This window comes from Bacillus sp. MUM 116, from assembly GCF_001866655.1.
Classification (GTDB): Bacteria; Bacillota; Bacilli; order Bacillales; family Cytobacillaceae; genus Neobacillus.
The window spans coordinates 1-43594 of record NZ_MLYR01000093.1 but is presented as its reverse complement, the minus strand read 5'-3'; the positions used below and the strand labels follow the sequence as shown (position 1 = coordinate 43594).

The window sequence follows — 43594 nt, the reverse complement described above, 5'->3', positions numbered from 1 at the left end:
ACACAGTGAAATCAACATTCAGTTATAACAGAGCCAAATTTTAAAAAAAGGGGGTGGAACTTTTGATTGATTTAAAAAAAGCATGTATTGAGGTCTTCCCCATCATTGTTCCTGAACCAACATCGTTAAAAAGCGTAAACTTTTATTTAATTAAACAAGGAAAGTCACTTTCATTGATTGATGCCGGATGGAATAACGAAGCATGTTGGGATGGATTAATGGATAGCTTAAAGAGCAATGGATTTACGATAAAGGATATTACGGAAATCCTCCTTACTCATCACCATGTCGATCATGTAGGCTTAGTGGATAGAATTACATCCGTAAACTCCATTCCCGTCTATTGTCACCCTAGTTCCATTGCCCGCTTAAAGCGGGACAAAAAATTTCTGGAAATGAGGGTCGAATTTTATTCCAAACTATACAAGGAAATGGGATGTGGGGAGCAAGGGGAACGTCAAATTGCCTATTTGAAAAGAGCAATAGAGAAGAATAAACAAAATGCGATACAAGCTGATCTTATTCCGATTCAGGAAGAACGATTAAACCATTTTCAAATTTTCGATATTCCAGGGCATTCACCAGACCAAATCGCTTTTTACAACGAAAAACAAAACTGGTTGTTTGCCGGTGATTTGTTGATTGATCATATTTCAAGTAACGCTTTGGTTGAGCCTAATGCAAATGGGGATCGACTTTCCACCCTTTCACAGCAGATGAATTCCTTGAAAACATGCTTATCTCTTAATGCCGATCTTGTTTTTTCGGGCCATGGCAGCTTGATTGAAAAACCAAATTCATTAATATTGCAGCGCCTTGAGCGAATTGAGAAAAAGGGAGAACGTGTGATTCAATTAATAAAGTCAGGCTGCTTAACAGGAAGTGCAATTGCTAAAGCCTATTACAAAACGACCTATTACGAGCAATTCTCTCTCGTTATGTCTGAAATCATCGGTCAACTAGACTATCTTGAATCGCAGGGGAAAATAAAGAAGGAACTGGTAAACGGGGTATGGCACTACTCTGAAATGTAATAACAGAAACAGCAGCAGCCAACAATTATGGCTGCTGTTGTTTTTCGTATAAGTTCATCAACCCGTATAACAAATTGCTTCGTGGCATCTTTTCGTAAGAACATTTGCGAAAATTGCCTAGAAACTTAAGTATTTGGCCCTTATTAAGGTCCAAAAGCAACAAAGTTTACGAAAAGAGCCTTAGCAATAGGTGTATGAGTTTAAAGGTGCTGAAGGAAGTAAAATTTCATCTGTTTTCACCTCATATAAGCCATACGGTACTAAACGAAGCCCTGGCAGAAAATCGCAGGTCAAAAATAACAATGTATAAAGAATGTCATGGAATGGGAATCCGCGTTCCTGTACTGCCGCCAAAAGTTGATCATGATACTTCACCGCATTGGAAAACTCGGGATCTGTTGTCATCATACCTGTCAGCGGCAGCGGAATTTCCAACACCACTTCATCGCCGTCTACGATGACAATCCCTCCCCCCATTTCATACACTCTTACGGCCGCTTTTTTCATCGATTCCGGATTTCTCCCGACCGCGAGCAGCTCTGTCGTAGTATTATAAGTAGAGGCCATGCCATCAAGAGTAACTGCAAACCTTTCCAAAATCGCCTTCGAAACCCATTCACCCTTTCGATCAATTAAAGCAGCGTATACAAGACCTTCATGATGGGAAAGATCTGCATATCCGTTTACTGACGGAAGTACCGTATCCTTTCTTTGAGTAATCACGTTACTTTTAAAATAGGAAACTGGCACAGGATTCTTTTCAGATGGATGTGGATAGCGATAAAGATTCACATTTTCCAAGACTGATTTTGAAAAAGTAAATGTTTTCCGAACAAGATATTGATCCCAGTCAATCTCTGGAAGGGAAACAGTTAAGTCTCCGTTCTTGGCAACAATCTCTCCGGAAGCAATCACCATATTAGGTTTAAAATCTGTTAAATTCGGAAGCAGCAGGATATCTGCTTTTCTGCCGGGAGCAATGCCGCCAATATAGTCATCCAGCTTTAGGTAGGTTGCAGCATTGATGGTGACCATCTGGATGGCAGTCATCACTGGGACTCCAAGCTCTACGGCCTGTCTTACAAGTCCATCCACAAATCCTTCTCTTTCAATAAAACCAGGGTGGGGTCCGTCTGTTGTCATGACAATTCGGCTCGTATTCACGTTTCCGTTCATAATAAGTTTAACGAGTTCTTCCAAATCCGGGCGCAATGAGCTATTGCGCAGTGTTGTCCACATGCCCAGCCTTAGGCGGTCAAAAGCTTCCTTCGCGGTAATCGCTTCATGACATGCCGTCACACCAGACGCTACAACCGCATTTAATTTTTCGTAAGAGCATCCCGCAGTATGTCCATCCGAAACCTTACCAAGTCCCTTTATAAAATCCATAGTTTCAAGTAAAAACGGGTCACCATTATATAAAAGCGGCCAACGCGTTACTTCTGCCGACCCCACAACATTTTCAAGTTCCAATAGTTCTTTAATATCCTTATGATTATACCACTCCCGTTCACCGGGATAATCAGCTTGAGAGACAAGCCGGATGAGCCAAAGAAAGTTACCCGGCAATGCTTTTAAATCGTTTGCCATCTTTTTAAAACCTTTTGCGCCCATATGTAGATAAAAAAATAAATTATCATTGACAGTGGTGGTAGTCCCCAAGGACAACACTTTTCCCGTAACACTTACAGGATTATATACCACCCATGGATGAGCATGCGCCTCGATAAATCCAGGGGATACATACTTTCCTTCTGCATCAATCACTTTTGTATCGGCACCTATTGAGGCTTCACTCTGCCCCACATAGGCAATGGAATCCTGATATACGGCAATATTCAGTGTCAAGAATTCCCCGGAATATACATTGATAACCGTTCCGCCTTTTATAAACAAATCTGCAGGTCTTTCTCCTTTGGCAACTTCGATTAATTCACTTCTTTGAGCTGTCAGCTGCACAATCTTCCCCCCATTATAAAAGTATATCATTCTGGTATTACGCTTTACAAAACACCGGATATTAAACATAATATTAATAGGAGGCAGTTTTATTTGTCAACACATTCAATTCAAAATAGTCAAAATACTTAAAATAAAAGCTGATATGCCTGGATTCCAAAGTATAAGCCGAAAACAATCAAGGAAAGGCCGGAAAAAAGGGAAATCATCACTAATAATCGGGAAGTTAAAAAACTTCGAAAGCTGCTGGAAACTCCCGCCATCGTAATATCCCACACCAAAAGGCCGATAAAGATTGCAGCACTATAAATAATAAGTTCCGTATTATTCGAGGTTGCAGCTGTTTTTGCCAGAACAGAACCATAAATCCCCAGCCAAAAAAGAATCGTTAACGGATTGGAAATTGACATCAAAAAGCCTGCAAAAAAAGATTTAATCAAAGGTTCTTTATTTCGCGTATACTCCAAATTTAATGTACCTGCTTTTAGAATACTCTCAATGCCGGTATAAATAAGAACAAAACAGCCAAAAAGCCACAAGAAGGTTTTTACAATTGGCGTTTCAAGAAACTGAACCACTCCTATGTAAACAATAAGCATATAAACCCCGTCGGCGACAACTGCCCCGACTCCAATTAACCACGCATGCAGAAAACCGCTGCGAATCCCTCTGTCAATTTGGGCAGCATTTATTGGACCAATCGGCGCAGCAAGTGATAGTCCCAGTAAAATATAGCTTAGAAATATATTCATTCTTCTCTCTCCCCGCCTAAAAATAAAGCCTGTCTTTACATTTTTATTCAGGAAGAATGGGTTGTACCACAAAAAAACGAGTTTTCCTGTTTTCAGAAAAACTCGTTTTTAGCTTAATTATTTTCCATAACTTTTTTTTTCTCTCTTTTAAAGATGTCTTCTTCCCTTGCACGATTTAATAAATGATGCCTCGAAATCGGCAGATTAAACGAATCAATATCAATGATATATTTGGGGCGCTGCTTGGATTCTTTGTAAATTTTCCCGACATATTCTCCGATTAGTCCAATCGCAATGAGCTGCAGGCCGCCGATCAGCCAAATAGATGTTATGAGTGAAGTCCATCCTGATTGTGTATATCCTAAGAACTTGAGAGTTAAAAAATAGCCTCCAAATATCAGACTCATAAAGAAGGAGATAAATCCGGTTAGCAATACAAAACGAATAGGTGTAACCGAAAAGGAAGTAATACCATCAAGAGCAAAGGCAATCATCTTTTTCAATGGATATTTTGTTTCGCCTGCGAGCCGCTCTTTCCGGTCATAATAGACCATTTCAGAACGAAAACCGAGCAGCGGAACAATTCCTCTTAAAAACAAATTCACTTCCTTAAAACGTTCCAGTTCCTCTACGGCCCTCTTGCTCATTAAGCGGAAATCAGCATGATTATAGATTAAATCAACACCCATTTTTTTCATTACCTTATAAAAGCCTTGGGCCGTACTTTTTTTAAAGAATGTGTCCGTTTCCCTGCCTTTTCTCACGCCATAAACAATCTCGGCTCCTTCATGGTACTTTATCATAAACTCTCGAATGACTTGAATATCATCCTGAAGATCGGCATCAATCGTAATCAGGCAATCCGATGTTTCCTTTGCGGTAAAGAGCCCCGCAAGTAAAGCATTCTGGTGGCCGGCGTTTCTGGAAAGCTTTATACCGCGGATTTCTTCATTTTTCAAACCAGCTTTATAAATAATTTCCCAAGTACGGTCCTTACTGCCGTCATCGACAAAAAGGATCTTACTGAGAGAAGATACAAGTTTTTCGGCCTTTAAGCTTACCAATAACTTCCTTAATTCGAATATTGTATTAGGCAGGATTTCTTCCTCATTATAGCAAGGAACCACGATCGTAAGGTTTGGCTCAATCATCTTGTCATTACCTCCGATGTCTCTATAGTCTTATACAAGTAAATTTTCCATGCTGAGGTTTTTGATTTAAAAACCTTTTCCAGGTTCAGTTGATTTTCCTCTGCATTATCAATCGGTAAGGCTGAAAAAATATATTGACCGCCCATTTGGTTGAAAACGGCAGTATTTAGCTCCAAGTTCTTTAAATGCCTTTTAGAATGCTTTTTAACCATGTATCGTTTTCCAAGCTGGGCGGTGAACAGATAGCAGCGGCCCCCCCATTGGTCAAAATAATTTCGAACCGTTTTATTTTTTGCCAGCTCCTTTTCAATTATTTCCCGGAACTGATGTTTATAGGTTAACGGATAAAAATTATTATACGTATCCAGAGTGTAAAAACCATTGTACTGTGAAACCGCCGGGTGAATTCCAATACTGGCAACCCTGTAATCCTTTTGAGGGAGGCTGATGTAATTCTTTACTTCCTTGAATAAATCCTCTGCATAAAACTCTTTCACTGTCGGTTTTTGACGGTAAATGATTTCATCATTAAACACCCCTAAAAATAGCAGCTGCAAGACAACAAACCAGTTTGCTGTTTTGGCCCAGCTTTTTCCTTGAAGCGAGATGATTTTTAATGCAATTGCGAAACTTGCATAAGTGACGAGCGGCCTTAGAAAATGGTAACGGGCAAAGTTAAATGTATCCATAAAATGAAAACGTTTTGTTAGTGGCAGCCATCCTTTAAAAAACCAGAACGCATACCATATCGATAATGTAAAATTTAAGATAAATAAAAAAACATAGAGTCTTTCCTGTTTCCATAATTTTTTCTTATAAATAAAATACAGCGCAATAAAAGTCGCGGGAAGGATAAAGAGAGTATGTACGGTCATAACATGGGTATGCCCCAGAACATAGTTTTTGAACGTCAGTCGAATAACCCGCCATAAAGGCAATTCTGCATGGAAGTATTCATCCCGGCTATTGGCTTCAGAAACGAATAAAAAGGAATAAACTAGACGGTATTCCGCAATCATGTAAATAAATGTCATGTACATAATGGAAAATAAAAAACGTGGATTCCATCCTTTTCTTCTGATAATGTCAACAGCCCAAAAAATTCCCATGGCGCTTAAAAAAAAGAAAAATCCCAGGACAATACTTGAATATAACGGCAAAAGTGTTAGGGTTACGTAATCTTTTGCTGTTCCGCTGCCGTTACGGATATTGAGAAAAGCCCAAAGAGCAAGCGGCATTCCTAACGTACTTAACATACCCGATGGCCAAAATGGAGTAAGGGCAAAGGCTAATGCGGCACTTACCTGATAAAACCTCCAATGATTCCCCGGAAGAAAGTGTTGCTTTAATAGGAGATACATTCCAAAAAAAGCAACAATCCTTGTAATGGCTTGGCTGATTCCATAGGCAATCATGGTTGGAAAAAGTGCATATAGCCAGACAATCAAGCTAAACTCTGTACCAAAAGTGTTTCGCGGCACTCCATTAATAATTTGAGGGATGATACCATTTACCGGGCCAAATATTTCCCCGCTTTGGGCAAGCACCTTATACCATGCCAAATTCGAATCCAAATTATCGTGAACACGGATATGGGCATTTTCCTGGAGAATAAAGAGCGGGGATAAATATAATGCAAGCACTAACAAAGCAAAAAAAATCAGCTTTTGCTCTTTCTTCAATTCACTAAACACCAGCTACACCTCAAAATATTTGATTATAGTTAAATTTTGCATTTTCGTAGAAATTTATCCTTATTTGAAGTTGGAAAACATTTCATGCGTCTTTTCATTATAAAAACCTTCCGGAGGACCCGGAAGGTTTAATTTGGTTTTACTTTTTCATTATAATCATTGAGTAAAAGGTCGAGTTTTTGGCTGCATTGAACAACATGGGGATTAGAATATCCATGCTGGCTGGCTAAGAGAATCATTTCTAATCTAGTTTTTTCAATATTGAACAAAAGTGAGTGCTTCGTACTATTCATCCCTTCGACCCCATTTCTTAAGATTCTGGTTGTAAGCTATTATTCATAATTTATTTCATTTTGAAAACGTTTACAAGGGGAATGAACAAAAAAGCCAAAATTTTGCGGCGTCACCTCAATATAAAATAAGTTGGAATATGACTAGATTAACCCTTATTACGTCAATAATGGGAGAAGAATCGATGATCGAGGTGAGAACATGCCCAATCGTTTTTATATCAGTTTTTTAAGATTACCTCTCTTAATTCGAATCCTATTTATTGCCTTATTAGTTTTTCTACTATTCGGAATTTTTATACATCTTGTAGAACCTAAAACCTTTCCATCTATATTCGATGGGATCTGGTGGGCGATTATTACTGGTACAACCGTGGGTTATGGTGACTATGTTCCACATTCCTTAATCGGCAGATTTATCGCCTTAGTTCTTATTCTACTTGGTGCTGGCATTGTTTCCTCTTATTTTGGAACATTGGCCGCCGCAGCGGTGACAAAACAGGATGCTTTATTAGAAGGAAAAATTCAATTTAAAGGGAAATTCCACATTATTATTATTGGCTGGAATGAAAGGTCAAGAGAGCTAACTGATAAGATAATCCGCTCACGTACTCCACAAATGATTGTTTTAATTGACGAAACCCTTGAAGCAAATCCTGTCCATTCGAAATTTGTTCATTTTATTCAAGGCAAGGGCCATGTTGACGAAACCATTATGAAAAGTAATATAACCGAAGCGGAAAAGGTTTTAATAACAGCAGACCGGGGAAATGATGAGCTTCAAGCGGATATGAATAGTATTTTAACTTTATTAACGATAAAGGGCTTATGTGCGGAGGTTAAATGTATTGTGGAAATTTTAACTGCTGAACAAGTAATCAATGCTTATCGGGCAGGTGCAGACGAAGTAATTCAATCAAATAAATTAACGAGTGTTTTTATGATAAATAGTCTGCATTCCAATGGAGATGGTCTTTTGTCCGATTTCGTTCACCAATTGCAGGAAAGCAGATTATCCGCGTGTACGATAAAAGAAGAGGAAATTGGCAAAAGCATTTTAGAGGTCTGCCATCAATTATTAAATGAGGGAAATTTATTGATTGGGATAAAAAGAGGGGAAGAAACATTATTAAATCCTCCCCACTCCATCAAAATAGAAAAAAATGATTTATTATTAATCTTCAAATAGGTGCTGAACAATCTTCAGCACCTTTTCTTTGTACTATAAGAATTTATAAATTGCTTTGAGAATTGTCCAGCTTCAGCGCCTAGGTGCTCGAGGTCACAAGCCAATACTTCAAGAAGGTTAAAGAAAAACCTTCTCGCCGGCTCGCCTTGTGCTTGGCTACAGAAAGCTAGCGCTTTCTGTACGGATTAAGGACTACTAAGTCTCTGTCTTCGCTACGCTCGCCAATCGACTTGTATTCCTATATCGCCCCTGACCAAGGCGATTCCGCTTTTCCTAGTTATTTTAAACGCTTTTCTAGCTCAGCTTTTTTCTCTTCAAAGCCTGGTTTACCTAATAAGGCAAACATGTTTACCTTATAAGCTTCAACACCCGGCTGGTCAAATGGATTTACACCGAGTAAATAGCCGCTCATTGCACATGCTTTTTCAAAGAAATACACCATATACCCGAATGTATATTCATCCATGGCCGGGATGGTAACGATTAAGTTTGGCACTCCGCCATCTGTATGCGCAAGCATTGTTCCTTCAAAGGCTTTGTTATTCACAAAATCAACCGTTTGGCCAGCCAGATAATTCAAGCCATCCAAATCATTATCCGCTTTTTCAATTGTTAATTCATGACGCGGTTGTTCGACCTTAATAACCGTTTCAAATATATCACGGCGCCCTTCCTGAACATATTGCCCAAGAGAATGCAAATCAGTCGAAAAATTAGCCGAAGATGGAAAAATCCCCTTTTGGTCCTTCCCTTCACTTTCACCGAATAGCTGCTTCCACCACTCTGAGAAATATTGAAGTCCAGGCTCGTAGTTAATCAACATTTCAATGGTTTTTCCTTTGTTATAAAGGACATTTCTTACCGCCGCATACTGGTAGGCTGCATTGTCTTCAAGTTCGGAATGGCCAAAGTCTTCCTGTGCTTGGGCAGCGCCTTCCATCATTTTTTCAATGTTTGCCCCGCTGACCGCGATTGGCAGCAGGCCAACTGCTGTTAAAACAGAATAACGGCCGCCAACATCATCCGGAATCACAAACGTTTCATAGCCCTCTTCATTGGATAATGTTTTCAAAGCGCCTCTTGCCTTGTCAGTGGTTGCAAAAATTCGTTTGTTCGCCTCTTCACTGCCGTATTTTTCTTCAAGAAGCTTGCGGAAAATCCGGAAAGCAATTGCCGGTTCTGTTGTTGTGCCGGATTTGGAGATTACATTGATCGAAAAGTCCTTTCCATCCAGCAAATCCATTACATCTTTCATATAAGAAGAACTGATATTATTTCCGACAAAAATAATTAGAGGAGTTGTTCGTTTATCTTTTGGAAGAGCATTGTAAAAGCTGTGATTCAGCATTTCAATTGCAGCACGGGCGCCAAGGTAAGAACCGCCAATCCCGATTACAAGTAAAACATCTGAATCGGATTTAATTTTTTCGGAAGCTTTTTGGATTCGGGAAAACTCCTCTTTATCGTATTCGGTTGGCAGTTCAATCCATCCTAAAAAGTCACTGCCTGCGCCGGTTTGTTCATGAAGCGAATGGTGTGCTACTTTTACAGCATCACGTAAATATGTAAGTTCATGTTCCCCAAAAAAGGTTAATGCTTTTGAATAATCAAAGCGAACGTGTGTCATATGTAGGATCCTCCAGTAATTATATTTTCAATATCCACTTTAACGAATGCCGTGATGATAATCAAGAAAGGGTACATAATGAAAGCGCACCCATTTTCGACATGAAATGCGGGAGCGCCTTGATCAGCCCCGACAAGCGCTGGAGGTCCATCGATGAAGTCGTTTTTTGACTTCATCGGATGGACCGAAGCGACCTAGAGGTGCTAGGCGCTGAAGCTGGACACATTATTTAAAAAACCCAGACATTATTGCCTGGGCCCTTTATTCCTATAATGAAGCACGATAGATCGCTGCCGTATCTTCCCGATTTAGATTCTTAAAATTACCATACTCACCATTAACCATAGCTTTGTCAGCCATTAATTCAATTTGGCTATCATCAATTTGATAGTCTGCCAAACGTGATGGTGCCCCAATGCTATTCCAGAAATCACGGAGTTTTTGAATTCCTTCAAGCCCTGCTTCTTCCGCGCTTTTTCTTTCAGGGTCAACACCGAAAACCCGAACAGCAAGCTGTTTGAAACGTTCTGGTTTAACATCGAGATTATGCCGCATCCAATTAGGGAAAAGAATCGCAAGACCACCGCCATGCGGGATGTCATAAACGGCTGAAACAGCATGTTCCAGATTGTGGGTGGCCCAATCCCCACGGTAACCCATATTGAGAATCCCGTTTAAAGCCATTGTTCCACAGTAAAGAATTGTTGCTCTGTATTCATAGTTTTCAAGATCTGACAGTAATTTAGGTCCAGTTTCCATGACCGTAAGTAATAAGGATTCGCACATGCGGTCCTGAAAATCAGTATTTTCTTCCAAATGGAAATAATGCTCTAAAGTATGTGACATCATATCTACAATTCCATAAACCGTTTGATTTCTTGGGACAGTGTACGTATTAACTGGATCTAATATCGAAAATTTCGGGAATGTGGCAGGACTTCCCCATCCATACTTTTCCTTTGTTTCCCAGTTCGTGATAACGGACCCAGAGTTCATTTCAGACCCCGTTGCCGCAAGCGTTAATACTGTCCCAAATGGAAGGGCATCTCGGGCAATTACTTTTTTTGTCACTAAATCCCAGGCGTCGCCATCATATTTAGCCCCGGCAGCAATCAGCTTTGTACAATCAATGACACTCCCGCCGCCAACTGCTAAAAGGAATTCTATTCCTTCTTGTTTACAAATTTCTACTCCTTTTCTTGCTGTTGAGATGCGCGGGTTGGGTTCTACCCCGGGGAGTTCGAAAATCTCACAATTTATTTCTTTTAAGGTTTCGATTACTTGATCATAAAGGCCGCTTCGTTTAATACTTCCGCCCCCATATACAAGTAAAATTTTACGACCATGGTTTGGCACTTCGTTTTTTAATTGTTCAAGCTGACCTTTTCCAAAAATCAATTTTGTTGGATTTAAAAAAATAAAATTCTCCAAAATCTTCAACTCCTTTTCCTCCATCATTACTTATTATTATGATGTTAATTGCAAAAAACTAGTTTTTTGTTTTCTCGAAAAGAAGTAAATGTAAATTTTTGAAATTACACCATAAAAAATCGGAAGCGCCTCTTTGCGCCTCCGATTTTTTTCCGCTTCCGAAACGATTCCAATAAATTTTAGCCCAGCACCTTATGGATTCTCTCAAGGGCCCAATCCAATTCTTCTTTTGTAATGACAAGTGGTGGCGCAAAACGAATAACCGTATCATGGGTCTCTTTACAGAGTAAACCTTGCTCCTTTAACTCTTCACAATATTTACGGGCAGGCTCTGTTAATTCCACTCCAATAAACAAACCGCGTCCACGAACTTCTTTTATCATTGGATTCTTAATTTCCTTTAGTTTACTGATAAAATACTCACCAAACTCCATTGATTTCTCTGCAAGCTTTTCATCAACCAGCACATCTAGTGCAGCAATGGAAACAGCACAAGCAAGAGGATTTCCACCAAAGGTAGAACCATGAGAACCAGGATTAAACACACCCAAAATGTCTTTATTGGCACATATACATGAAATTGGCATTACCCCTCCACCTAACGCTTTACCTAGTATATACATGTCAGGTTCAATGCCTTCCCATTCACATGCAAACATCTTTCCGGTACGGGCCAAACCCGCCTGAATCTCATCAGCAATAAATAGCACATTATTTTGTTTACAAAGATCAAATGCCGCTTTAATAAAGCCTTCCGGAGGGATCACAATTCCGGCCTCTCCCTGGATGGGTTCAATCAAAAAGGCAGCAGTATTTGGGGTAATCGCTGCTTTTAATGCCTCTAAATCACCGTAAGGGACAAGCTTGATTCCTGGAAGCATCGGTCCAAAACCACGTTGATACTCTGGATCAGATGACAAAGAGACGGCTGTCATCGTTCTTCCATGGAAATTTCCATTACAACCGATGATTTCTGCCTGGTTATCGGGGATTCCTTTCACATCATAACCCCAGCGGCGGGCAGCTTTAAAGGCTGTTTCTACTGCTTCTGCTCCCGTATTCATAGGAAGGGCCATTTCTTTATTCGTTATGTTACAAACTTTTTCATACCAAGGCCCTAACTGGTCATTATGAAAGGCCCGTGATGTTAAAGTAACCCTGTCTGCTTGATCCTTTAAAGATTGAATGATCTTAGGATGACGATGTCCTTGGTTAACGGCTGAATATGCACTAAGCATGTCCATGTATTTATTGCCTTCAGGGTCTTCTACCCATACACCCTCTGCCCGTGAAACGACAATTGGAAGCGGAAGATAATTTCGGGCACCATATTTCTCTGTTTGCTCAATGAGTTTATTCGTATTCACTGTTGCTGCCATAAAGCCTTCCTCCATTTCATTGATGAAATATGTACTTATATTATTGTAGCCGTGCAGAGAAAAAGAATGACCGAATATCGAAAAAGATTTTTACTATTTTTTGTAAGGATGTGTTAAATTTGGCTGTTCATTTCCGCTCCAGGCACTTCGCTTTCCGTGGGCGGTCCGGGGAGCCTCCTAGTCGCTTCGCTCCTGTGGGGTCTCCCCTGCCCCGTACTCCCACAGGAGTCTTCGTGCCTTCCGCTCCAATCAACATGGTTAAAAAATCAACAATGACATTTAACACAGCCTATGAAAAAAGGGCTTGGAAATTTAGAATTCTAAACATCCAAGCCCTTCATTTTATTATTTTTTAATTAAATCTTCCCTTTGTGATTGATCAATCCACTCTTGAAGCTTATCTTTTAAGGTATTGAATCCTTGCGCTCCTTCAGTTTCCGGAACAATGGCAGCCGCTTGGCGCTTACGTGGCTTTTTAACCGGCTTTGCAGCTTGGACAGGAGCCTCTTCTGTAGCGCGAATGGATAAGCCAATTTTACCTGCACCTTCGTCTATAGATAAAACTTTCACTTTCACCTCATCACCGACTTTGAGATGATCATTAATATCTTTCACATAACCGTGTGTGATTTCTGAAATGTGCACAAGGCCTTGTGTATTTTCCCCTAATGCCACGAACGCACCATAGGGCTGAATTCCCGTTACCTTACCTGTTATGATACTGCCTGTTTCGATTATTTCCGACATGAAAACACTCCTAAATCAAATTTATTTTATACCCAATTATATGCAATAAAAAATTATACCACAATGATGATGTTAAATCAAAAAGACAATCACATTTGCTAGAATGAATTTAAAAATTAACAGAATGTTCAAATTAACTATTAGTATTATTAATATAATATGATAAAATATATAAAAGAAAATTTTTTTAGGAGAGGTGAACAGTATGAGATCAATCGGTCAAACAATTAAAAACTGCCGTGAAATGCAAAACATGACACAGCACGAATTGGCACAAAAGGTTAGGGTAGGATTATCTACGATTGAAAAATACGAATCCGGAGAGCAAGTTCCAAGCAGGGAGACAATCTTAAAGCTATCAACCGTTTTAGATATACCTGCTTCAGAACTTTTAGACCAAACGTTTCATACGCACTCCTCAACCATTGATTAAGCATTGTAGAAAATTTACGGTATAAGATTGTATGTAAAAAGCGGTTTATTACCGCTTTTTTATTATTTTTCCGTTTTGTGTATAAAAAAAAGGAAACTGGAAAACCTTATTGTATAAGGCTTTCTAGTATTCCCCCTTTTTGAAGTGGACAATCTCTCGGGATGTCCCCTTTTTTTTTGTTCTAAATAGTGCATGAGTCATTATTTTTAATAATTAACAACTTCTCCGCCATCTCAAGACAGGAATCGATTGGAATGATTTGTTCAAATGAAAACTCGTAAATGCTTTGAATTTTTTCAGCAAGTGCAGCAGGATGATTGAGTTCATGTATCGCCTGAATCGTGTCCGCAATCTCTGTATCGTAACTCCCCTCTTCTAATTGAAAAGGATTCCATTGATTTAATAAATCAACAAATTTTAAATTTGTTTGTAGTTGACTATTCTCCATTTTCTATCACCTATAATTCTCCTATTATGATCCCATTAAAAATCCCCATTGTAATTTTAGTATACGTTGTTTTCCTCATAATAAAAAGCCAGACTGATTTAAAAAATCAGCCTGACTTCAAATTTTCTATTTTGCTATCCATTCTGTATGGAAGATTCCTTCTTTATCAACTCTTTGATACGTATGCGCACCGAAGTAATCCCTCTGTGCTTGAAGCAGGTTGGCTGGAAGAACTTCCGAGCGGTAGCTGTCATAATAAGCAAGTGCGCTTGAAAGCCCTGGAACAGGGATCCCAGCTTTAATGGCAACGGAAACAACCTCTCTTGCCGCATCTTGGTATTCATCAATGATTGATTGGAAATAGGAATCCAATAAGAGGTTTTCCAAATTCGGATTGCGGTCATACGCTTCTTTAATATTTTGCAGGAAGGCTGCGCGAATGATGCAGCCGCCGCGGAAAATCATCGCAATTTCGCCCGGTTTTAAATCCCAGCCATACTCATCAGAAGCCACTTTATACTGTGCAAAGCCTTGAGCATAGGAAACAATTTTACTTAAGTACAGGGATTTCCGAATTAATTCGATAAATTGTTTTTGATCACCGGTATATTCAAATTTTGCTGGGCCTCTTAAAATCTTGCTTGCTTTAACACGTTCCTGTTTCAATGCAGAAAGGAATCGGGAAAATACAGATTCAGTGATGATTGAAAGAGGAACACCTAAATCAAGCGCACTTTGACTTGTCCACTTTCCAGTTCCCTTTTGACCAGCTGTATCCAAAATGACATCAACAAGAGGCTTTCCAGTTTCCGAGTCCTTTTTTGAGAAAATATCGGCCGTAATTTCGATTAAATAACTGTCCAGCTCGCCTTCATTCCACTCCTTAAATACTTCATGAAGTTCTTCCGCTGATAATCCGAGAAGCTCTTTCATGATGTGATAGGACTCACAAATAAGCTGCATGTCACTATACTCGATTCCATTATGAACCATCTTGACGTAATGTCCGGCCCCGTCTGGACCGATATATGTACAGCATGGTTCCCCATTTACCTTTGCAGAAATAGCCGTTAAAAGCGGTGCAACCGCATCATAGGCTTCTTTTTGACCGCTTGGCATAATTGCAGGCCCTTTCAGAGCTCCTTCTTCCCCGCCGGAAACACCCGCTCCAATAAAGAGAATTCCTTTTTCGGCAAGCTCGGAATTTCTGCGAATCGTATCTTGATAAAAGCTATTTCCACCATCTATTAGGATATCGCCTTTGTCCAAATGTGGTAAGAGAGATTCAATCGCTTTATCTGTAATCACTCCAGCATTGACCATTAACAAGATTTTTCGCGGTAATTCAAGTGATTGAATAAATTCTTTAATATCAGTTGTGCCAAATAAGTGTTTCTCAGGATTATGTTCTAGTATTTCATTTATTTTTTCAGCAGAAAGATCATAAATAGAGACAGAAAAACCTTTGCTTTCAAAATTTAGCGCCAGGCTTCTTCCCATAACACCAACGCCAACTACTCCTATTTGTTGTGTTTTCAATTTAAACTCATCCCTTCAGTAGTTGAAAAAAATTTCATTCCCACATAATTATAATAAAAAATTTTTTTCAAACAACTTTTATGCAAAAAATATGTCGAAAAAAATCTGCTATTATCATTGCCTTTTTTTCAAATATCATTAGAATTTAGCCAGTTGTTACAGCATTTGTTCCCCTGACATTATCCTTTCACCGCCTCCTTGGGAAAAGAAAATAGCTTTCAAGTTTTAAATGCATGAAAAAAAGGCCTCTCCATTAGAGAAGAAAGCCATTATGCTTATTTTTTTTCATCTTGAGATCCTTTTTGACCCTTTTGCTGCTTGTCTTTTGTAATTTCGCCGCAAGCCACCCGTTTTCCTGAATCCCCGGCTGGCTGTGTCATGCCATCATCTTTACCTGCATGAACGACAATGGAAGTTCCATTTTTGGTAAATAAAGATTTCTTTCCATCTTTTAGTGAAACATTTGGGGCCATTAAATCGGCTTTAGCTGATCCATCATCACCAACGATTAAATTGGGAATATCGCCTGCGTGGGCTCCATTCGGATTTAGCAGTCCATGTTTTTTATTTTCGGGGTTAAAATGACCTCCTGCCGATTTAAAGTCAGGTGCCTCACATTTACCATTATCATGAATATGTATCGCATGTACCCCTGGTGTCAATCCAGTTAAATTTACTTGCATCTTTACTCCGCTTGCCTGTTCTGATAAGGTGATTTTCCCAAGGGAATCACCGGCCGGATTATACATTTGAACATCAATCTTTTTTGGATTTTCACCGGTGCATCCTGCTAGAAAAAGCAACGGAAGGATCAGCCAATGTTTCTTCATCTAATACCTCCACAATAGACATTTTGTCAATAGTATTTCCGAAGAATAATCGAGGTATTCAAAAATGAAAAAGGAACAGCTTAGAATTACTGTTCCTTTTGACTATGCTGATTCATGATACGATTTTCTAATTCTTTTGCTTTTTTTGCTTCACGATTCGAGATTGCAATAATAAATTTCATTGCTAGAATTGCTCCAATAAAGAAGATAAGAAACGTGATGCCAGCGGGAATATACTCAGATTTATCTTTAGGAAAATATAAAAACAACGACAATATCTGTGGTTGAAACATATTTTTCTCCCTTTCATCAAGGAAATTCATTTTTATCATTATAGCAATAAAAATAGCTTCAACCAAGTTTTATCCTTTAAAATTACTTTAATACGTTGATTTTTTTAATCACGACATCTTCCTTTGGTTTATCTTTGGCATCAACTGGGGTATTGGCTATTTTATCAACAATATCCATACCCTCAATGACTTGCCCGAAAACCGTATGACGGTGGTCTAACCATGGAGTGCCCCCATTTTTATCATAAGCAGCAATGATTTCCTTTGGATAGCCTACTTTCTCCATTTGATCTTTCATCGAAGGATCTACCTCAGGATTTTGCACGATAAAGAACTGGCTTCCATTTGTATTTGGACCTGAGTTAGCCATTGACAAGGCGCCGCGAAGATTAAAGAGGTTATTTGAGAATTCATCCTCGAACGGCGCACCATAGATGCTCTCTCCTCCCGTTCCATTCCCATTCGGATCCCCGCCCTGTATCATAAAATTCTTAATAACCCGATGAAAAATGAGGCCATCGTAATACCCTTTTTCACTATGTTTTACAAAGTTTTCAACCGCTTTTGGTGCATACTCTGGAAATAATTTTATTTTAATATTTCCCATCGAAGTTTCTATTTCGACTAATCTTTCGTTTTCGGATACCTCAGTTGTTAGCTGAGGATATACGGTGTTTGACACTTTTTTGTCTCCTTCCTTTTGTTCAGTGCTTGCTGTATTGTTTTTGGGTTTAGAATCATACTTCAAATTGCTTGTCCCGCATCCGGACATTACCAGCATGATGATAAGCAATGCGGTCCATATTTTTAAACTTATTTTCATTATCATCCCTCCATTTTTTTAATTTAACCGAAATTTACTAATTTTGCACTTTGTTTTTAATTCTTTTAAAATAAAAGAGATGATGGAACTAGAGGGGGGCTTAGATTGGCAGATTTTAAGATTGGGGATCGTGTTACCGCGATTTATAAAACTGGAAAATATATCGGTGAAATAACAGAGGAACGACCGCAGCATTATTTAGTAAGGGTACTTGCAGTTTTGAAGCATCCAATGCAAGGGGACCTACACAATCCAAAGAGTGCAGATGTTCTTGTATTCCATGAAAGAAGGGCACTCGCCTTTAGGGAACAAGCAAATATTCCAAAACAAATGGTCAAACATTTTGAGGAAGAAGTACCGGATTATCAAACATCTTTAAAAAATTCTCTAGAGCAAATGAAAAAAGAGCTTCTGGAAAATCCCTCTCCATGGGCAGAAATGAGCTTAAAAATGATTGAGTCGTTGGAAGAGGATTATTTTAAATAAGTAATATAAAAGGCCAAATCAATTTGAGTGATTTGGCCTTTTATGCGAACTCATTTAATAGTTTTGAAAAATCTACCCGGTCGCCAATTGTCGTTGGTTTTGGCTTTTCCAAATAGCGCTTATCCTTTTCCACAAGCTTGTATATATTATAGGTAGTCAGTGCATCATCAAGTGCACGATGGTGTCTGCCTGTTCCTTCTTTGCCATATTCTTGAACTGCCTTCCAAAGACCTGTTTGGTTTTGGTCACCGAAAAAACGTTTATACTCCATAGATAAATCCAACTCGGCTGCACGAAACGGGAACGGGATACCAGCTGCAAGGCAATTTTGACGTAATACCTTCATGTCCATATTCCCCCAAGTAACAATGGTCATCTCATAGCCTTTGTTGAACTCCTTCATTTTACGAATTAATTCAAAAAAAGTAATCCCTTTGTTTACCTGTTCCTGAGAAATATGTAGAAATGATTTACAGCGCTCCGATAGCGTAGGAAATTTAAGCGGGGTCACATAGGATGAAAACTGATCAATGATTTGATCATCTAAAACTGAAACAATACCAACCTCAATAATTTCTGGATAAAATTCCTTCATACGTACATTTCTTTCCGGCATGGTAAATTCAAAATCAATAAATAGACAATGCCGTTTTCCCATCGTTTTTCACCACCTTTTCTCACAAAGTTCTTACTACCATTATATAAAGAAACCTGTACAAAAAATTGTACTTATTAAAATTTTTTTATTATTTTCTATTATAACACGAAATCGTCATAATTTTTTAAAATTTCGCCATTTCAAAAACAACTATCTTTTAGAAAAAGCCAAGAAAAAAGGATGAGATATCTCATCCTTTTTAACAAATTCAAAATTTGCATCCAAAATATAAAAACAGCCTGCCTGAGTTGTTTTTACATTGTTAATAGAAACCTGGATAACCGAATCCTGGGTAACCGAATCCTGGGTAACCTATGCCTGGATAACCAAATCCGGGGTAGCCCCAAGGCGGGCGGCTTCCTATTGCCGCTCCTGCAAACCCACCTAATCCTCCGCCTAATAATCCTCCTAAAAAGCCAAGGCCACCTATCGCCAACGGCCAACCCAACCCGATAAATCTTTGATCTTGAACTGGATAGGGATATCGATAAGGGTACATACCATCATACCTCCCACTCTCATATACTTGCCTACACTATTTCATATGCGAAAGGCTAGGTTTTTGAGTGGGCCAACACATAAAAACTTAAGAAGACCAAAAGGGTAAAACCTATTTTTCAATTGGCTCGAAACGCTCAACAAAAAGAGCAAGTGTGCGCGTCATGACACCTGTTGCACCGGCCGGGCCAAGATCATAGTCCTTTGAAGTGGTTGCAGTTCCGGCAATATCCAAGTGTACCCATGGTGTTTCTTCCGCAAATTCCCCGATAAACGCACCTGCAACAAGTGCATGGCCTTCACTTCCAGGTGAATTATTCAAATCAGCGACTTTACTGTTTCGCACTCTTTCGATTTCCGTATCAAACAGGGGCAATTGCCAGATCCGTTCTCCAGCCTCCCTAGATGCTTCTAATACTTGTTCATAAAGTTGTTCTTGATTGGTCATTGCTCCAGTGGTGTAAAGGCCTAATGCGGTAATCACACCTCCCGTTAAGGTTGCAACATCCACCAAGTACTCGGCACCATGGTGCTTGGCATATGTTATCGCATCCGCCAGCACTAAACGCCCTTCTGCATCTGTATTTAGGACTTCAATGGTTTTACCACTCATCGAAGTAATCACATCATCCGGCTTAAACGCCGAACCGCTAATCATATTGTCCGTAGAAGGAATAACAGCAACGACGTTTTGTTCAGGTTTCAATTCCCCAATAATCTCCATTGCCCCTAAAACAGCTGCCGCACCGCCCATGTCTGATTTCATGCCAACAATCCCTGCTTTTGTTTTAATCGAATATCCTCCCGTATCAAAGGTAATCCCTTTGCCAACAAGGCCAATCACATCCTTCCAGTCCTCCTTCCCTTGATACTTTAGAACAATCATTTTCGGTGGCTCCGCTGATCCTTGGTTTACTGCTAAAAACGCACCCATCCCGAGCTTTTCAATCTCCGCCTTTTCTAGAATTTCCACTTCAAACTCATACTTGGCGGCAAGTTCCTTTGCATAATCAGCCATATCACCTGCTTTTAGTATATTACCTGGAGTGTTCACAAGCGTACGGGCAGAATTGGTCCCTTTTCCAAACGAATAGCCTACTGTTACCGATGCTTTCAGTTCATCCTTGTCAAGAGATTCATGATAGAAGGTAATACTGTTTAAATGCTTCTCCGGTTCATTAGACCTTTGTTTATAGCCTTTAAATTCATAAGTCGCCATGGCAAATGCTTCACCAGCTGCATGAACAGCGTCCTGCTCATTCAACTCCCCGGTTGTAAACGATTCCAAATATATTGCCAGTTCTTCCAGTTTTGCTATTTTAATCGCCTTGAATAGTTTCCCAAAGGCATCTCTTGCTTTTTCAAAGTTTAGGTCCTTTTCTTTGCCAAGCCCAACAAACCAAATTCTCTTTACACCCATTTTTCCAAAAGTATGTATTTTATTAATGCTTTTAAACTTAGCAGAAAGATCTCCCGATTTCACCAATTCCTTGAGCTGCCCCTCGAATAATTCATCAAGTTTGGCCAGTATTCCGGTAAACTTTTCCGGCCGGTCAAAAAGACCAATCACTAAACCTTCATGTTTATTTGAAAAATTAAAATCTGATTTACTATCAAACATGATTTTTCCCCCCTAGTATCTTAATGATTTAATTATAAAACATAAATAGAAAAAACAGGCCTTTGCCTGCTTTTATCTTTTCTCAGAATTGATATATTGCTGTCTGAATACTTGCATGGATTTATTTTCATTCAATGTTTTTAATTCCTGCTCAGAGAGACTTCCATTCCCTTTTTGGACAACGTATACATCCAGTTTCTTTTTGCCCCATTGGTTGTATACATCTTTAACCGTATTAAAGTATAGGTCCAATTCATCACCATTTATTGCCCCGCCTTTATCGGCAACTACCCCATAACCATAGCCGGGAATAAATAAGATGGTACCCAGAGGAAAAACATTTAAGTCTGCTGCAATGGTTGAATATAAATCCCGCTTTACTTTTACACCCGAATACGTAATCCCATATTCGGGATGCCCCTGATACTTGCCTGTTGACTCAAACCCTGCAGTATAGCCCGTTGCCACAACTGTTTTTTTCGGATATTTCGACCAATCGACGGCTTCTTCTAACGTTGGGACTGTACCTGCTGCCGATTTACTCGAAGAAATGAACGGATCAACAAAATTTAGTAGTGTTTGGGCATTCACCCCGGAAATGGATTGATAGGTTACCAACAGCGCCATTAAGAATAGACATGTCATCAAAAAGCGCTTTGCCCAAATTGTTAATATTTTCATCAAAATTTTTCACTCCTCCAAAAATATTCATTTCCCAAGAGGAAAAGAATTATTCAAAAAGGAGTAAAAGGAAATTTTTCCAAAATAAAAAGACTTCTTACATTTGTAAAAAGCCTTAGAACATCTGGTATCCGTTTTTACGTAAAAGCTTAATGACAATACCTGCTACAATAGCGCCTGCAAGCCCACTTGCCAAGATTAAAATGTCGGCTGTAGCAAGAGAGGTAAATCTATGCCCAAGCTGCACAAATGCTGCTTTACTATCTGTAAAATATTCCACAAAACGAACTTTATCAACAATTAAAATCGCGACAATTGGATAAATAATCGCCATAATCCAAGACATTCTTAAGAGCATATTAAGAATAAACCCAATCCCAAAAAATAACACAAAAAATAATAACATCGAGATGATTAAAACAACAATGCTCATTTGCATTGGAACTCCCCCTTTGACACATCAATTTTAAGTGTACTGAATGTCCAAAAGGGAGTCAATAGGAAAAGCGCAAGCACCTTGGTCAGCCTCAGGCATAGCGTAAGACGAGCCGACGAGAAGGTTGCTCTTTAACCTTCTTGGCGGATTGGCTTACGACCTCAAGGGGCTAGGCGCTGGAGCTGGACAATTCTCGAAGCCAAAAGCTACTCTAAAAAAAATAGCCCTCCGAAGGATTCGAAGAAGCAATGGGTGGTAATTAAATTTGGTTTACTCCTCCTTTTTCCCTGTTCCCTCACAACTGGAGCAAGTTTCAGAGCCGCCAAGCAAAAGTTGAAAATATCCTTTTCCTGAACAATAATCACAAGTTTGTGTATCCAAGTTTTTTACAGTCATTGCTATCTCCCCCTTAAAACTATTATTTAAATTTTCTGATAATATATCAAGAAAATAGAAAAAAGAAAAGGAGGAAAAACCAGCAAAAAAAGATAAGAAAACGGATACATCAGAAGTTTTCTTTCATTTTCTATCGGTTTCTCTAATTTTCTAAAAATTACAAAAATACTCTATATGCTGTATAGCCAAACTGGTCCCCTGGATTTAAACCATCAGTACAAGGAATTGATGTGATAGATGTTTGATTGATAAGATAGCTTAAAAGAATGGAAGCCTCCTTTTCATTTAGAAGCTCTTCAGGTGTCATAAACCGCGCCTCATAAAGCTCACTGTCTTGATGGAGAATTTCCACATTGTTTACCGGTTCAAGTAAAAACATAAGCAAATTGTCACTAATTTCTTCTTTTATTACACCGGTTCTCAGCCCTATTAATCCTCTCACAACACAATCAATACCTGTTTCTTCCTTGATTTCACGAATCACAGCCTCATCCGCTGTTTCGCCTTCGTCAACAAACCCCGCTGGCAGCGACCATTGGCCTTTTAACCCGCCATATCTTTTCTTCACCACAAGCCATTTTCCCTCATAAATGATTAACCCTGAAACAGCCAGCCAGACCTTATCGCGTTTTTTCATGAAAAATCCTCCTAGAGCTTTAGGTTTTAGTTTAATTTTAACAACAAAAGGACAGGTTTTCCCTGTCCTTTTTATCAAAGGCTATTTTCGCATAGATTGTTGTTTTTCGTATAAGTTCATCAACCCGTATAACTAAAAGCTTCGTAGCATCTTTTCATAAGAACATTTGCGAAAATTGCCTAGAAACTTAAGTATTTGGCCCTTATTAAGGTCCAAAGCAACAAAGTTTATGAAAAGAGCTTATCAAAAGAAATTAAGTTTTCCTTTTTTCAGTACGAGTGATGTACCGCCAATCATATAAAGAGCGCGGTTATCGACTACTTTTTTCATAAAGGCTGCCTTTGAACCAGTCACCTTTTTACCAAATACTACTCCAATAGCGTCATCTTCACCAAGGGAACAAACAGTACCTTTGTTATCAAATTTAAAGCTCTCAAGTTCAGCTTTATTTCGAACAAGGGCTGTAATATTGCGAGCAACCACTTCCCCTTGCTGCATGGCAATTTGTGCAGTTGGCGGATATGGGCGGTTAATCTCCTCATTAATTACAAGAGAGCTGTCGCCAATAATGAAGACCTTATCAAACCCTGGTACGCGAAGATCTGGTTGTACTTTAACACGTCCACGCATGGCCTCGAAGCCTGATTTTTCAATAATAGCATTTCCACGTACTCCTGCAGCCCAAACAACTGTGCCGGCTTTAATTTCATAAGGCTCTTCTTCGCCTTTACCTACAAAAATCCCCTCAGTAGTTGCCTCTTTAATCGCCGTTCCGATTAAAAATTCTACACCTCTGCGCTCTAATTGAGAAACGGCATAGTTGACTAATTCCGGATCAAATCCAGGAAGAACAGTTGGTGCTGCTTCTACGCAAGTAATTTTAACTTTATGGATATCCACATCATATTCACGGCATAGTTCAGGAATCCGGTTCGTTAATTCGCCAAGGAATTCAATCCCAGTAAATCCGGCACCGCCAACGACGATAGACAAACGATTTTCATTCTTTTCTTCTTCCATATTGTACGTAGCAAATTGGTATTCAATATGCTCGCGTAATTGACGAGATGAATTAACATTTGTAATGCCAAATGCATATTCTTTCAATCCTTTAATACCGAAAGTTTCCGGTTCACCGCCAAGTGCAATGACTAAATAGTCATAACTCACTTCACCATTTTCTAAAATGACTTTTTTCTCTTCTTTATTGATTAATACTACTGTATCTAGAACGAATTCTACTTTACTGCGATCAATTACATTGCGGATATCATAGCGTACTTTATCATGATGTAATGTACCGGCAGATGCTTCGTGTAACCATGTAGTTTCGTAATGATAATCATTTTTATTGATTAATACAATTTCTGCTTCATTAACACCTAATAATTTTTGCAAACGAACTGTTGTCAAAAGTCCGCCATATCCTGCCCCGACAATAACAATTTTTGGCTTTCTCAAAGTGATCACTTCCACCTTTTTTTTATTTTTAATGAACCTTTTTACCTTATCATCCACTGATTTCTTCATTTTTATTTGAATTGCACAGAAAATGTATGTGATGTTTTTCACGAATAGGTGCAAAGAAATCAGTAATTGCTTCACTTTTATCAAGTTGTGCAAAATTGTATTCCAAATTCCTTTGAAACTTTCTTACTTAACTAAAATATTCTTATTCTGTCACAAAATAGTAACAATATATTCACATCTCATCTTATTCTTTTTTCACCCCATTTTCAAGCTGTTTTTTTAATTTATTTAATATTATAATATCGGAATGTCTTCCATATAAATAAGCCAATAACAGCCGTAATTAATAAAACATTACCAATAAAGTGAATATTCATTCAATTCAAGTGAGCATTGAATATTTTTATGTTATGATTGGAATGTAGATTGTTACTACCTTGATTGGGGGGATTCAAAGTGCAGGAAAATCAAAAAATATTTGATATTACAATCATTGGGGGAGGGCCTGTCGGTCTATTTACTGCGTTTTATGGAGGAATGCGTCAAGCATCCGTAAAAATTATTGAAAGCTTACCTCAACTTGGCGGTCAATTATCAGCCCTTTACCCGGAAAAATATATTTATGATGTTGCTGGTTTTCCGAAGATTCGCGCTCAAGAATTGGTCAATAACCTTAAAGAGCAAATGGCGAAATTTAATCCAGTGATTGCACTTGAACAATCTGTCGAAAAATTAGAAAAGTTGGAAGACGGTATTTTTAGGTTAACAACCAATACGGATATTCATTATTCAAAGTCCGTAATAATCACCGCCGGGAATGGTGCTTTTCAACCTCGCCGCTTAGAACTGGAAAGTGCTGCACAATATGAGCGAAAAAATCTTCATTACTTTATCGAAGATTTAAATATGTTTGCAGGTCAAAGAGTAATCGTTTTTGGTGGCGGAGATTCAGCAGTGGATTGGGCCTTAATGTTAGAACCAATTGCCGATAAAGTTACCATTGTTCACCGCAGGGATAAATTCCGTGCTCATGAACACAGTGTAAAAAACTTATTCAATTCAAAGGTTGATGTGAAAACCCCCTATCTTCCTGCTGAAATAATCGGTAATCACTCCGGAATTAAGCAGGTTATTCTTAAAGCAGTAAACGGTGAGGAACAAATCTCCCTTGATGTGGATGCCGTCATTTGTAATTATGGCTTTGTCTCTTCGCTGGGACCGATAAAAGAATGGAGTCTGCAGATTGAAAAAAATTCAATTTTAGTGAACTCTAAAATGGAAACAAATGTACCGGGAATATATGCTGCCGGGGATATATGCACATATGAAGGAAAAGTGAAATTAATCGCCTGCGGATTTGGTGAAGCGCCGACGGCAGTGAATAATGCAAAATCATATATTGATCCAAAAGCTAAAGTTCAGCCATTGCACAGTTCTTCTATGTTTAATAATTAAGTTTATAAGGCGTCCGTTATGAGGACGCCTTTTTATCTTAGGCTCTTCCTAACATTCTTCCGGTGAACCTGCTGCTGTAGCTGTACGGAAAGAAGATCCACAGCCGCAGGAAGCGATCGCGTTCGGATTATCGATGGTAAATCCGCCGCCCATCATCGATTGTTTGAAATCAATTTTTGTTCCTTGTAAAATGGATGCACTTTCTTTATCAACCAGAATTTGAATTCCATGCAGCTCGAATTGATGGTCATCTTCATTCGCCTCATGCTCAAATCCCAATCCATAAGACAAACCGCTGCACCCACCGCCTTTTACACCTACCCGTAACATTGCACCTTCTTCTTCATTTTGCTTCATCATATCTTTAATTTGCAATGCAGCCGATTCTGTTAAAATAATTACCTCTTTGCTCATCCTAATTCCCCCTTTTTAGCTTTTTTATTTCGTATATCCACTTCAACTAATTCGTTTATATAACTATTATATGATAAAAATTGAAAAAAGGAGCGGATTACGCTCCTTTCTTTAAAACATGGGATTTTCATCTAAGTACTGATAAATATTGTCTACTAGTTCCTCAGGGGTTTTACCTGTTACCACTTCCCCATTCACCAGCGCATAAAGAGTCATTGCACACTTTCCACAATAACCTAGACATCCATATTCGATAATGTCTAAATTTGGATCTTTTTCTAATATCTCAAGCGCACGCTGCGCACCACTTGCTAAATTGCTTATACAAAATTCAATGATTGGCTTAATCAACGGTTTCACCTCTTCATACCTACTAATCCTACCCTTTTTCTGAAATATCGTCAATTAACAAAGCACACTCATTTTGTCAAGAAAGCACGAAAATTGTTGTTATTTCGTCATTTCTTAGCTATACTCGTAATTGTGTGAATTGCTCTTGACTAAACCTTAATTCCAATTTATTGCTTTATTCTACGTGCAATAAATTAATTAAATAAGGAACATTAAAAATAGGAATACAATTGTTTTGTAAAAGGGGAAATATTAAAATGAGAAATCTGGTAATTCTTGGGGGAGGATACGGCGGAATGAAAATCCTAAGTGAACTCCTTCCGAACAATCTTCCTGAAGACGTAACAATTACTCTTGTTGACCGAGTCCCATATCACTGTCTAAAAACCGAATATTATGCTTTAGCGGCCGGAACCATATCCGATAAAGAAGTTCGTGTAACCTTTCCTGAACATTCTCGGTTAAACATTAAGTTTGGTGAAGTAACTGGAATTGAAAGAGAAGAAAAAAAGGTTCTTTTAAAAGATGATGAACCTATTCACTACGATGATTTAATTATCGGTCTTGGCTGTGAGGACAAGTATCATGGTGTTCCTGGTGCAGAAGAGTTTACTTATAGTATTCAAAGCATAGGGAAATCTCGTGAAACTTATTCCGTTTTAAACAATCTTGCTCCTGGGTCTGTTGTCTGTATTGTTGGAGCGGGTCTAAGCGGCGTAGAGCTTGCAAGTGAATTAAGTGAAAGCCGGCATGACCTTACGATTAAATTATTTGACAGAGGAAAGCATATTCTTTCAGCATTTCCAGATCGCTTAAGTAAATACGTTGAAAATTGGTTTAACAAACATAATGTTGAAATTATCAACAATTCCAACATTACAAAAGTGGAAGAAAAAAGATTATATAACCATGACGAAGCGATTGATTGCGATGTCATCGTTTGGACAGCAGGAATTCAAGCAAACAAAATTGTTCGTGATTTACCTGAGGAAAAAGATAATATGGGTAGGGTGTTGCTTACTCCTCAACACAACCTGCCTTCTGATGAACATATTTATGTCCTCGGTGATTGTGCGAGTCTTCCTCATGCCCCAAGTGCACAATTGGCAGAGGGACAAGCAGAGCAGATTGTAGAAGTGCTGAAAAAGCGCTGGAATGGTGAAGAGCCTCCTGCTTCTTTCCCGCCAATAAAATTAAAAGGAATTCTTGGCTCGCTAGGAAAGAAACAAGGATTTGGCATGATGGCAAATCAAGCGATAACTGGACGTGTGGCAAGACTTATTAAATCCGGGATCCTGTGGATGTACAAATACCATAATGGATGACGCAAAAAGAAGCATTCCGCCAATTGGAATGCTTCTTTTTTTACACAGCTTTGTATCCATGTTTTTCAAGCTCTGCAAAAATTGTTTTTAATCTTGGATTTCCTTCTCCGACTACTTTATCTTTAATGACTACAACCGGATAAAACATATCCTCTTCGATTACCCTTTTGGCAAAACTTTGTTTCACTTGTTCCTCAGGAGGAAAAAGAATATCTACATATGTCATGGTAAAGGGCTGTTCCGGAAATTTCCGGGCAATGGCAGCTTGCAGCCATTCAAATGTCTCCTTTGAAGAAGGCAAATTTACGCAGCTTGGACAAAGTTGTTCAGCGCCGTATATAATAATTTCCACTTGATTATGTTCCATATGAATTCATCCTTATTTTTTCTTCTATTTTACAACATCTTTGAACCAAAAATGAAAGAAAATGTTTCACTTCTTCGGAATGGATTTTTATTGTCAACCACATTATAATATAGATAGGAAAGGAGTCGATGGGAATGGAAGAATTAGAAATCAAAGAACAAGTGCAAGAAGTATTAGATAAATTACGACCATTTCTTCTTCGCGATGGCGGGGATTGTGAATTAGTTGATGTTGAGGACGGAATTGTGAAACTTCGTTTATTAGGTGCATGCGGCAGCTGCCCAAGCTCCACCATCACACTTAAAGCCGGCATTGAAAGAGCACTTCTTGAAGAAGTACCTGGAATTGTCGAAGTAGAACAAGTTTTTTAATAAAAAATAGACAGCGATTGCCTTGTTGGCAATCGCTTTTTTAAAGATTTGTTAATCCTTATTAACAAGTGTTAGAGGTTCTTTTCCGTCTAAGACCGCTTCAATATTTGCAATAGCTAAATTCATCATTGCCGTTCTTGTTTCGACACTTGCACTTCCAATATGGGGGAGTGCAACAACATTAGAAAGCCCAAGCAATGGGTGACCAGCATCAATTGGTTCCTTTTCAAAAACATCCAATCCGGCACCGGCAATCTCCCCGGCAACAAGGGCATCATATAAAGCCTGTTCATCAACAACGTGCCCCCTCGAAGCATTAATAAAAATGGCTGAACGTTTCATTTTTTGAAAAACCTTTCGGGTAAACATATTTCTCGTTTCGTCAGTTAACGGTGCTAAACAGACAATAAAATCCGCCTTTTTTAGAAGGTCTTCAAAACTACAATAAACAGCGCCCAATTTCTGTTCGATTTCTGGCTTCCTTGTTCGATTATGATAGAGAAGATTCATCTCAAATCCTGACGCACGTCTGGCAACTGCCTCGCCGATTTTCCCCATCCCAACAATTCCAAGTGTTTTATGATGAATGTCCTGGCCCGCTAATAAAAATGGACTCCAGCTTTTCCACTGACCGTTTTTAATAAAATCAGCTGCTTCCACCACTCTGCGGGATACAGCCATTAATAATGCAAAAGTTAAATCGGCAGTTGTATCCGTTAAAACATCAGGGGTATTAGTAATGGCCACCCCTTTTTTAGTAGCAGCAGTTAGATCAATATTGTCATACCCTACCGCCATATTGGCTACTATTTTAAGATTAGCCGCTAAGTTTAATACTTGTTCATCAACTTTATCGGATACCATTGTTAACAGGGCATCTGCTTTTTTCGCCTCAGCTAACAATATCTCTTTCGGCACAGGAATGTCATCATGCTCCCACATTTTCACGTCATATTTTTCCCGAAATGCAGCAATTGCTTCAACCGGAAGCTTCCTTGTTATATAAATATATGGTTTCATTGCTATTTCCTTCCTTAATGGTCTTGTTAAATTATTTTATCATAAGCCATTCTGGAAGCGGAAGATTCAGCTTTTTTATCGGAGCACCAGAAATTTGATAAAAGCCCCCGAGAAATTTTTCATACTCGGTTGATTGTCTTAAGATTTTACTTAATTTCTCCTCCAATACCTTCTTATCTTGCTCGGAACGGGTGATATAGTAATTTTCCACACAATCATAATATTGCAAAGGAAATAATAAACGGGCATATAAAAGGCGCCAGGAAAAGGATGACAATGGGGCAACGCTTTGATATTCTTCGAAAAATTGCATTAGTTCCCGATCATACGTTTGAATGTTTCGAAAATAGCGTTCCCTCGTCCATTCCGCAAGATCCCGGCTCCGATGGTCAAATACCCAATCAAATGGATTTTTAATATAATAATTTCTGCCCCATGAATTTTTTGAAAAACGCTCATGACACACAGTCCCTGCATCAGAGTCTATTGGTTCATCATCTATTTCGGTATCCACTATATATTGAATAGCATTTTCGGTTAATCCCAAATAGTAGGGAAAAGATTCAATAAACATCTTTTCAAACTCATCTTCAGGTGTTTGATACAACAGACCGCTCCATACCTTCTCCATTTGTTCCAAGCGCTTTTCCCATAAAGATTTCCATTGACCAATTCTGCTAGTTCTTTCAATTTGAAACGGCACATTTCTCCCCCGCTCATGAAACTTCGCCAGTTTCCTCCCTAATTTTATTTTTTGTGGTTTCTCCATCTGTTTGTTTGCCAGAACGCAAAATTTATTTTGTTCCCAGGTGGTTATCAAACTTCCTTCCTTTGATGAAAGTATGACCGGAACATGTTGGTCACCATAGTTTCGCAGATGCGTTGCGATTTTCTCCAACTCGGAAATATCCGTTTCCTCCCTGCCCCCTGGCCTCGATAGTAAATAAAGCCAGCCATTCCCCCTCAAAGCATCATAAGAATCTAGTTTTAAATATTCCTCGACCTTTATACCATACTTGTTCTCAAGTAATTTTTGCAGCATACTGCCACCTCTTTCAAAACCTCTTTTCCATTAAATATATGTGTGTGTCTTTAAAAACTTGTTGATTCCCATTTTTCAATTCGTATGAAAATAATGCATATGTTATCGAAAAAAACTATAAGATATAGAGAACAATCGTGAAAATTCATAGAAAAGGTGATTGTATGGCTGCAGACAAAAAAATGGATATTCTTGAAGAAACCGCTCGCAGATGGATTAAAGAAAGAGGCGTTGAAATTAAGGATATTGCCGATTTAGTTTATTTTCTCCAAAATAAGTATCATGAAAATTTGCAAATGGAGGACTGTATTGCCAACGTAGAAAGGGTACTCTCAAAGCGCGAGGTTCAAAACGCAATTTTAACAGGAATTCAACTTGATAAGCTGGCGGAAAAAGGCCTGTTAGAAGAGCCGCTTCAGGACATTATCAAACGGGATGAAAGCCTTTATGGCGTAGATGAAATTATTGCATTATCAATCGTGAATGTCTACGGATCCATTGGTTTTACAAATTACGGCTACATCGATAAACAGAAACCAGGTATACTTGCTCACTTAAACGATAAATCCACTGGTGAATGTCATACATTCCTTGATGATATCGTAGGCGCCATTGCTGCCGCTGCATCGAGCCGTCTGGCACACCGGGCCGCTCGTAAAGAAACTAAGAATGATGATTAAAAAGGATGGAGCAGTCCATCCTTTTTTACGGTTCCCACTGATCTAAGGAATCAATCGTATAAGTTGGTTTACGGTTATATCTTAAAAGCAATTCTTTTGTAGTGACACCTGTATGAACTAATAATGTATCCATACCGGCTTTCATTCCTGCCATGATATCTGTGTCGTAATTATCCCCTACCATTAAGGTCTCTTCTTTGGCGGTTCCCAACACCTTTAGTGCCTGTTCCATAATAATCGATTCGGGCTTCCCAATAAAAATGGGCTTGGTTTGAGTTGAAACGGAAATGACAGATGTCAAGGAACCATTCCCCGGTAATAGTCCTCGTTCTGTCGGAAGGGCGATATCCCCATTGGTGGAGATAAACACAGCCCCATTCCTTACTGCCAGGCAGGCGACTGCTAATTTTTCATAGGTTATTGCACGGTCAATCCCAATCACGACAAAATCGGCGTTTTCAGATACCTTTAGAAAACCCTTTTCTTCAATAGAAGTTTGAATCCCTTCTTCACCTATCACATAAACAGACGCATCCGGCTTTTGGCTAAAAATATAATTTGCCGTCGCCATACTGGTCGTAAACACTTGATTTTCCTCTGCTTGAATATCAAAGCCACGAAGTTTTTCCGCTACTTGCGCGGGTGTTCTTGAGGAATTATTGGTTACAAATAAATAAGGGATTTCTTTTGTTTGCAGTTTTTTAATAAAATCACTTGCCGCTTCAATCCGCTCTGTGCCTTTATACATCGTTCCATCCAGATCAATTAAATAACCTTTATATTTTTTCATGTTGTTACCTCCTTAAACAGGAAAAAGACCGCAGCTAACGGTCTAATGATTAGTTTTTAAATGCAGAAACGGGGCCTAATTCATTTATAAGGTATTCGCGAACATTAACGGCGAATTGGCTTAATGCCTCAATGTGGTCTGCAAATTGTTTTACCAGCTCTTCATGATTGATTTCTGTATAATTTTGCACAAGAGCCTTTCGATTTTGAATGAGAATCTTTAAACGATTGCTGTTTTCTTGTGAAATTACCTTTTCGTCTGTCAGAATTTCAATAATGTCTTCATAGCTTCCGGGATCCCGCATGATAAATCCATCAATCATCGCATTTCCGACATCTAGTACGGACTCAAGCATCATCTGTGTGAGCCGTTCAAGAGCAGCCTTTTCAATCGGTGATGACCAATTTTTCTGACTTAAAAAAAGGCTAATTTGGTTTTCAAAAAAAACTAAAATGGTTTCGATTTTTTCCCGATCAACAAAATACACGATTGTCCACGACTCCTTGTCTTTCGCTCCTCTTGTGTTGCCAATCTCTATTATACCCCATCATGACACTTTTTGTCTTTTTACGTCATTTTATAATTGAATCTTACCTCCCTTTATTAATGTAAATTTGATATTATAAGGGGAGTGCCGTAAAAGTTTGGAATAAAGGAGACCGTTTTATGAACGAGCGATTTTTCTTATATGATGATACAGAAAGTACACGGACGAGATTTGTTAGCTTTGTGGGCGAAAATCAGCGTTTTGACTTGGCAATTGTCCAAACGAGCCGCCATTATGGGAAACATCTTGTCTTGGATATGCAGGGAAACCGATTTGCCATCATTGGCCATGATGATCTCGAGGAAGAAGGCTATTTAGAGTTTGCCTTCCAATTAAATGAAGAAGATGCTGCTGAATTAAGATCTTTTCTTTCTGAAATCGTTTAACCAAAAATTGATAACATGTTTTCCCCTCCTTTTACCATACTAACGGTAAAAGGAGTGAGGCGAATGTCTAAGAAGGATGCGGAAAAATACACTGAAATATCAACAGTTGAAAAGCGGGAAAATTATTTAACTGCCCAGGAGTTTCCGGAAGGACCGTATGGTTCAACCTTCCGGGTAAATGATCCAGTGCAAAATAAAAGTACGCCTTGGAAGGAAGGGCAACGCCGTTATTCTGCATTTAACTATGAATTCAAATCATTGCATGAGGATTTACCACGGCAAGGGATGGAACCGGCGCACCCAACACACGATGACCCGGATACAGATGCCCAGCCTCCTTATTCGATGAACGAATAATTTAAAAGGACCCAATTTTGGGTCCTTCCATTATTTTTTCACTTTTTTTAAAACAAAATAAGCGCAGCCAAAATTGCAATATTCATAAATGTATTCGCTTAGGGTGCTTATCTTTGTATCAAACGTTGCCTTTTGATTTTGATCATCAAAAAATCCCTTTAAACGAAGCTGACCATAGCCCCAATCCCCGGCAATATAGTCATACCTCGACAAAATATCACTATATCTTGCCTTAAAGGCTTCTTCGTTAAATCCGTTCCGATATTCCTCGACCATTTCATACACGGTATTGTTGATCACCATCATGTTATCACCTCATTTTACCAGCCAATCTTACTTCCCATTATAACCGATTCACCATCAATTACTAAGAAAAAAAAAATTCCTTCTGGCTATTCTAAAAAAAGGAGGTGTTTGTAATTGAAAAAATTCATCATCATCATCCTGGGGCTTTGCACGATAACAACGATAACAGGCTGCTCTAAGGATATGAATAACCGGGATGTTTACGAAGAAAGCGGAAATTCAATCAATGTGAACAATAAAAGGACCGAGCTTTATAATGAGGGGGCTGGACGAAGTGTTCGGAATGTAAGTAATAATTTCGGATATGTCCGCCATCAAAAAAGTCCACTCATGAATGATAATACGGCAAATAATCATTACACTGCCCTTGACCGTGAACAGTTAGCCAATATTATTAGTAAATATAGCACAAATCTTCCAAATGTTAATGATGTCGCTGCATTAGTAACAGACCAGGAAGTTTTGGTTGCCTATACAACTGATTCCAAAGACCGTAATTTAACAGCTGATCAAGTAAAAAGAACAGCAATGTCGGTTGTTCCACGTTACTATCATGTGTATGTCACCGATAAAAAGTCGTTGATGCGCGATATTGAAAACCTTTCACATATGGATTCAACTAACAAAAATTCCAGAAGTTCCATAAACTATGTGATCAAACAAATGAAAGACTCTCCACAGGGGAACCGCATGAGCGATAGTGAAGATGAAAATGGTCTAACAAAAGACGATCGGATGACACAATAATTAAGAAAAGCGCAAGCGCCTTGATCAGCCTCAGGCATAAGACAAGCCAGCGGTTGCTCTTTAACCTTCTTGACGGATTGGCTGTAGACCATCGAGGGGCAGGACGTTTCCGCTGGACAATTCTCAAAGATGAAAATTTTATACTTTCTTTACTTTTTAAAAGGAGTTCAGCCTTTTAGGCTGAACTCCTTACTTTGCTTCCTTAATTTCTTGCTCGCCCAGTGCATGTTTATGTTTTGCTGCTGCATTTACTTGTTCATCTGCATGATAAGAGGAACGAACCATCGGGCCTGCCTCACAATGGCTGAAACCTTTACTCATGGCAATATCCCGTAATTCAGCAAATTCCTCCGGGCTATAATATTTTTGAACCTTTAAATGCTTTTTCGTTGGCTGCAGGTATTGACCAATTGTCATAATATCAACATTGTTTGCTCTTAAATCATCCATAACTTCAAGAATTTCTTCCTTGGATTCCCCAAGTCCAATCATTAAGCTGGACTTTGTTGGAATCTCCGGATACATTTCTTTTGCACGGCGCAAAAATTCTAATGAACGGTCGTATTTTGCCCTTGCCCTTACGGTTGGCGTCAAGCGTCTTGTTGTTTCGATATTATGGTTTAAAATATCCGGTTTAGCATCCATCAAGATTCTTAAATTTTCTTCCTTACCACCCATATCGGAAGGCAAGACCTCAATGCTGGTAAACGGATTTTTTCTGCGGATGGCTCTTACCGTTTCAGCAAATACGGCAGCGCCGCCGTCTTTCAAATCATCCCTTGCAACGGCCGTTACAACAACATGCTTTAGATTCATTAATTGAACAGAATCAGCCACTCTTTCCGGCTCTTGCCAATCCAGTTCTGTTGGCAGGCCTGTTTTAACCGCACAAAAGCGGCATGCACGTGTACAAACATCTCCAAGAATCATAAAGGTAGCCGTTCTTCTTACAGCCCAGCATTCATGAATATTCGGGCAGCGAGCTTCTTCACAAACGGTATGAAGGCTTTTTTCACGCATCATTTTTTTCAAGCCAGTATAATTTTCATTTGTATTTAATTTTATTTTTAACCATTCAGGCTTTCTTAAAGTTGGTTCTTTTGTGCTCAAGCTTTCCACCCCTAAGTTAGAAATATCTTTATAAATGAGTTCTCTCAGTTGTCACTTTATCATACAGAACACAGAAGGACAAGCCTGAGAGGACTTTGAAATTTTTTGGAACTTTTCAGCCTAAAAACATTCATTACCATTTATTAACCATTATGAAATGGCTAAAGATTCATAAACTAAAGTTGTACATTAATTGGAAGGAGGATTCCTGTGCGGGCAGCTCTGATAATTGGAACTTTCCTTTTATTCTTTTCCTCTTCATTTGCTGTAAGGGATGCTCATGCGAAAGAACCTGATGTATACCAGGAAAGAATGAAGCTGTACAAAAAAGTCGAAACCCTAACGCAGATTCCTTGGTACTACCTGGCTGCGATTGATCAGTATGAAAGAAGTATCCGCCAGGTCCGCAAAGACTTGCCGAAAGCAGACAGCGTGATCGGGATCTACATTAGCCCAGAAAAATGGGCAGGACTAACAAATCCAAACCCTTCTGACGAAAACCCCGCCACGATTCAGTTGTTCAATGGATTTGGAGTGGATGGGAACGGAGATGGAAAAGCGGATAGTAAAAACGACGAAGATGTTTTATATACATTTGCTCATTACCTTCTTTCCTATGGCGTGGATCATGAAAATCTAAAGATCGGCCTATGGAATTATTATCATCGTGATAAAACTGTTGGAATTATTGCTGGAAAAGCAAAAATCTACCGGTATTTTGGAAGACTAAATCTGGATGACCAAGCATTTCCGATGCCGATTCGCAGTAATCACAGCTATCGCAGCACTTGGGGAGATGCACGAGGCTGGGGCGGAAGAAGAATTCATGAAGGAACTGATATTTTTGCAGGTTACGGCGTCCCTGTCAAGGCAACAAAATATGGGATTATTGAAATGAAAGGATGGAATAAATTCGGCGGCTGGCGAATTGGAATCCGCGACATTAATAATACGTACCATTATTTTGCCCACTTAAACGGGTTTGCAAAGGATTTGTATGTTGGCCAGGTGGTTGAACCTGGAATAGTTATCGGCAGTGTTGGAAGCTCAGGATACGGCCCTCCAGGAACATCCGGTAAATTTCCGCCTCATTTACATTATGGAATGTATAAGGACAACGGGATAACCGAATGGTCATTTGATCCATATCCACATTTAGCAATGTGGGAACGTCAGGAAAGATTTAAGTTAAGAAAAAGAAGGTAGGACTGTCCACTAAATGACAGTCCTTTTATTTTTTATTGGTTTTATTGGTACTTCCCGAATCAGGGAGTTGGACAGATGGCATCATTCCGCCTCCGCTATTATAAAATTGCGGAACTTTTCCTTCAATTAATTTTCCTCCTGCGGGAATGTTTTGTGTGAGTTTGGTAATTTTCGTTGCAAATGGCGTGATGATTTGAACAGCAACTTCCAGGTGGATATTTACCTTAATCCATGTATTATTAATTCCTAATGCCTCTGTGGAAATTTTAACATCCGGACGTACATCCCCGATGGCATGGAATCTAACTGGTATTTTTGGACCTAAGTTACCAAATAAAGCAAGGTTGGTTGCTTGCCCCAGGGGGACATACCAAATAATCCCGTCTGTTTTTTCTGTTGATTCTTTTTCAATTTCAACATCTGTTAGCTGTTCAAGAGAAGAAATATCACCCTTTTCCGCCTTGGTTAAATTTTTCTGTATCTGGCTTGTGATTTCCGATAATTTTTGGTTAATCAATTCCGTTTTTAAATAGGCGCTTTGTGCATTCCCATTTGTCCCAGGTTCAATTCCGATGACATCGCCTACATCTACGGTCTTCTTTGTGATTGCATTATTGATGACAAGTGCAGCAATTTTTCTGGACTGTGTTTCGGCATATTTCATTAAGGTCGGCTCTAGTCCTTTATTGATCATCCATAAGGCAATTGCAGTAGAAAGGAGAAAAAAGACAAATGACAGCAGCAATACATAGCGGAGAGGCAGTGGTCCTTTACGCTTATACTTTGGACGAAATTTTGCCAAAAACATCCCCCCTTACAAGCTATGTTTATGCTTGAATTGATGGACATAGCACTAAAAGAGAGGGTGGTTGGAATAAGAGATTGGGTTGATAGGGGAATGGTGGGTGAAGAGAAGCGGGAAGTGTTTCTATGAATGCTTTTGGGGTAATATTTAGGGAAAATAAAGTGTAAATTGTCTCCTATTTAGCCTAATGGCGACAAAATAAGCGCATGTGTCGCCTGTGAAGGCTCTAAGGGACAAAAATTAAGAGGACTTCATCAAAAGTTTCTCCTATAAAGGCTATAGGCGACAAAATTCAAGAGCACTTCGTTCAAAGTGTCCCCTATATATGCATTAGGCGACAAATTTCATGAGGACTTCGTTCAAAGTGTCCCCTATATATGCATTAGGCGACAAAAATCATGGGGACTTCATCCAAAGTGTCTCCTATATAAGCATTAGGCGACAAAATTCAAGAGCACTTCGTTCAAAGTGTCCCCTATATAAGCATTAGGCGACAAAAATCATGGGGACTTCATCCAAAGTGTCCCCTATATAAGCATTAGGCGACAAAAATCATGGGGACTTCATCCAAAGTGTCTCCTATATAAGCATTAGGCGACAAAAATCATGGGGACTTCATCCAAAGTGTCCCCTATATAAGCATTAGGCGACAAAAATCATGGAGACTTCATCCAAAGTGTCTCCTATATAAGCATTAGGCGACAAATTTCATGAGGACTTCTTTCAAAGTGTCCCCTAATATGCATTAGGCGACAAAATTCAAGAGGACTTCGTTCAAAGTGTCCCCTATATAAGCATTAGGCGACAAAATTCAAGAGCACTTCGTTCAAAGTGTCCCCTATATAAGCATTAGGCGACAAAAATCATGGGGACTTCATCCAAAGTGTCCCCTATATAAGCATTAGGCGACAAAATTCATGGGGACTTCATCCAAAGTGTCTCCTATAAGACCTTTAAGCGACAAAAATTAGGTTGAACTGCTTCATAGTATCGCCAACCAGTTCCATTGCCGGCTATTTAGAATTTGGAATTTGAAACTATTCACCATAAAGTAAAAAACAGCCTGCCATCAGCAAACTGTTTTAAACCATTTTCAGCAAGGCATCCCTGCCGATCATTCCTTTATAAATTCCTAAGCTTTCAGCCTCAAATGTTACTGACTCTAACGGGGCGTTAAGGAGCTGGTCGATGGTTCTTACTCCTACTGCCCGGCCGGCAACAATTTTACGATCCGCTAATTTATCATTTAATAATCCGACATCTAAGGCACCGCACATGATATATCCCTTATCATTTGAGATTGACAGCAAAGTTGTTTTTGGAAGCAGCACAGTTACTGCCAAAAAAGTATGGCCGTTCAATTCTATTGGTGAAAGATCAATCAAATTCCCACACTCCCTTCTTTTACACTTTATGAAAGTGCCCGAGAAAGGGTGTATACCTAATCATTCATTTGTAATTTCCATTTTAATAAGTCACGTAAAAATTCCGGTAAAAAATAGTGCTTCGGTTTACTTTGGAAATCATTTGCAGTTAAGAAATATCCAAAAGTAAACATATCCGGAAGAGCTAATGAATATTTTTTATCAAACTCTAATTTCTCACCGTTTATATAGGTTGTATCCTCTTCAAAAGAGACTCCCTCATACACCATAATTCCGATCACTTTTCCTCTAAAACCAAGTCCCATAAGTTTCCGTTCCGGCCAGGTTGGATCTTTCGTTTGTTCAAGGACATCCTGTAATTCACGGCCCGTAAGTTCCACCTTACAAGGATTGATCGGATGAGGGCATATTGCTAATAAATCATTGGCTGTAACTTGTCCAAATAGCGGGCCTAATAACAAACCAGCATTAATAAAGGCGCAATCTGCCTCACACCATTCGCGAAGTGCTTGGCACAGTAGCCTAGTTAGTCTAGTTTCTTTAAATGGATGAGCTTCTAAAGGCTCTTTTAAAAAAGTAATGTTTTCTTTTAAAAGCTCCTTCCCAGTTGAAAAATAATCATCTATTCTGCCCTGTTCGTTTTTCACCTCAGGAAGTGACTCAAAAGGAAAAAGAATTGCTTGCTTGCTTTCGATTTCTCTATTAGACTGAAGCGAAAGTGTAACATTACCAACAAAATTCCCATGCTTTCCTGCAGCTGCGATCAGTGTTTCTCCGATTAGCTTTCCTTCCTGAAGAAAATGATGGGTATGGCCCCCTAGAATGACATCAATCTCTGGAAAGTTTTCAGCTATTTGCTCATCAGCATTTAATCCAAGATGGGAAAGAAGGATAATAACATCACTTTTTTCCTTTAACTTCCTAATCCAATTCTTTAGCTCAGCAATGGGATCGGTAAGCTCCCATCCAAGCAATGGATAAAGATGGGTAAATGGCGCCGTTAAACCAATTACTCCTATTCGGGTTCCCTCTTTTGTTTGATAAATTTTGTACGGCTGCGCCCATTCAGGAAGGGTATTCCCTTTTTTGTATAAATTCGCCAAAATCACATCGAAGCCAGCATCATCATATAAGTGATCCAAGTCCTCGAAAGGCATATTGATCCCTTCATTATTACCAATGGTTACAGCGTCATAACCGCAACTGTTTAGCAGTTGAATATTTCCTTTTCCTTTTGTTCCCTCTGAAAATGGATGCCAGCGGTCAATGAAGTCACCAATATCAAAAAGGAATACATCCTCTCCTCTTTGTTGGTGAAGTTCCTTTTGAACTAATAAATATTGTTCAATCCGCGGCCAATGCTCCAAGTGGCTGTGAATATCGTTTGTATGATAAATTTGAATGATTTCCATTCTTATTTCTCTTCCTTTTTCCTCAGCCTACAATCCCCTTATAAATAAGTTGTATGCCGACAATTACTAATATGGTTCGCAATATTAATACGATTGTTTTGCTTTTTAACTTCGAATTTAAATATACACCAATTCTCGCTCCAATCCATGCACCCGGAATTAAAGCAAGGGCGTATAGCCAATTTACATTTCCCAAAGCCAGATGGGTAATTGAGCTTAAGATGGATGTTGGTAAAATCATAAACATCGAAGTCGCGACTGCGACGTGCGGTGGAAAGAAAAAAACTAAGATCATCGTCGGGACCATTAAAGAACCGCCGCCAACACCGAAGATACCGGAGAGAAAACCAACTGCAAAAGAGATCAGGATCCCGACAATTGGATTAAATCCATATTCATAGCTTTTGCCTTCATTGTCCCTAAAAGTGCGGACAATTCCCTTATCTTTACGAAAAGGAATTGGCTTTAATTTATCCTTTAATAGCAGGACAATGGATACGAAAATAATAAAGGTACCAAAAAAGATATTAAATGAGTGCAGGTTTAATTTTTCCGTAACCCAAGCTCCTAGGATACTTCCCGGTCCACTGCCAATTAAAAAAATAAGACCACTTTTATAATCTACGGTTTTCTTTTTCATATACGCAAGCGTCGAAGACAAACCGGTAAAAATCATCGTAAATAATGATGTTCCGACTGCGACTTGAGGTGAAACATGGCCAAACCATGATAATCCCCCAAAATAAAGCAGGGCCGGAACAACAATAATTCCTCCGCCAAGACCGATTAGCGAACCTAAAGAACTGGCTATAAGTCCGACAATCAGTAAAATAACCCATTCCATTTTTTCTACTCCTTCAAATTAAAATAAATCTAATTGCCTTGGGGCAAGACCTTCGTATTCTATCTCTAACATGCCTATCATTTCCTTTGCATTATCTGCAGCATCTCCGCCGGAATTATTGTTAAAAAGAACGTAAACATCCTTGGATTTTGCTTCTATTTGACTTAGGTTTGCAGCCCACTCTGAAAGCTCCTGCTGATTATAGTGGTAAAGGTAACGGACATCCCGCCAATTTTCAGCATTTCGTTTTTGCCATCCATGGGTATTGCGGCCATGAAATCGGACTAAAACCTTGTTCAAATCGAGGGTATCTAAAACCGTCGGAATCGACCCTTCACCAGATTGTGGTTCATCACAAATACTATGAATCCATTTTTCGTTTTTCATAAAATCAAGGGTATTGCTTCTGAAACGGGCTGCAAACCACGTTTGATTTCTAAACTCCAGTGCGCAAGGGATTTCCCCCATTTCGTGTTTACACCATCTTAAATATTCAACATTTTCCCTTACACAATGGAACCATGGCGGAAACTGAAAAAGGACCATCGCCAATTTATTTTTGATTATGTATGGTTTAAGCGACTCTTTGAAAGCCATGAACATTTCCTGTTTATTTTGGAAAGGAATCTCACCGCGCATATGTCCGGTCATCCCTTGATAGGCTTTGACGATAAATTGAAAGGATTCAGGTGTCTCATTGACCCATTTTTCGACATTTCGCTGTGGCTGGATTGCATAAAAAGCTGAATCCACTTCGACAATTGGAAAATGTCCGGAATATTCTTTCAATTTGTCCCTTGGAGATATTTGCCCCGGATAAAGGCTGTCATGGTCGCCCCAGCCAGTTACACCGATATAAATCAATCCACATCACCCCCCATCTATAATAGCATAATTTAACAAAATGCTCATTCTGTTGCCACTACAGTTCTTTTCAAATTGTGTAGAATTAAGGGTAGAAAAGGAGAAAGGTTGTGGAATATGTCTATTTTACCGATCAAGCCGCGTTTTGAACCAGAAAAACTAAAAATTTATCGATTTCTAAACTCAAGAATGTCGCTGACAGAGAAAGAAACAAGATATTATCACAACTTAGTAAAAGGCTATGAAGGAGAGGTAATGTTTGACAGGTTAATGGAGAACCTTTTGGAAGAAAGGCTTATTATTAATGATTTATTACTTGAGCAGAACAATACAACGTTTCAGAGCGACTCTATTATCTTTTCTCAGGATATCATTAACCTTTTTGAAGTAAAAAATTATGAAGGCAATTTTAAGTATGAATCCGGCAAGTTTTATACCTTATCTGGTAATGATATTAAAAATCCCTTGCATCAGCTAGAACGAAATGAAACATTACTTTGCCAGTTTCTTCAAAGCATTGGATGTTATTTACCAATTGAACCACATCTTATTTTTATGAACCCCAACTTTACTTTATATCAGGCCCCAATCAACAAACCTATTATTTACCCGACACAGCTTGTTCAGTTTATGGAAAAATTTAATATGAAGCGATCTAAGCTAACGAATAAACATTCCAAAATTACCGACGTGATTTTATCAGCTCATTTAATTGAGTCTCCTTATAAGATGTTACCGAGCTATAATTACAATTTGTTAAAAAAGGGACTGACCTGTGCCCTATGTCATTCTTTTTCTATATCTGTTGGGGGGAGCAGGGTTCTATGCTATAAATGCGGGCATAATGAATCAGTAGAGTCAGCTGTAATGCGTTGTGTGGAGGAGATTAGGCTACTTTTTCCTGATATTAAAATTACAGCAAATGTTGTTCAAGATTGGTGTAGGGTTATTGAGTGTAAAAGGAGGATAAGTAGAATTTTAAGTAAGAATTTAACTGTAATCGGGTATGGTAAGTGGACATATTATGAATTGTAGATTTTTGATATTAAATTTTAGCAGCCTATGAGTAGGCTGTTTTTTTATTTCCATTTGTGCACTTAGCGACACTTTCACAGGCTTCTGCCTGACGTTTGTCGCATAAATGCTTTCATTGGCGACATTGTTGCGGCCATCCTCCCCTATTTTGTCGTCTATATCCATTATAAGCGACACTTTCCCTCTCTTCCCTTTTGTTTTGTCGCCTATCGTTCTTTTTGGCGACACTTTCCCTCTGTTCCTCCTCTGTTTTGTCGCCTATCGCTCTTTTAG

48 protein-coding genes and 1 pseudogene are annotated in these 43594 nt (G+C 38.9%); 13 read left to right on the top strand and 36 right to left on the bottom strand.

All coding sequences use genetic code 11. The annotated features are described in order from the left end of the window. Positions 1 to 53 precede the first annotated feature (53 nt). On the top strand, positions 54 to 1034 hold the full coding sequence (locus BIV60_RS21900) for an MBL fold metallo-hydrolase (RefSeq protein WP_071357846.1): 981 nt from the start codon (positions 54 to 56) through the stop codon (positions 1032 to 1034). 180 nt (positions 1035 to 1214) lie between these two features. Here the strand turns inward: BIV60_RS21900 and BIV60_RS21895 are convergent, their stop codons facing one another. From BIV60_RS21895 to BIV60_RS28710, 5 genes are all read right to left on the bottom strand, one after another. Further along, a complete protein-coding gene (locus tag BIV60_RS21895; RefSeq protein WP_071357845.1) occupies positions 1215 to 3023 on the bottom strand; it encodes an adenine deaminase C-terminal domain-containing protein in 1809 nt (602 codons plus the stop codon). Positions 3024 to 3121: 98 nt separating this feature from the next. Further along, a complete protein-coding gene (locus BIV60_RS21890; protein ID WP_071357844.1) occupies positions 3122 to 3745 on the bottom strand; it encodes a LysE family transporter in 624 nt (207 codons plus the stop codon). 113 nt (positions 3746 to 3858) lie between these two features. Next, a complete protein-coding gene (locus tag BIV60_RS21885; RefSeq protein ID WP_071357843.1) occupies positions 3859 to 4896 on the bottom strand; it encodes a glycosyltransferase family 2 protein in 1038 nt (345 codons plus the stop codon). Beyond that, the gene (locus BIV60_RS21880; protein ID WP_141770520.1) at positions 4893 to 6593 is read right to left on the bottom strand and encodes a DUF6044 family protein; all 1701 of its coding nucleotides are present in this window, start codon (positions 6591 to 6593) and stop codon (positions 4893 to 4895) included. The genes BIV60_RS21885 and BIV60_RS21880 overlap by 4 nt, the downstream gene beginning before the upstream one ends. Positions 6594 to 6718: 125 nt before the next feature. Continuing rightward, positions 6719 to 6883, bottom strand: coding sequence for an aspartyl-phosphate phosphatase Spo0E family protein (locus BIV60_RS28710; RefSeq protein ID WP_083402385.1), 165 nt, complete (start codon positions 6881 to 6883; stop codon positions 6719 to 6721). A gap of 199 nt (positions 6884 to 7082) precedes the next feature. On the opposite strand from BIV60_RS28710, the gene BIV60_RS21875 reads away from it, so the two are divergent. Further along, positions 7083 to 8069, top strand: coding sequence for a potassium channel family protein (locus tag BIV60_RS21875; RefSeq protein WP_071357841.1), 987 nt, complete (start codon positions 7083 to 7085; stop codon positions 8067 to 8069). A 277-nt stretch (positions 8070 to 8346) separates the two neighbouring features. Here BIV60_RS21875 and BIV60_RS21870 read toward each other — a convergent pair whose 3' ends face one another. From BIV60_RS21870 to yugI, 4 genes are all read right to left on the bottom strand, one after another. Then, entirely contained in the window at positions 8347 to 9696 is a 1350-nt protein-coding gene (locus BIV60_RS21870) for a glucose-6-phosphate isomerase (RefSeq protein ID WP_071357840.1), read from the bottom strand. Positions 9697 to 9963: 267 nt separating this feature from the next. Then, positions 9964 to 11127, bottom strand: a complete 1164-nt coding sequence (locus BIV60_RS21860) for an iron-containing alcohol dehydrogenase (RefSeq protein ID WP_071357853.1) — start codon at positions 11125 to 11127, stop codon at positions 9964 to 9966. A 179-nt stretch (positions 11128 to 11306) separates the two neighbouring features. Further along, positions 11307 to 12506 carry an ornithine--oxo-acid transaminase gene (locus BIV60_RS21855; RefSeq protein WP_071357838.1) on the bottom strand — a complete coding sequence of 400 codons (1200 nt, stop codon included), beginning with the start codon at positions 12504 to 12506 and terminating at the stop codon, positions 11307 to 11309. Positions 12507 to 12851: 345 nt separating this feature from the next. Further along, the gene (yugI, locus tag BIV60_RS21850; RefSeq protein ID WP_071357837.1) at positions 12852 to 13253 is read right to left on the bottom strand and encodes a S1 domain-containing post-transcriptional regulator GSP13; all 402 of its coding nucleotides are present in this window, start codon (positions 13251 to 13253) and stop codon (positions 12852 to 12854) included. 205 nt (positions 13254 to 13458) lie between these two features. Here yugI and BIV60_RS21845 point away from each other — a divergent pair, with 205 nt between their 5' ends. After that, positions 13459 to 13686, top strand: a complete 228-nt coding sequence (locus BIV60_RS21845; protein ID WP_071357836.1) for a helix-turn-helix domain-containing protein — start codon at positions 13459 to 13461, stop codon at positions 13684 to 13686. A gap of 181 nt (positions 13687 to 13867) precedes the next feature. Here BIV60_RS21845 and BIV60_RS21840 read toward each other — a convergent pair whose 3' ends face one another. The 5 genes from BIV60_RS21840 to BIV60_RS21820 all read right to left on the bottom strand — a co-directional run bounded on the left by BIV60_RS21840 (position 13868) and on the right by BIV60_RS21820 (position 17619). Beyond that, positions 13868 to 14134, bottom strand: a complete 267-nt coding sequence (locus tag BIV60_RS21840) for a DUF1871 family protein (protein WP_071357835.1) — start codon at positions 14132 to 14134, stop codon at positions 13868 to 13870. Positions 14135 to 14260: 126 nt separating this feature from the next. Next, positions 14261 to 15673, bottom strand: a complete 1413-nt coding sequence (gene gndA / locus BIV60_RS21835) for an NADP-dependent phosphogluconate dehydrogenase (protein WP_083402384.1) — start codon at positions 15671 to 15673, stop codon at positions 14261 to 14263. Positions 15674 to 15948: 275 nt separating this feature from the next. Then, the gene (locus BIV60_RS21830; RefSeq protein WP_071357834.1) at positions 15949 to 16503 is read right to left on the bottom strand and encodes a superoxide dismutase family protein; all 555 of its coding nucleotides are present in this window, start codon (positions 16501 to 16503) and stop codon (positions 15949 to 15951) included. A gap of 86 nt (positions 16504 to 16589) precedes the next feature. After that, positions 16590 to 16796, bottom strand: a complete 207-nt coding sequence (locus BIV60_RS21825; RefSeq protein WP_071357851.1) for a hypothetical protein — start codon at positions 16794 to 16796, stop codon at positions 16590 to 16592. Positions 16797 to 16878: 82 nt separating this feature from the next. Further along, positions 16879 to 17619 carry a peptidylprolyl isomerase gene (locus tag BIV60_RS21820; protein ID WP_071357833.1) on the bottom strand — a complete coding sequence of 247 codons (741 nt, stop codon included), beginning with the start codon at positions 17617 to 17619 and terminating at the stop codon, positions 16879 to 16881. Between the two features lie 105 nt (positions 17620 to 17724). Between BIV60_RS21820 and kapB the strand changes: the two genes are divergently transcribed. Beyond that, positions 17725 to 18105 carry a kinase-associated lipoprotein KapB gene (gene kapB, locus BIV60_RS21815; RefSeq protein ID WP_071357832.1) on the top strand — a complete coding sequence of 127 codons (381 nt, stop codon included), beginning with the start codon at positions 17725 to 17727 and terminating at the stop codon, positions 18103 to 18105. A gap of 40 nt (positions 18106 to 18145) precedes the next feature. Here the strand turns inward: kapB and kapD are convergent, their stop codons facing one another. The 8 genes from kapD to BIV60_RS21780 all read right to left on the bottom strand — a co-directional run bounded on the left by kapD (position 18146) and on the right by BIV60_RS21780 (position 24502). Continuing rightward, the gene (gene kapD, locus BIV60_RS21810; protein WP_071357831.1) at positions 18146 to 18763 is read right to left on the bottom strand and encodes a 3'-5' exonuclease KapD; all 618 of its coding nucleotides are present in this window, start codon (positions 18761 to 18763) and stop codon (positions 18146 to 18148) included. 262 nt (positions 18764 to 19025) lie between these two features. Continuing rightward, positions 19026 to 19262, bottom strand: a complete 237-nt coding sequence (locus BIV60_RS21805) for a hypothetical protein (RefSeq protein ID WP_071357830.1) — start codon at positions 19260 to 19262, stop codon at positions 19026 to 19028. Positions 19263 to 19373: 111 nt separating this feature from the next. Further along, positions 19374 to 20882: a leucyl aminopeptidase gene (locus tag BIV60_RS21800; protein ID WP_071357829.1), complete on the bottom strand. Its 1509-nt coding sequence runs from the start codon at positions 20880 to 20882 to the stop codon at positions 19374 to 19376. 72 nt (positions 20883 to 20954) lie between these two features. Then, complete coding sequence (locus BIV60_RS21795) at positions 20955 to 21563, bottom strand: 3D domain-containing protein (protein ID WP_071357850.1); 609 nt, start codon at positions 21561 to 21563, stop codon at positions 20955 to 20957. Positions 21564 to 21678: 115 nt separating this feature from the next. Continuing rightward, positions 21679 to 22002 (bottom strand): YuiB family protein, encoded by a 324-nt coding sequence (locus BIV60_RS21790; protein WP_071357828.1) that lies wholly within the window; start codon positions 22000 to 22002, stop codon positions 21679 to 21681. 267 nt (positions 22003 to 22269) lie between these two features. After that, on the bottom strand, positions 22270 to 22395 hold the full coding sequence (locus BIV60_RS29855; RefSeq protein WP_177177369.1) for a YuiA family protein: 126 nt from the start codon (positions 22393 to 22395) through the stop codon (positions 22270 to 22272). Positions 22396 to 22552: 157 nt separating this feature from the next. Next, entirely contained in the window at positions 22553 to 23032 is a 480-nt protein-coding gene (locus BIV60_RS21785; RefSeq protein ID WP_071357827.1) for an NUDIX domain-containing protein, read from the bottom strand. 243 nt (positions 23033 to 23275) lie between these two features. Then, positions 23276 to 24502: an NAD(P)/FAD-dependent oxidoreductase gene (locus BIV60_RS21780; RefSeq protein WP_071357849.1), complete on the bottom strand. Its 1227-nt coding sequence runs from the start codon at positions 24500 to 24502 to the stop codon at positions 23276 to 23278. Positions 24503 to 24958: 456 nt separating this feature from the next. Here BIV60_RS21780 and BIV60_RS21775 point away from each other — a divergent pair, with 456 nt between their 5' ends. Then, positions 24959 to 25957 (top strand): NAD(P)/FAD-dependent oxidoreductase, encoded by a 999-nt coding sequence (locus BIV60_RS21775; RefSeq protein ID WP_071357826.1) that lies wholly within the window; start codon positions 24959 to 24961, stop codon positions 25955 to 25957. A gap of 48 nt (positions 25958 to 26005) precedes the next feature. Here the strand turns inward: BIV60_RS21775 and BIV60_RS21770 are convergent, their stop codons facing one another. Continuing rightward, on the bottom strand, positions 26006 to 26371 hold the full coding sequence (locus BIV60_RS21770) for a HesB/IscA family protein (RefSeq protein WP_071357825.1): 366 nt from the start codon (positions 26369 to 26371) through the stop codon (positions 26006 to 26008). A 111-nt stretch (positions 26372 to 26482) separates the two neighbouring features. Next, positions 26483 to 26722: a YuzB family protein gene (locus tag BIV60_RS21765; RefSeq protein ID WP_071357824.1), complete on the bottom strand. Its 240-nt coding sequence runs from the start codon at positions 26720 to 26722 to the stop codon at positions 26483 to 26485. A 257-nt stretch (positions 26723 to 26979) separates the two neighbouring features. Here BIV60_RS21765 and BIV60_RS21760 point away from each other — a divergent pair, with 257 nt between their 5' ends. After that, positions 26980 to 28047: an NAD(P)/FAD-dependent oxidoreductase gene (locus tag BIV60_RS21760; RefSeq protein ID WP_071357823.1), complete on the top strand. Its 1068-nt coding sequence runs from the start codon at positions 26980 to 26982 to the stop codon at positions 28045 to 28047. Positions 28048 to 28087: 40 nt separating this feature from the next. Here the strand turns inward: BIV60_RS21760 and BIV60_RS21755 are convergent, their stop codons facing one another. Beyond that, positions 28088 to 28414, bottom strand: coding sequence for a YuzD family protein (locus tag BIV60_RS21755; RefSeq protein ID WP_071357822.1), 327 nt, complete (start codon positions 28412 to 28414; stop codon positions 28088 to 28090). A gap of 61 nt (positions 28415 to 28475) precedes the next feature. Between BIV60_RS21755 and BIV60_RS21750 the strand changes: the two are divergent. After that, positions 28476 to 28785 (top strand): annotated as a pseudogene (locus BIV60_RS21750) (NifU family protein). A 51-nt stretch (positions 28786 to 28836) separates the two neighbouring features. Here the strand turns inward: BIV60_RS21750 and BIV60_RS21745 are convergent. After that, positions 28837 to 29805, bottom strand: a complete 969-nt coding sequence (locus tag BIV60_RS21745; protein ID WP_071357820.1) for a 2-hydroxyacid dehydrogenase — start codon at positions 29803 to 29805, stop codon at positions 28837 to 28839. A 31-nt stretch (positions 29806 to 29836) separates the two neighbouring features. After that, complete coding sequence (gene yutH, locus BIV60_RS21740; RefSeq protein WP_071357819.1) at positions 29837 to 30847, bottom strand: spore coat putative kinase YutH; 1011 nt, start codon at positions 30845 to 30847, stop codon at positions 29837 to 29839. Between the two features lie 182 nt (positions 30848 to 31029). On the opposite strand from yutH, the gene BIV60_RS21735 reads away from it, so the two are divergent. After that, positions 31030 to 31527 carry a phosphatidylglycerophosphatase A family protein gene (locus tag BIV60_RS21735; RefSeq protein WP_071357848.1) on the top strand — a complete coding sequence of 166 codons (498 nt, stop codon included), beginning with the start codon at positions 31030 to 31032 and terminating at the stop codon, positions 31525 to 31527. 25 nt (positions 31528 to 31552) lie between these two features. Here the strand turns inward: BIV60_RS21735 and BIV60_RS21730 are convergent, their stop codons facing one another. Next, positions 31553 to 32317, bottom strand: a complete 765-nt coding sequence (locus BIV60_RS21730; protein ID WP_071357818.1) for a TIGR01457 family HAD-type hydrolase — start codon at positions 32315 to 32317, stop codon at positions 31553 to 31555. 49 nt (positions 32318 to 32366) lie between these two features. Further along, complete coding sequence (locus BIV60_RS21725) at positions 32367 to 32804, bottom strand: DUF86 domain-containing protein (protein WP_071357817.1); 438 nt, start codon at positions 32802 to 32804, stop codon at positions 32367 to 32369. Between the two features lie 179 nt (positions 32805 to 32983). On the opposite strand from BIV60_RS21725, the gene BIV60_RS21720 reads away from it, so the two are divergent. Beyond that, positions 32984 to 33250: a DUF3055 domain-containing protein gene (locus BIV60_RS21720; RefSeq protein WP_071357816.1), complete on the top strand. Its 267-nt coding sequence runs from the start codon at positions 32984 to 32986 to the stop codon at positions 33248 to 33250. Between the two features lie 63 nt (positions 33251 to 33313). After that, positions 33314 to 33607 (top strand): cytosolic protein, encoded by a 294-nt coding sequence (locus BIV60_RS21715; protein ID WP_071357815.1) that lies wholly within the window; start codon positions 33314 to 33316, stop codon positions 33605 to 33607. A gap of 30 nt (positions 33608 to 33637) precedes the next feature. On the opposite strand, the gene BIV60_RS21710 is transcribed toward BIV60_RS21715, so the two are convergent. After that, positions 33638 to 33913 (bottom strand): YutD family protein, encoded by a 276-nt coding sequence (locus BIV60_RS21710; protein WP_071357814.1) that lies wholly within the window; start codon positions 33911 to 33913, stop codon positions 33638 to 33640. Positions 33914 to 34027: 114 nt separating this feature from the next. Here BIV60_RS21710 and BIV60_RS21705 point away from each other — a divergent pair, with 114 nt between their 5' ends. Beyond that, positions 34028 to 34660, top strand: coding sequence for a YhcN/YlaJ family sporulation lipoprotein (locus BIV60_RS21705; protein ID WP_071357813.1), 633 nt, complete (start codon positions 34028 to 34030; stop codon positions 34658 to 34660). 189 nt (positions 34661 to 34849) lie between these two features. On the opposite strand, the gene lipA is transcribed toward BIV60_RS21705, so the two are convergent. Beyond that, positions 34850 to 35770, bottom strand: a complete 921-nt coding sequence (gene lipA, locus BIV60_RS21700) for a lipoyl synthase (RefSeq protein ID WP_071357812.1) — start codon at positions 35768 to 35770, stop codon at positions 34850 to 34852. Positions 35771 to 35980: 210 nt separating this feature from the next. Here lipA and BIV60_RS21695 point away from each other — a divergent pair, with 210 nt between their 5' ends. Continuing rightward, positions 35981 to 36976 (top strand): M23 family metallopeptidase, encoded by a 996-nt coding sequence (locus BIV60_RS21695; protein ID WP_371261578.1) that lies wholly within the window; start codon positions 35981 to 35983, stop codon positions 36974 to 36976. 25 nt (positions 36977 to 37001) lie between these two features. On the opposite strand, the gene yunB is transcribed toward BIV60_RS21695, so the two are convergent. From yunB to BIV60_RS21670, 5 genes are all read right to left on the bottom strand, one after another. Further along, on the bottom strand, positions 37002 to 37778 hold the full coding sequence (gene yunB / locus BIV60_RS21690; RefSeq protein ID WP_071357811.1) for a sporulation protein YunB: 777 nt from the start codon (positions 37776 to 37778) through the stop codon (positions 37002 to 37004). A 1085-nt stretch (positions 37779 to 38863) separates the two neighbouring features. Beyond that, on the bottom strand, positions 38864 to 39166 hold the full coding sequence (locus tag BIV60_RS21685; protein WP_071357810.1) for a YunC family protein: 303 nt from the start codon (positions 39164 to 39166) through the stop codon (positions 38864 to 38866). A gap of 56 nt (positions 39167 to 39222) precedes the next feature. Further along, the gene (locus BIV60_RS21680; RefSeq protein WP_071357809.1) at positions 39223 to 40578 is read right to left on the bottom strand and encodes a bifunctional metallophosphatase/5'-nucleotidase; all 1356 of its coding nucleotides are present in this window, start codon (positions 40576 to 40578) and stop codon (positions 39223 to 39225) included. 22 nt (positions 40579 to 40600) lie between these two features. Further along, positions 40601 to 41422, bottom strand: coding sequence for a sulfite exporter TauE/SafE family protein (locus BIV60_RS21675; protein ID WP_071357808.1), 822 nt, complete (start codon positions 41420 to 41422; stop codon positions 40601 to 40603). An 18-nt stretch (positions 41423 to 41440) separates the two neighbouring features. Then, positions 41441 to 42286 carry a DUF72 domain-containing protein gene (locus BIV60_RS21670; protein ID WP_071357807.1) on the bottom strand — a complete coding sequence of 282 codons (846 nt, stop codon included), beginning with the start codon at positions 42284 to 42286 and terminating at the stop codon, positions 41441 to 41443. Positions 42287 to 42403: 117 nt separating this feature from the next. On the opposite strand from BIV60_RS21670, the gene BIV60_RS21665 reads away from it, so the two are divergent. Further along, positions 42404 to 43321 carry a nuclease-related domain-containing protein gene (locus BIV60_RS21665; protein WP_071357806.1) on the top strand — a complete coding sequence of 306 codons (918 nt, stop codon included), beginning with the start codon at positions 42404 to 42406 and terminating at the stop codon, positions 43319 to 43321. Positions 43322 to 43594 lie beyond the last annotated feature (273 nt).

Coding starts and splice junctions, on each gene's coding strand:
- BIV60_RS21895 (WP_071357845.1), bottom strand. CDS start 3,023: ATGATATACTTTTATAATGGGGGGAAGATTGTGCAGCTGACAGCTCAA.
- BIV60_RS21890 (WP_071357844.1), bottom strand. CDS start 3,745: ATGAATATATTTCTAAGCTATATTTTACTGGGACTATCACTTGCTGCG.
- BIV60_RS21885 (WP_071357843.1), bottom strand. CDS start 4,896: ATGATTGAGCCAAACCTTACGATCGTGGTTCCTTGCTATAATGAGGAA.
- BIV60_RS28710 (WP_083402385.1), bottom strand. CDS start 6,883: ATGAATAGTACGAAGCACTCACTTTTGTTCAATATTGAAAAAACTAGA.
- BIV60_RS21875 (WP_071357841.1), top strand. CDS start 7,083: ATGCCCAATCGTTTTTATATCAGTTTTTTAAGATTACCTCTCTTAATT.
- BIV60_RS21870 (WP_071357840.1), bottom strand. CDS start 9,696: ATGACACACGTTCGCTTTGATTATTCAAAAGCATTAACCTTTTTTGGG.
- BIV60_RS21855 (WP_071357838.1), bottom strand. CDS start 12,506: ATGGCAGCAACAGTGAATACGAATAAACTCATTGAGCAAACAGAGAAA.
- yugI (WP_071357837.1), bottom strand. CDS start 13,253: ATGTCGGAAATAATCGAAACAGGCAGTATCATAACAGGTAAGGTAACG.
- BIV60_RS21845 (WP_071357836.1), top strand. CDS start 13,459: ATGAGATCAATCGGTCAAACAATTAAAAACTGCCGTGAAATGCAAAAC.
- BIV60_RS21840 (WP_071357835.1), bottom strand. CDS start 14,134: ATGGAGAATAGTCAACTACAAACAAATTTAAAATTTGTTGATTTATTA.
- BIV60_RS21830 (WP_071357834.1), bottom strand. CDS start 16,503: ATGAAGAAACATTGGCTGATCCTTCCGTTGCTTTTTCTAGCAGGATGC.
- BIV60_RS21825 (WP_071357851.1), bottom strand. CDS start 16,796: ATGTTTCAACCACAGATATTGTCGTTGTTTTTATATTTTCCTAAAGAT.
- BIV60_RS21820 (WP_071357833.1), bottom strand. CDS start 17,619: ATGAAAATAAGTTTAAAAATATGGACCGCATTGCTTATCATCATGCTG.
- kapD (WP_071357831.1), bottom strand. CDS start 18,763: ATGGGAAAACGGCATTGTCTATTTATTGATTTTGAATTTACCATGCCG.
- BIV60_RS21805 (WP_071357830.1), bottom strand. CDS start 19,262: ATGTACCCTTATCGATATCCCTATCCAGTTCAAGATCAAAGATTTATC.
- BIV60_RS21800 (WP_071357829.1), bottom strand. CDS start 20,882: ATGTTTGATAGTAAATCAGATTTTAATTTTTCAAATAAACATGAAGGT.
- BIV60_RS21795 (WP_071357850.1), bottom strand. CDS start 21,563: ATGAAAATATTAACAATTTGGGCAAAGCGCTTTTTGATGACATGTCTA.
- BIV60_RS21790 (WP_071357828.1), bottom strand. CDS start 22,002: ATGCAAATGAGCATTGTTGTTTTAATCATCTCGATGTTATTATTTTTT.
- BIV60_RS29855 (WP_177177369.1), bottom strand. CDS start 22,395: ATGACTGTAAAAAACTTGGATACACAAACTTGTGATTATTGTTCAGGA.
- BIV60_RS21785 (WP_071357827.1), bottom strand. CDS start 23,032: ATGAAAAAACGCGATAAGGTCTGGCTGGCTGTTTCAGGGTTAATCATT.
- BIV60_RS21770 (WP_071357825.1), bottom strand. CDS start 26,371: ATGAGCAAAGAGGTAATTATTTTAACAGAATCGGCTGCATTGCAAATT.
- BIV60_RS21760 (WP_071357823.1), top strand. CDS start 26,980: ATGAGAAATCTGGTAATTCTTGGGGGAGGATACGGCGGAATGAAAATC.
- BIV60_RS21755 (WP_071357822.1), bottom strand. CDS start 28,414: ATGGAACATAATCAAGTGGAAATTATTATATACGGCGCTGAACAACTT.
- BIV60_RS21745 (WP_071357820.1), bottom strand. CDS start 29,805: ATGAAACCATATATTTATATAACAAGGAAGCTTCCGGTTGAAGCAATT.
- yutH (WP_071357819.1), bottom strand. CDS start 30,847: ATGCTGCAAAAATTACTTGAGAACAAGTATGGTATAAAGGTCGAGGAA.
- BIV60_RS21735 (WP_071357848.1), top strand. CDS start 31,030: ATGGATATTCTTGAAGAAACCGCTCGCAGATGGATTAAAGAAAGAGGC.
- BIV60_RS21730 (WP_071357818.1), bottom strand. CDS start 32,317: ATGAAAAAATATAAAGGTTATTTAATTGATCTGGATGGAACGATGTAT.
- BIV60_RS21720 (WP_071357816.1), top strand. CDS start 32,984: ATGAACGAGCGATTTTTCTTATATGATGATACAGAAAGTACACGGACG.
- BIV60_RS21715 (WP_071357815.1), top strand. CDS start 33,314: ATGTCTAAGAAGGATGCGGAAAAATACACTGAAATATCAACAGTTGAA.
- BIV60_RS21710 (WP_071357814.1), bottom strand. CDS start 33,913: ATGATGGTGATCAACAATACCGTGTATGAAATGGTCGAGGAATATCGG.
- BIV60_RS21680 (WP_071357809.1), bottom strand. CDS start 40,578: ATGGAAATCATTCAAATTTATCATACAAACGATATTCACAGCCACTTG.
- BIV60_RS21675 (WP_071357808.1), bottom strand. CDS start 41,422: ATGGAATGGGTTATTTTACTGATTGTCGGACTTATAGCCAGTTCTTTA.
- BIV60_RS21665 (WP_071357806.1), top strand. CDS start 42,404: ATGTCTATTTTACCGATCAAGCCGCGTTTTGAACCAGAAAAACTAAAA.